This window comes from Corynebacterium sp. KPL1818 (assembly GCF_000478135.1).
Lineage (GTDB): Bacteria > Actinomycetota > Actinomycetes > Mycobacteriales > Mycobacteriaceae > Corynebacterium > Corynebacterium accolens.
In genome coordinates this window covers 230,687-284,107 of sequence record NZ_KI515758.1, presented here as the reverse complement: position 1 = coordinate 284,107, position 53,421 = coordinate 230,687, and the positions used below count along the sequence as shown (strand labels likewise).

Here is a 53,421-nt window from a genome sequence, read left to right as displayed (position 1 = left end):
GATTGAGCTTTAACACCTGGCACATCCGCTTAACCGAGAATTCGGTTCGGTGGTCATAGACAAACTGGAAGCGGATCACCAGTGAGTCTCTTCGGCAAAATATTTCGCGGCCTTGCGCAGGATGTCACGTTCTTCGCGCAGCTTTGCGTTCTCTTTTTCTAACTGGCGGATCCGTTCGGAATCATTCGCTGCTTGGACCTTGTCGCGCATGCTTTTTGTGCGGGCACGTTTGCCGGTGCCGTACTTCTTGATCCAAGAATGCAGCGAGGCACGGTTGATACCGAGCTCTGCTGATGCTGAGTTCAGTGAGAGGTCCTCATTGTTTTCGTAGAGGGCCACGGCATCGCGTTTGAACTGTTCGGAGTACCTGGACATGGTGGTAGATTACCTTTCTTCCAGCCCGACTGGGCTGGATATCAGGTGTCCACCAAACAGGGGTCAGGTCCGCTGGTGGCAATGAACGCTATTAATGCGACGAATGACAACCTGGCTTTCGGCAAAGTGGTTCCTAACCTCATCGAGGGACGCCGGACGATTGTATTCCGCAATCACTTCAACTTCACCCAAGGCGTGTCCCAATTTCAGCTGGATGCGCTCATCGACGCTAGCCTGCAGGTTGGGTTCGATGCGCTGGGAACGATCGAAGAACTTTTTGAAGGGGCGGAGTAAGACCATGGGATTGTTTGGAAAGAAGCAGCCAGCATTGCGTGAAGCATCCGTCGAATCTATTGGGGAGGCACTTTCTACTCAGGGGCTTAGCTGCTCGCAGCTGTCGACTGGTGGATTGCTGACTCAGGTCAATGGGGTTCCTGTCTACATCGTTGATCAGGACACGAACATTGGTATTGGTGGGATGATCCAGGCTCGTCAGTCCGAAGCAGCGGATCTTAATTGGATCAGCGACTTTAATAATCGTGCGCTGTGGCCGGTTGTTTTCCGTGCAGACCAGCAGACTGCGAGTGTTATCCACGCTGAGCATCGAATCATCAAAGGCGTTGAGTACTCCGAAGCACAGCTGCGTGACGAAGCTTTACTTGGAGCCCAGATTGTTGCGGAAACCTTGCTGCGCTATAGCGAAGAGCATCCACAGTAGGTCGCTAGCCAATGAAACTCTCGGTGTGAGCAAACAAGTGCGATGAGTTTTTGAAAACAGGATGCGACGATTAATCCACTACGAGTAGTTATAGGTTTGGTGCTGCCGCGGAACTCGCGCCCGCGACCTCCTTGCCCCGTGTGATTGCCACGTCCTAGTGCTCGTTTGCATGTGCACGCCCTAACGTTTTGAGCGCGTTCTGTTGCTCATACTGATACGCGAATGCGCCGGCGCATTGCCGGACAAAAGCGCCCTGCTATCTGCTCACAGGTGTTCACGCCCCTGATCGCGACCTATGGCCGCTAGTGCGCCTAGTTTCATGCTAGAGAAGAAAGACCGAGTTCAACTATTTCATGGTTACCCCACGAGATCGGAAAGGAAAGCTTTTTCACTTAACGGGCAACCCCATCGGAGCCTTTTCATGGCGTAAGGGAGCAGTATTTACTGGCTTCCCTCCTCGTGCTGTAGCGCAGCGTCAATAGCTTTTACTGATTCGATGATGTGCGGAATAGTGCCGGTCGGGTGAGTGTGGGCGTTATTTGGGATGAAAGTGACATCGGCGCCGCGCTCAGTCCATTCATTTACGAGCTGTTCAGCAGTAGAGTACGGAATCACGTCATCACCGCGGCCATGCGTAATGACGACTGGAATCGCGGGAGCAGCGTAGCCAATATGCTGCTCTGCCAGCATCGATTTGAAAGGCTCACTGTCAATGAAGTCTTGCACGGTTCTGCCATCGTTGCTGATCCGCTCAACGGTAGTGCCGGCGGTCTTAAGGAGCCCCATAGTACAAGTATTCGTCGCATCCTGTAGCTTTCTTGCGCCCCGGTCATTGAGATGCGAGTACAGATCCTCGCCATAGGAGTTGCTTAGCCCTAGAAGGGCATACGACTCGAAGAGGAAATACGAGGAGCCGTCGAGGGTAGAAGGCAACAGCGTAAGGTCTGTTGGCGCAGCACCGATAGTCGCAAGCTTGATGTTGAGCTCCGGAGCATAGTCATCATATAGCTCGGCAGCAGCGGCAGCAGCTCCACCGCCTTGGGAGTAGCCATTGATAAATACTGGGTTGGTTTCGTTAATGTCCCAGCCTTCTAGTTGCTGCGCAGCTCGAATACTGTCGAGGACTGTATGGCCTTGGGATGCGCGATCCATGTACGTGTGCATGCCAGGGGTGCCAAGGCCCTCGTAGTCGGTGAGTACTACAGCATAGCCCTTCTTAAGGTACTGATGGAAATAGAACTGCTCGTAGTCTCCAACCCCGTCTGCAATTTTACGGGAGGCGGCACAACGGTCCGCTAATCCTTGAGTACCCGGTGCAAATGCCACGACAGGGCGTGGGCCTTCTCCGCCCCACTCGGTTTTAGGTTCAATGACCATCCCGCTTACTTGGATCTTTTCTCCAGAACGGTTGGTGGAAGAATAGAGTATGCGGTCTGCCTTATAAGGGCCGACGTTGCTGATGCCAAGTGGATTTTTGGAGTTGCGCACAGATTCTGATCGGAAGAGCTGTCCAGGCTCCGAGGAGTCGAGTTCTACTGGATCGTGGTAGAAAGCGGTGTATTGATCTCCGATATGGTCACCTGGGCCCAAGAGCCCTGATGAAAGGGGAGGGAGTTTGGAGGCTTCTTCGGCCATTGATTTCGCCTCTTGTGAATCTTCAGCGGATCCTGCGCCTTTAAGTTCCTCGTCAATAAAAGAGGATTCTGGAAGTTCTGAATGCTCTTCAACTGGTGGAGCCGATTCGGCGGAATCGATAGCGCCGGCGACAGGGGAAGCGGCAGTCATGAGAACCCCTGAAGCCACAAGCGCTAGATAATTACGTGTTGCAGCTTTCACTACGGGAACCTTTCAACTTCTTGTGGGGATAATTGAGTGGTATCCGATTTTGAAGTTCTGTACTCGGATACGGGCAATTATTCACTAAAAGCTTTTCCCATACTATTAGTTGTAACTGCTATTTCGAGCTGATTACCCCCATAAGGGGTAGGGTTGACGGCTTGAAGTCAAAAATTTGCTGAATTGATTTGACTGATGCGCGTTCTAGGGTAAGTCGCTTTTTACGATCTGCTACTTGCGGGCAAATAGCCGCCAGCCAAAGAAGAACAGGGCGGACATCACGGTCGCAACGATGAGGAAGCTCCAGTGGGGCAGGCGGCCATTGACCATGATCCACAGCGCCATGCCGCCGATGATGGCAGACAGCCAGACTACAACGCCCTCTTTCCACTTGCCCTGGACCTTTGTGGCGAGGATGATGGCCCAGCCGATGAGCGCGCCTACCGCCCAGGGCCAGAAGGCATCGACCCAGCCGGAAAAGCTCAGGCCACCGTGGGCGAGGCGGGCGGCGATGGCGAAAATCATCAAGGCGATGATGTCAATGAGCGGTGCGATACGCGTGGAAGTCATACGGTTTCCTTTTCTTTTTCTTTACGGGATAGCGCGGCGTAGGTAATGCCCTTGCGGGCATAGTGCCAGAAATAAATGACCCAGCCAATAGCGGTGATGAAGGCAAAAGAGATAAGGCGGTAGATGATCGCCGTGCTGGTGGCATCGACCGCGGTCATGCCCGTGGCCACGAGCGTGGCGATTATCGCTGCTTCCACTGTGCCGAGACCCGCCGGGGTGACTTGAGCGGAGCCGGCCAGCTTGGCAGTGAGATAAGCCAGCGCGACGCCGGCGATGGTGGTGGTGTTATCGGCCGAATCGGTCGTGGGCATCTGGCCGGTTACGGCCCATACGCAGCCCCAGAGCGCGACCATGTCGATTAACCGGTTGGCCAAGGAGTAGAACGATGCCCAGGCGAATTGCCGGCGGGTGAGGTGCACTTCCTTGAGGCTTTCCACGTGCTCGAGCAGGGCTTCGCGCTTCGAGCCTTTTACCAGCCGCTGCTTTTTTACCCAGCGCTCCAGCGTTTCGGGGTTGTTGCTTAGCCAGAAGAGCCCGCCGGAGAGCGCCAGCATTACCGCCAACGTGCCGATGAGGGACCACAGGGCCATATCGGCGTTAAGGAAGAGCACGCCGCCAAGCCCAATAAGCACCAGCCACAAGGTGGAAATGGCCGATGACAGCACGAAGAACCAACCGCACAGGACCACCGAGGCGCCCCAGGTGCGCTGCACGTGGAAGGTCAAAATGGCAGAAAAGGCGGGGCCGGCGGGCATGGTGGTGGACCAGGAATTGGATGCAAAGGTAAGGGCGGCGGTTTCCGTGGCCTCAACCTCCACCCCACCGGCGCGGATGAGCAGGCGCATGACCTCGCCCATCGCCACGACGGAAATAATAGAGGCAACGACCACGAGGGTTACCGGCCCCGGTTCGGCGTGGGAGAGCCGTGAGAAGCCTTCGCTCAAAAAGTCCAGCTCATCGCGGAAGACATAGATGAGGATGGCCAGGACTATGAGCGAGGCGATAACTTGCAGCCAATTTTTCAATTATTTATCTCCTTCAAGGCGCCGCTTTAACTCACTGAAGGGAATGGTCTTCCCACGGCGGGTGGAACCACCAGAAAGCCTAGTGGTCATGTGATGCAGCCAGCTAGGCGCCCACCAGTTATCTTCGCGCAGTAGGTGCATAACGGCGGGGACGAGGAGCATGCGGACAATTGTGGCATCGATAAGCAGCGCAAAAATCATGCCGTACGCGATGTATTTCATCATCACGATATCGGAGAAGCCGAACGCCCCCGCCACCACGATCATGATCAGGGCCGCAGCCGTGATGATGCCGCCGGTATGCGCGGTGCCTGCAGCGATGGCCTCGTCCGTGGAATCGCCGCGCCGCCGCGCCTCCACCATGCGGGAGACCAAAAAGACCTCGTAGTCGGTGGACAGGCCATAAATAATGGCGATGATCAGCACCAGAATGGGGCTCATGAGCGGGCCGGGCGAGAAGTTTAGCGCGCCGGAGCCCACGCCGATGACGAACATGAGCGTGAGGATGCCCAGGGTGGCGCCCAAGGTCAACAGCGTCATGACAATGGCCTTAATCGGCAGTACGAAGGAGCCAAAGACTAATGCCATGAGGATGAAGGTGGCGAGGACGACGTACAGTGCCATCCACGGCAGCTTGTGGAAGAGGGCATCGAGCGATTCGACCTCCATGGCTGGCGTGCCGCCGACATACAGGTTGACGCCCTCGGGCGCTTTGACATCCTCGAGCTCGTGGACGATTCGCGCGTAGTCCTCGCGGTCCTTAATGCCGGCCGAGAGGACCGTGGTCCCGTCCTTGGTAGCGGTCGATGGCCCCATGGGCTCGGTCAGGCCGTCGAGGCCGCGGACTTGCATGACGACATCGACAAGCTGCTCGTTGGTGGCATTTTCCACCACGAGCTTGACCGGCTCGGTGCGGAAGGCGGGGAACTCGTCGTTGAAGGTATCCTGCGCCACGCGGGTGTCGTGGTTGGGCGGCAGGTAGGTCTCGTTGATGCCGCCGAAGGTGATGCTCATGATCGGCAGTGCGAGCGCGATGAGGAGGCCGCAGATGGCCAGGGTCAGGCCTTTGGCGCGGCGCATGGCCCAGCGCGGCAGCTTGTACCACCAGGTGTCCTGAATGGTGCGGGCCGTGCGGGAGGTGCGGCGCACCGACCACAGATCGATCTTGGGCCCGAGCATGCCAAACAGGGCCGGCAGGACGGTGACGGACAGCAGGGCCGCCAGGCCGACGGCGGAAATCGAGCCATAGGCAACGGACTTCAAGAAGGCCTGGGGGAAGAGGAAGAGCCCGGAGAGCGCGACGGCGACCATCGCCGCGGAAAAGACGACGGTCTGCCCGGCGGTGGCGGTGGTGGTGGACACGGCATCCTTGGTGGAGCTTCCCTTGTCCAGTTCCTCGCGGAAGCGGGAGACCATAAATAGGCCGTAATCGATGGCCAGGCCCAGCCCCAGCAGCGTGACCACTGCCTGGGCAAAGACGTTGACCTGCAGGAAACCGGCCAGGACGGCCAAAATACCCAGCGAGCCCAGGATGGATAGGCCACCGACGATAAGCGGCATGAACGCCGCTACTACGGAACCAAAGACCACCAGAAGCAGCAGGCCAACGAGCGGGAGCGCGGCCTTTTCCGCGCGCGCAATATCTTCTGCCATGCCTTCATCGAGGGCGTCCGCCACGGCCGTGGCGCCGGCAACCTTGACCGGCGCGGAAGTATCCGTCAGCGCGCTCTCGATGGCGCGGAAATCCTTCAGCGTTTGTTCGTCATCGCCCTTAAGCCCAATGGCGGCAAAGGCCAGCGAGTGATCATCATTGACCAGGTTGGGGTTCTTGCTATCGAAATAGCTGGTGACAGAGTCAATCTGATCCGGGTAATCCTCTTTGAGCTGCGCCAAGTGCTCCTTGGCGGCATCGAAGTTCTCATCGGGCGAGCTAAAGAGCAAAACCACGTCGCCGGAATTATCGCGGCCGAAGGTGTCCTGTTCGATCTGCGCCGCGCTTGTCGATGCCGCATTCGGGTCCTCCCAGCCCTCCTGGCTCATGCGTTCCTCGAGCTGGGTTCCAAAACCTACGAAGAGGGCAAGGATGGCACCGAGGATGACGATGGGAATGACCTTGCGGTGCGCGTAGGAAAATCGTCCCCATTTTTCAAACATGTGGGGTAAGCCTCCTAGCTATTATTCAGTAGCGCAGCCAGCGGGCGGAATGGCTGGAGCCATGCACCACCTTCAGGCAGGTTATCCAGGTTGACGCGGGGCAGCGGCTCGCGGAAGACGCCGTCAATATCTTCTAAGTCAACAAAGTCGATCTCGGGGTGGCCCACGGCCCAGGAGGCGTGTTCGTGGAAACCCAGGACGGTAACGGGAAGGCCCTCATCAATGAGCTCTTCTAACAAGGGCTGAAAGTTCTGGCCATCGGCAGAGGCCACCACGACGCCGGCGAGATCATCGCGCAGTTTTTCAATGTGGTCGATCATATCCGGATCCACGTCATCATCTTCGTGGATCTTCGGCTTGGCAAAGACTCCAAAGCCCACATTGCGGATGGCCTCTACCCATGGGCGAATCACATCGGCACCGCCGGGGGAGACATTGGTAAAGACCGCGGCCTGCGGATCCGCATCGACGTCCACCGCGCGGTAAACCAGCCACCGGCCGATGGCATCAAAACGCGGGCGGTGTGCCGCGGTGGGGCGCCCGCCGAGCAGGGAGCCGAGCCCCATATCCATATTGGGTGCGTCCCACACCAGTAGATAGGTGCTCATTTACTTCTTCTCCCACAGGTATTCAGTAATGACGTGTTCTTTATCTAGGCCCTTGCCCTCAAACTTGGTGATGATCTGGCGATCCACCAATTGCGGGCAGTCTGGCCACGGCCAGCCCTTGTACTCCAGGCTGGGCTCGACGTGCACGAGCTCATCTATCCATTCGGCATAACCGGCGTGATCGGTCGCAACGTGCAGGACGCCGCCCTTCTTTAACCGGGAGGCAAAGAGGTTGAGCGTGCCGGATTGGATGATGCGGCGCTTGTGGTGGCGCGCCTTGGGCCAGGGGTCCGGGAAGAAGACGCGGATGCCGTCCAGGGATTCCGGGGCGATCATGCGCACCATGACCTCCACGCCATCGCCACGAATCATGCGGATATTATCGATTCCCTCGCGCTCCACCTGCCCCATGAGCTTGGCCAAGCCAGGCTTATAGAGCTCCACCGCGATGATATTGGTGTCCTGCTCCAGCGGCGCCATGGCCGCGGTGGAGGTACCGGTGCCGGAGCCGATCTCCACGATGGTCTTGGCGCCGGTGCGGCCGAACCACTCATCGACATCGATAAGCTCATCGCTTAAGACGCGGCCCAGCTCGGGCCAGCATTGCTCAAAAAGCTGGTGCTGGTTGTCCGTGAGCGTGCCGCGGCGGAAGGTGACATTGCCCAGGCGCGGGTAGTCCAGGTCATTATCAAAGACCGCATTGAAGTCCGTTTGCGGCGGGCGACCCGGCGGCATTTCTCCGGCAGGGGTGTTTTGAGAATTATCCGTGCTATACATCGCGCCCTATTTTTCCCTGTCCAGGCATGGCAAGCAATATGCCGCGCCGGGTATTTTCCCCGCCGTATGGGGGAGGGGGATAACCGGAGGCTTTGACGGGGGTGGTTTCTTGTGGCGCGGAACGGGCGAACGGGCAACTTGCCTACCCCCGAAATGGTGTGGAGGATATCACGCCTAATATCACAATTGTTCGTGGTGCGCTTGGTAAACGTCCGCTCACGGCGGTGGATATAACCGGAGTGGGAAAAATGACACTTAATGTGAACAATATTTTGGCTCTGCCGGTTAATCTGGAGGCGGAAGGCAAAGTTGGGCCGTGATGTGCCCCGATTTTCACATCCTATCCAGAGGAGAATTTTTAATGACCGCCACCATTCAGGGCCTCGTTGGAGAGCTGCCTACAGACAATCAAAAACTGATCGACTGGATTAATGAAAGCGTTGAGCTTTTCCAGCCGGACGAGGTGGCTTTTGTGGATGGCTCGCAGGAAGAGGCTGACCGCCTCGCCGCGGAGCTAGTAGAAAAAGGCACCCTCATCAAGCTCAATGAGGAAAAGCGCCCGAATTCCTACTTGGCGCGGTCCAACCCTGCGGACGTTGCCCGCGTGGAATCCCGCACCTTCATCTGCACCTCGAAGGAAGAAGACGCGGGCCCAACCAATAACTGGGCGCCGCCAAAGGCCATGAAGGAAGAAATGACGGAGGCCTTCCGTGGATCCATGAAGGGCCGGACCATGTACGTCGTTCCTTTCTGCATGGGCCCGATCAGCGATCCAGAGCCCAAGCTCGGCGTGCAGCTGACCGATTCCGCTTATGTGGTCTTGTCCATGCGCATCATGACCCGCATGGGCGCAGAGGCGCTGGACAAGATTGGTACGGACGGCGATTTCGTCCACGCCCTCCACTCCGTCGGCGCCCCGCTACAGCCAGGCGAAGAGGACGTTGCTTGGCCGTGCAACGACAATAAGTACATCACCCAGTTCCCAGAGACCAAGGAGATTTGGTCCTACGGTTCCGGCTACGGCGGCAACGCTATCTTGGCTAAGAAGTGCTACGCGCTGCGCATCGCGTCCGTCATGGCCAAGGAAGAAGGCTGGATGGCTGAGCACATGCTCATCCTGAAGCTGACGAACCCAGAGGGAAAGAACTACCACGTCGCCGCCGCATTCCCATCCCAGTGCGGTAAGACCAACCTAGCCATGATTACCCCCACCATTCCGGGCTGGAAGGCCGAGGTCGTGGGCGATGACATCGCCTGGCTGCACCTGCGCGAGGACGGCCTTTACGCCGTGAACCCGGAAAACGGTTTCTTCGGCGTTGCCCCTGGCACCAACTACGATTCCAACCCGATCGCCATGGATACCATGAAGCCGGGCAATACCTTGTTCACCAACGTCGCGCTTACCGATGACGGCGATGTCTGGTGGGAGGACATGACCGAGGAGGCACCAGACCACCTCATCTCCTGGACCGGTGAGGACTGGACACCAGCATCGTCCACCAAGGCCGCCCACCCGAACTCCCGCTACTGCGTGCCGATTTCCCAGTGCCCAACCGCCGCGCCGGAATACGACGACTGGAAGGGCGTCAAGATTGATGCCATCCTCTTCGGCGGCCGCCGCAAGACCACGGTTCCGCTGGTCACCCAGTCCTTCGACTGGAACCACGGCACCATGATCGGTGCACTGCTGTCCTCCGGCCAGACCGCAGCCGCAGAGGGCGAAGTTGGCGCGCTGCGCCACGACCCGATGGCTATGCTGCCGTTCATGGGCTACAACGCCGGTGACTACCTGCAGCACTGGATTGACATGGGCAAAAAGGGCGGCGACCGCATGCCCGAGGTCTTCCTGGTTAACTGGTTCCGCCGCGGCGACGATGGCCGCTTCCTGTGGCCGGGCTTCGGCGAGAACTCCCGCGTTCTTAAGTGGATTATCGACCGCATCGAAGGCAACGTGGAAGCCGAGGACACGGTGGTCGGACGCACCGCCCGCGCCGAGGACATCGACTTGGAAGGCCTTGACTTCGATGTCGACGACGTTCGCGCCGCCCTTGCCGTTGACCCGAAGGAATGGCAAGGCGATATGCAAGACAACGCCGAGTACCTGAACTTCTTGGGCTCCCGCGTGCCCGAGGAAGTGTGGAACCAATTCCGCGCCCTGAAGAAGCGCGTGGAGGACGCCGCTTCCTAACGCGTTCATCCGCGGTAATCCCCGCATAAAGCTAACCCCAGCAGCGTAAAGCTCTGGGGTTAGATCTTTGTTGGGGTTAAACCGATACCCCAGTTACAACGGAAAAGACCTCGCCACCAAAGGAGCTGCAATCCTTAACTTGATGAGCGGAGTCCTCAACTTTGTGACCGCTACCGTGAAGTTCATTAGCGCGATTCTTCATGTGGGTGTTTAGGCCCGAGGGTCACAATGAGCTGGCACTCGTTGGGGCCCTTATTAGGCTACTACGACTTTTAAAAATCGAAGACGTGTCCACTTTCCGGGGTGGACCTGGTCCGAAGTGGGCAAGCTACATCAAGTTATGGTCTGCCGCCCCGGCTTGGCCCACGAGCGCCTCACCCCAGCCAATTGCAAGGAACTGCTTTTCGACGACGTGCTGTGAGTCGAGGTTCTTAACATGCGCGCCATCCTCGAAGAGACGCTAGTTATTGGAAATCACCGACGCCGACACCGCCAATGAGGCACTGCAGACCATCGACGAGTTCGACTTGCTTCCCTCGCAACGAGCCAACGCTCAGTGAAGCAACCTAGTCCGCGAAACGAATGACCTCGCGAGCAACCGCTTCCACAACGATTGGGATTCCGTAGGACTTTGTCTTCTTAGCACAACCAACTTGAGCCCCGATCTTTCTAATCGACATACCCTGCGGGCGCGGTACCGCCTACCTGTTAGCCGTGCTGTGCGCCTTGGTAGGTATCAGCATCTTCATCAAGTTTTGGCCGTGGGGGTTGGTTTCTGCGCAGTCGTCATCACGACGATTATCGTCGTCGCCCTTTTCCCCGCCTCCTGTGACGAGTCCTACCCCCAGACGGGTGCGACGCGAAATTCCTGAATCTTTTGCAAATTATGCAAATCTTATTCACTACCAGCAGCATGAATGATATGTATGATTCACATTACTATTCATTTCGACATGTGACCCATAACTCATAAGCCTTTAGTTACTGTTGTCTCCAGCACCAAATGCCTAAAAAGGAAGGCACAGATTTACATGATGGACTCTGTTGAAACCACTTCCGGCAACGGAAACAAGGGCGGCCAGCAACTCGGTGCTTGGTCCGAGGTGGGCAAGCTCCGCCAGGTAATGGTCTGCCGTCCCGGCTTGGCACACGAGAGGCTCACTCCGAACAACTGCAAGGAGCTGCTTTTCGACGACGTCCTGTGGGTCGAGGAAGCACAGCGCCACCACGATGAGTTCGTAGCCCGCATGGAAGAGCGCGGCGTCGAGGTGCTACACATGCGAATTCTGCTGGAAGAAACGCTGGCGACCAAGGAAGGCCGCGAGTTCATCCTCGGCAACAAGCTATTGGATAAGAACGTCGGCGTGGGCGTGGGCAGCGAATTGCGCGAGTGGTTTAGCGAGCTGGACAACAAGACTCTGGCCCAACTTCTCATCGGCGGCGTGCCTTTCAACGAAATCCCCAAAGGCCTCGGCCACGGCATCATCGACACCATGCGCAACGTGTACGCGCCCGATGAGTTCGCGCTGCGGCCCCTGCCCAATAGCCAGTTCTCCCGCGACAACTCCGCCTGGATTTATGGCGGCGTCTCCCTTAACCCGATGCGTCTTCCTGCCCGCCACCAGGAGACGATGCTCACGCGCGCTATCTACCGCTACCATCCGAGCTTTGCCAACGCATCCTTTGAGTTTTGGTACGGCGACACCGACGAGGACCCAGGACTTGCCGCCCTCGAGGGCGGCGACATCATGCCGGTGGGCAATGGCGCAGTCTTGGTAGGCATGGGCGAGCGCACCACCTGGCAGGGCGTTAGCCGCTTGGCTAGCAACCTGTTCAAGGCCGGTGCGGCTGAGAAAGTCATCATCGCGGCAATGGCGCCGGAGCGCGCCTCGATGCACCTGGATACCGTATTCACCTTCCTCGACGCGGACAAAGCCACCGCGTATCCGCGCGTGGTGGATACCATCCGTCCGCTGATTCTGCACCCCTCGGAGGATCACACGAAGCTGGAACTGGAAAGCCCGGACAAGCACTTCGCCACGGTGGTCGAAGAAGCGCTCGGCCTGGATAAGCTCCACATCGTCGAAACTGGCGGCAATTCTTATGCCGCCGCGCGTGAGCAGTGGGATGACGCCAACAACGTGGTTGCCTTGGAGCCCGGTGTGGTCGTGGCTTACGATCGCAACAAACACACCAATGCCAAGCTTCGCGACGCCGGCGTCGAAGTCATCGAGATCGGTTCCGCCGAACTGGGCCGTGGTCGCGGTGGCGGACACTGCATGACCTGCCCCATCGTGCGCGATGCAGTGGACTACTAAGGGGAAAACTAGCCGATGACAACATATGACACTGCCGCGCCCGCCGCGGACGAGACTGCATCTACTGCCTCCCCAGTAGGCCGCGAGGGCAAGAAGACCGAAGGTACCGCGCTGGGCTGGGTGCTCGCGCTCTTCGGCACCGCGATGGGCGCAGGTATCCTCTTCCTTCCGCTACAGGCGGGCACCTTTGGCTTCTGGCCACTGGCCTTTGCCACGGCGATCATCTTCCCGGTGGTTTACTTCTCCCACCGCACCTACGCGCGCATCGTCTCGGGCGCTCCCGTCGAAGACCACGGACTCGACGTCCTTGAGCTAGTACGCAAGTACTTGGGGCGGCACACCGGCCTCTTCGTGGCATTGATGTACTCGCTGGCGAATATCCCCACGGTGTTCATCTATGCCATCTCTTTGACCAACGCCATCGACAGTTTCATCGTTAATCAGCTGCACGGCCCATCCATTAACCGTTGGGTTCTTTCGGTCCTATGCGTGGGAATTCTAACCGGCATCTTCGCCATCGGCCGCAAACCCATGCTATGGCTGGCCCAAGCGCTGGTTTATCCGCTCATCATCTCGCTGGCTGCGACCTCGATTTACCTAATTCCGCAGTGGGATCTGCGTTCCTTCATGGAAGTGGAATACCAGGATGGCAGCTGGCCGTATATCCTGCTGGGCTCCGTGCTGATTCTGCCGGTGCTTGCTTTCTCCTTCTCGCACATGGCCGGCCTCTCCCAATTCTCCGTGGATATGCAGCCCACCTACGGCGAGCAGACGGAAAAGCGCGTTACCCGCATTGAGCTCTACACCGCAGCACTGCTGGTCATCTTCACGATGTTCTTCGTGTGGTCCTGCGTGCTCGCCCTCGGTGCCGACGGCATGAAGGAAGCAACTGAGCAGAACCTGCCAGTGCTCTCCTACTTCGCTAACGTCACCGGCGTACCGCTGCTTGCCTGGCTGGCCCCGATGGTCGTTATCTTCGCGATTATTACCTCTTACTTCGGCACCATGCTCGGCGCTGAGGAGGGCACCTCTTATATGGTGCGCCTCATCGCGCCGCGTACTGCGAACCGTTTGAACCGCCGCGGCCTGCTCACCATCGTCTACACGTTCATCTTTGTCACCGGCACGCTGGTTTCGGTGTTCAACCCGCCAATTCTCAACCTCGTCTACTTGGTTGGTGGCGTCTTCGATGCGGTGCTTATCTTCCTGCTTCCGGTCTACATGTTCCACCGGGTCAAGGAGTACAAGGCCTACCGCCATGACCCGTGGAACTACTTCGTATTCTTCTTTGGTTCGGTGATTCTGGCAGTCACCATCTGGGACTTGTTCTAGTCCGCTTTCTGAAGCGGCCGGTTTGGGGTGGTCTGGGTTTCCATGACCTCGCCCAGCTTGCCCGCCGAATTCGAGATCATGTGCGCATTCTTAATCTGCTGCTCAAAGCCCACGTTGCCCACCACCATTGTGATGGCACGTAAATCCGCACACTTGTCTAACAAGCCCACCAAGATTGCTACGCAATTATCCTAGGCGGTATCGGTATCGAGAATAAAAGGAACGCTAGACATTATCTTCCTTAAGCAGTGTGGACATCGGCTAGTTAGGCCTCCAATTTATCCCGTGCACGGGCGCGCAAAAAGCGCGCAAGGAGAACCTTGCGCGCTGTGGAGGTTAGACCCGAGAAGGCGGAACCGGAGCACCCTTTGGAGGAAGCACCTTGGGGTACTTTTTCGAAGCTACGGTCTGGCCAGCAGCAAGCGGCTTAACGCCAGATGCCTCAGCCTTCGGGGTGGCAGCACCCGGCTGCTCGCGCCACGGGGTGGGATCCCAATTGGTGGCAACGAGTTTGCGCTGGGAGAACCAGCCCAGTGCCAAGACAGCCACGCCAAGAACAGCGATGAGCACGAGGCCCAGCGCTCCGCCGGCCTTGGAGGACCAGCCCAGGAGCAGGCCGAACCAGCCGAAGTCGGCGTCGCCGAAGGTGGTGTTGGCATCGCCGAAGGAGCCGAGGACACCGAGGAGGAAGGCCGGCAGGAAGGTGATGATGAGGCCGTTGACAAAGGCGCCAAAGATGGCGCCGCGGCGGCCACCGGTGGCGTTGCCGTAGACGCCGGCCGCACCGCCGGTGAAGAAGTGCGGCACGAGGCCTGGCAGAATCAGCGCCACGCCGAATGTTGGTCCGAGCCATGCGGCCAGAACAGCGAGGCCGATGAGGCCACCGATGAAGGAGAAGATGAAGCCCACCAGCACGGCGTTTTGTGCGTACGGGAAGACGATAGGCGCGTCCAGAGCCGGGATGGCACCGGGGACGACCTTGGCGGCGATGCCCTGGAATGCTGGGACGAGCTCACCCAGGATGGTGCGCACGCCGAAGAGGATCACGGCCACGGCCACGCCGAATTGGAGGCCTTGGGTAAAGGACTGCATGAGGTAGTTACCCACGTTGGTGGCACCGCCTTCGAATGCAGTGAAGGCCTCCTCGGTACCAGCGCGCACCATGAACATGACGGCGAGCACGATGTACATGAGAGCCATGGACAGTGCGGTAGCCACCATGGAGTCACGCAGGAAGCGCAGGCCTTCGGGCAGCTTGAGCTCCTCCGTGGACTTGGACATCTTCTCGCCCTTGCCGCCAACTGCCTTGCCCACGGCACCGGCAGCAAGGTATCCGGCGGTGCCAAAGTGGCCGATGGCGATGGAATCATCGCCCGTAATGCGGCGCGTCCACGGGTGAGCAATGGCAGGCAGGGAGACCATCAAGATGCCCAGCAGCACGGCACCGAAGAGGACGACGATCCAGGAGGCATAGCCAGCCGGTGCGAGCACCATGGTCAGCAGCGTTGCCATGAACAACACGTGGTGGCCGGTCAGGAATACATAGCTCATCGGGGTAAAACGCGCCAAAATTAGCGAGACCACGAAGCCCAGGATCATAATCCAGGCCACTTGGGAGCCGAACTGGTCCTGGGCAATGCCAACGATAGCCTCGTTGGTAGGCACCACGCCCTGCGCGCCGGTGGCGCCGGTGATCATGGCGCCGAGCGGCTCAAGGGAGGCGGTAACCAAGCCGGCACCCGCGCCCACCAGGAGGAAACCGAGCGTGGCCTTGATGGCGCCGCCGAGGACCTGGCCCACGCCACGGCCCATCGCAGCGAGACCCACCGCGGTAATGATGCCGATTAGGAACGCCGGCACGGAGAGAATTTCATTGACCAAGAAGTTGGCAATGTTCAGCAGGACATCCATGAGTGCTCCTTAGACGTCGTAAAGCTCGCGCAGAGCAGAATCGATTTCGGACACGTTCGTAAAGTCTTCGATGACGTGGACGGGCACCCCGACGTCGCCAAGCGTTGCAGCGATTTCCCCGGAAGTCAGCAGGAAGTCAGCTTCCTTCGCACGCCCCTTGGCCGAAATCGTGTCTGTTGCCTCGACGGTGAGGTACTTGCCCCAGCCCCATTCATCGAGGACCTGCTCCAGCGTGTTCTTCAGGAACAACGACGTGCCCAGGCCATTGCCGCACACGGTGTAGATTTTGCCTTTTGAAGCCACCGAATCAGCCGCGGTCTGGTGCTCGGCACCATCTCGCACGTCACTGTGATCAGCTGCATGAGCCGCGCTTGCCGACGCCGCCCCTGCCCCACCGTTCGCAACATCCACAAGCACCTGGCGCAGCTCGGCTTCGCTTTCTATGGAATCCAGACGCGCACGCACGTCCTTCTTCCCCAGCAGCCCGGCCAGCTCTTTCATTGCCTTCAGGTGCTCGGATGAATCCTTCGCCGCAAGTGCTACGACAAGATTCACCGGGTCATTGGCCTTGGAGCCAAACTCCACCGGAGTATCCAAGCGCACCCACGACAACGCCGTTTCGCGCACTGCCTCCGACGGCCGCGCGTGGGCAAAGGCAAAGCCCGGCGCCACCACAATGTATGGACCATTTTCTTCCACCGAGCGCACCATCGCCTCGGTGTATGCCGGGCTCGTCTTGCCCGCCCCAACGAGCAAACCGCCCGCCAGCTCAATAGCCTTACGCCAGTCACTCGCACGGCCGTGCAGGTCAACCGCACCTTCTGCAAGCAACGCATTCAGCATGGACATACGTGTCCTCCTACCTTTATTCTTTGCCGGCCACGAAAGATATGACCAGCCCTAGCTAAAGTAATTACCAGGTATGCAAACGTTTACCTAGTCCCTGCCGAATCTTTGCGCGTGATTAACCTTATCCGCGATGATTTCCGCTAGTGCACACCGATCGCTGGGTGGGTCACTCTGCTAACCCGAGCCATGTCAATCCCGGCGCGGTAAGTGCCGTAACGAGCGGGCGCCGCGACAAGAACTCGACGTAACCCATGCTCTCGAGCTCGGTAATCCCTTTACGCGCGGTCGGCTTGGACACTCCCACAACGCTGGCTACCTCGTCCAAGCTCAGGCCAGCACGTGGACCAAAAAGCGCGACCTGTCCAAGCAAGAATGCGATTGATAATGCCAGCTCGCTTGCAGCTCCTTCGCTCTCTAGCGCACGCAGGCTCTGTTCCAGACTATTCAGTCGGTCGCTTCTTTCCTCGAGGGAGGACAACAAACGGGTCTGGGCGGCATTGACCATCGCAGCCATATCCTCGACAAAGAAAGTCAGCTCACCATAGTTCATGGGGTCTTCTGCCGTGGTGAAGGCATCGTAGTAGCGCCTCTTCTGCCTAAAGATTTCTGCCGAGAGCGACAACGCTGTCGGGGTAGAAAGCAGCCGTGATAGCCGAATGCTCAGGAGGAATCTCCCCATGCGTCCGTTGCCGTCGTAAAACGGATGGGTGTGTTCAAACATGAAGTGCTCCACAAAGGCCGCGAAGAGCTGAACTCCCCGAGCCTCGTGAACGGAATCGAGCATCACCTCGAGGCGCGCCCGAATGGCGGACTCTCCCCGTGCGCCCGCATGAAGCTCACGCACTCCATCGTTTAGCGAAACATCGCCAGTTCGGAAGAGCTCGCCATCGGGCACATCGGCTTTGTCTACTTCTTCGCCGACGAGGGAGTCGTACAGCGAGCGAATCTCAGACAGGTTTGAGGGAAAACCCAATGGTGGAAGGTCATCTCGCCCCCAAAAATCGCCGGGGAGGGCCAGGTACTGCCGCACCATTTCCCGGAATCGTCGCACTGGCGCGCCTTCCGACGCCTTTCCCATGCTGCGTTCAGCCTCAACCGCGGCGGCGACTTCTTTGCGGGTGGAGGAAATGTTCTCAATATCGTTGGTCGCCTTTATTTCATCGACCACCAGCTCATGAAAATAGTGTTCCCTAGCCGTCACTGGAAGTTTCTGCCACAACGCAGCAATCTGAACCTCTTGGCGCCAGACGCGCTCCACCCTTTCTGCGAGACCACGGGTGTGAACATAGAAAAGCCCGTGCTTGCCCACCTCATAGGGCCAGGTAAAAGCAGCAGGACTTGAACGCCGCACACGGAGCTGCTCAGCAACAAGCTCCCTGCCACCACTCGTGGCACGATAAAACACCTTTTTCAGTGGTTCGTATTTTTCCACAGGCATCACACCGCCTAAACGTTAAAAATCGCGATTTTTTTCAATTAAGCTACCCGAAAAACTTGTCTAAAATGAAAAATTCCCCCTTTTTTGATTTTAAGCAATGCACGGGGTTGCGTTATTTCAGTCCCCTTGCTCCATGAAATCCCCTAGAGCTCCTGAATGAGGTCAGCGATCTCGTCCTGGTGGCGGTGACGGAAGACCGCCACAGTTCGCCGGCGCGGCGCCTGCGGGCTCAGCCCCAGCATCTCGTTAACTCGAGCTAGCGAATCTTCCGTCGATTCACCCGGCTGCATCAGCGTGCCGTCAAGTCCCACGAAGTCATAGAGGCGAGCCAACCCAGCCTCATGATGCTGGACAGCAGGTGCGATCGAGACATCAAAGGTCTTTTCTTTGCCCAGCTTGAGCCACACCCGCTGGCCCTCGTGGACACCGAGCTCGTCGAGGAACCGCTTTATCGTTGACAACGAGACTTGCTTGAGACGATTGACACGAACAAACTCCTCACCTAACCGGCTACTCAGCGCACAGCTCTCGCCCACTTTTACTCCGTAGTAAGCAGCGATGGGCGTGGGCACTGCGAAGCCGCTGCCACGCAGGTGGTCCTTGTTAACTGTCAGCAAGAGGTGCCAGTCGCCGTCACGGAGATAGGCATCGCGGGCATCTGCGATATCGCCCTCCATGACGCTTCCAGACTCATCCACTCGCGCAATAACCATGCCGTCGCGAGTCTCAAAATCTCCATTGGCCGCATATTGGCGGATCGAAAGTTCTGAAATTCGCAATCGCTCTGCCTGCGCTAGCAGCTCATTCAAAGCAATCGCAGGGACTTCCTGCGAGGAACCTGCGGCATCGACAACCATATGAGTACGGGTGCTAGCGGCCAGGCGCGTAGAGATCCAGCTAGCAATACTCTTGAATTCCTCGTGACCCCACTCCGTCAGCGCCCATTGATCGGCAGAGACTTTTGTCAGACGAGGGTCGATGGAGAATTGATTAGAAGCAGACCGTGAGCTGCCACCCCCGAGGGTATCCATGATCGCTTCTGCAGTCATCGGCTCACCGTTTATAGCAAGCACGCTCACGGCACGGTCTTGGTAGCTGCCGACCTTTGTCAGCACGTAGTTGTCCAAGACTGCGACCTTAAGTTCATCGTTGGTCACGATGTACTGCTCCAGCCGGTCCGGCGTAACTTCTAGGCCCACGGCGAGTTCATCAATCCGAACAATACCGTGGTCATCCGCCAGCGTTGTTAGCCTCTCTGACAAGGCCTGAGTGAAGCCATTGAACACCAACCAGCCGTTAACAACTTCCCATTGCTTGCCAATGCGCGTGAAGATTTCACCGAACGTTGCGTCAAACTCGGCTGGCTTTCGTACGAGATCAGGAAGCTCCCTTCGGAGCTCATCCACAGGCAAGATTGGACGGGCACGCTTACCCACAGCCGCCACAACTTCTTTAAAGAGCGCACTATCCTTCTCAAAATCTTCCGCCAATTGTCGCTCCAACTGACGGATCCTCTCGCGCGTGAGACCAAACGCGGCACCGATGGAATCCAACGTCGCCTCACCAAGCCACCGGCTGCAAGCGATTCCGCGTTTGCGTTCATCACCGCCGGTGGCTCGAACGAGCTCATCCACGGCGCGTTGGAACAAAGTCCGCACTGGGGATTGCTGCTCCAGGTGTTCAGTAATTATGGGTACCTCAGCTGCGACGGCACTTGGTAACGACGCAACTTCTACAACCGCGCCATTTAGCTGTGCCCACCCGATGTACAACGCGGCTTGGTCCAACGCGCGGATTTCTTCGGACATTCGACCCAAAAACTCAGCAGCGCGCCCAGCGGAGTCATCGTCGCTAAAAGGATTCTCACCAAAGGGGATGTCACCATAAGGGTTCTCCGCTGCGCCAATGCTATCGATCACCGCGGCATTTCCGCTGTCACTGGCTGCGAGAACCACAGCTTCCACCATGGCCACAAGCTTGTGTTCGCCTACTCCTGGTAGGTCACGCAAGTCCTCCACGGTTGCCTCCAGCGGTTGCGGGAACCGCGCAAACCACTGTGTGTACCCGCTCTTGTAAGAGCTTTGCACCTCGATCTCACTAAACGGTGTCAACTGGGGTGAGAGCTCCAGAAGTTTCTGTCTTGGGTGCTTGGCGCACCACTCCACCGCCAATGCCTTTGTGCCAGTATGCACACTTGTGCCAGAAACGCCAGTGCTCCACGGGAAGATCCCGTAGGTTTCTGTCAGATCAAGTTCAGCAGGCTGCGCCGACAGGTCCTGCTCCACGAGTTGCCCGCCCCCAGACATATTGCCCAACAGACGAGCAAAGGTCGTCTCACCAATAATTGGGACGCCATACTCCCTGGCCTTGCGCGCTTTTCCACTCATGGAGTCAGGGTTCGCTGCAACGAGTAGCACGGACTTCTTCGTCACGCCGCCGACGCTTAGCCCTACTGCCATTGCGCGACGTTCCCATTCTTCTCGGGGAAGATCGAACTGCCCCGTAAACGTCACTCTATCCCCAACAGACAGGCTGATGCCCAGTTCACTTTCCCCTCGCTGTGGTGCCGCAAGGAGTGCCTCGGCGGTATCGGCAGGCAGCCCCAGCTGCTCGTTGAGCAACAGCAGCGTGGCACGTTCTTCCTCTGTCACCTCACCATCAAGCCAAACCTCTACGGCGAGCTGCCGAATAAAATCTTCATGAATACTCATCACGTCATTGCTGGTGAGACCCTCCTGCTGTGCTTGGTTCTGCAGCTCGGCAATTTCAGACTTGGAAAGTTCCTTATCTACCAACGCTGCCGCGAGCAGTTTCTTGTACTTCTCCGCGTCTCCGGAGCCTTCAGGTGCTGCAGTATCTGCCAGGCGGGCCAGCCATTCACCACGCTTGTGTGTCAAATCTTCTGCCAATGCGGTGCGAGGTAGAAGCGCGCCGCGGGCAGGAAACTCATGCGGCGGGAGGGTAATTGCTCTGCTGCTTATCACCACAGCAGTCCCTTGGCTAACCAGCCGGGTAAACAGCTCTGCAGTCGCCAGTGCATCTGCCAGTGCCGAGTGCGGACGGGCATTTGTAATCCCAACAACTTCCAAGGCGTGCTCAAGGGTTGTGCCCTCGCCTGGATACGTCTGCTGGAACAACCGCTTGGTATCAACCACCCACGCCCCGTAGTTAGGCCACGCCACCCCTAAATTAGAAAACTCCCTCTGCAAGAACCGCACTTCGAAAGGTGCATTGTGTGCGACCACCGTGCGCCCGTTGAGAAGTTCGAAGAATTCCCCTGCGACTTCGCCGAAAAGGGGCGCATCCACAACGTCAGTCGGTGTGATGCGGTGAACGAATGAGTTCGGAATATCCCGCTGCGGCTGCACCAAGGTCTCCCACGTTGACTCCACCTCCCGGTTGTGGTCCAACAGAACCACACCTATCTCGATGACTCGATCAGTCGAACCAAAGCCTGTGGTCTCGAAGTCAACGACGGCGTATCGCTTAGAGGCAACCATGGGGCCTTCCTTCTAGCTTTTTGGATCAATGCGTTGGGCTACTCGGGCCTGACCCCCGGAAAGTGGACACGTCGGGGGGGGGTTAGCTATGCCGCTTTGGTCAGTGTAGCTGAAGTCTCGGTTTCAAAGACATCAGAAACCAAAAGGTTCCACCAGGGGTGCCGCTGGCATGTGTTTTAGCGCATGCACCACCGGAAGACTTCTTTCCGGCAGGTGATCGGATTGTCAAAGACCTTCCACTCCCGTAGTAGTTCTCGCTTGAGAGTTGTGTTAAATGAGTCCGCTAGGGCGTTATCAGCACTATTCCTTACCGCTCCAATGAACTGGCGCACAGAAGCGTTCTGGGCGTGTTTTCCACCTAGGCTACTGAACTAGCGCTTCCTTTTTCCGCTGCGCAGGGACTGCTTAGCCCGATAGTCCCGCCAGAGCCGTGATTGCTACGACCGTGTTATTCGCAATGTGAATGCATAGGGGAGCGGTAAGGGTCTTGAACCAGAGGCGCGCTAGCATCAGGCAGGTGCCAAAGAATGCAATGTAGAGCATTACTGCGGGGATGCCGTGTGCGAGGGCGAAGACGGCGGTGGTGATAAGCGCTGCTGCCCAGGTGGGCATGGAATTTTGCAGCCAATCCAATAGGACGCGGCGAAAGGCCACCTCTTCTACGAGGGGAATGACAAGCGCGGTGCTGAGTACCACCATGATGGTGGCGGCGGGGCTGATCTTTAGGCCGGCGGAAAGGTTATTGCCGGCTGGTTCGCTGCCCAGGAGTGCATTGACGGCGCCCGTGGCCGCACCAGAGCCCAGGATGGCGAGGGGAATCCACCACAGCAGGTGCCATAAGGAATGCTCGGCTTTCACAAACCCGGCATCGCGCCACGACCAGCCCAAGCGGCGGGAAAATCCGTACCAGACCGTTCCCAAGCCGAAGAAGGCACCGCCGACGGCGATGCCAATGAGTGCCGCACCGGCAAATGTGGCGACGACGCTGGCCACGGCCCACCCCAGGTGAGCTGCGCGAACGGTGGGGGAGAGCTGTGAGCGCTGTAGTTGGTCCGGCATGCTAGGCAGCATAGTAGGACAACCTCGGTGCGAGCTGTGGCGCGACCTAGTCCGGTTGCAGTACCAGCGTCAGGTTGGACACGGCGAATTCGCGCAGGCCAGGAATTTTAGTCAGCCACCACGCCCAGCTGGGGTGGTAGCGCGGAAAGGCGAGCTTTAGCGCGCCGGTGGACTTGGCCCAGGTGAGGCCGGTGGAGCAGGGGACATTAAATAGCGAGGTGCCAAAGACATTCTTGGGCGGGTGCCCGTGGCGGCGGGTATAGCGGTCGCGGGCGAAGGCGCCACCGACGTAGTGTTCCCACAACCCGGTTTCGTGGCCGCCGAAGGGGCCCAGCCAGACGGTATAGCTCATGATGCACAGGCCGCCGGGGCGGGTAACGCGCAGCATTTCTTTGCCCATATCCCACGGGCGGGGGATGTGTTCGGCGACATTAGAGGAATAGACCACGTCGAAGGAATCGTCCGCGAAGGGCAGGCGCGTGCCATCGCCGCGCACGGAATTGCTGAGGCGGATATTGGCCGCGGACATTTCCCCCGCATCGGGCTCAAGGCCAACGTAGGACGCACCGCGGTCCGCGAAGGCGGCGGCAAAATAGCCGGGGCCGCCGCCTACGTCGAGCACGAGGGAATCGGCAAGCGGCACGCCCAAATCGCGGCCCAAGTTCTCCACCAGCGTGGCCGTATCTTCTGCTAGGCCGCCGTAGAAAATATCGGGGCGGGTTTGCTCGAAGCGGAACGAGCGCAGCAGCGCCCAGGAGCGGGAGAGCGTGGCCATGTCGCGGGTGTGTTTCATAAACCACTAGGCTAATACCCCACGATGAAAATTCTTTTACTATGCTGGCGCGATTCCACCCACCCGCAGGGCGGTGGCTCCGAGCGTTACCTCGAACGCGTGGGGGAGTACCTAGCGGCGCAGGGCCACGAGGTGGTCTTTCGCACCTCTAAGCACATGAATGCAGCGCGCCGGGAGGTTCGGGATGGCGTGCGCTATAGCCGCGGTGGTGCCAAGTTTGGCGTGTACCCGCGCGCGTGGGTGGCCATTGTGGCCGGGAGAATGGGCCTGGGGGATCTGCGCGGCATTGACGTGGTTATCGATACCCAAAACGGCATTCCCTTCTTCGCGCGGCTGATTTCCGGCGCGCCGACGGTGCTTCTTACCCACCATTGCCACCGCGAGCAATGGCCCGTGGCCGGTCCGGTGCTCGGGCGGCTGGGCTGGTTTTTGGAATCGCGCGTGGCACCGCGGGTATATCGGGATTCGACCTACGTCACGGTCTCGCAGGCCTCGCGCGAGGATTTGGAGGCGCTCGGCATTGACGGCGCGCGGATCATCGCCAATGGCTTAGACCCCATTCCGGCGCACGTGCCTTCCCTCGAGCGCGAGGCGGATAAGCACCTGGTGACCCTCTCGCGGCTAGTCCCACACAAGCAGATTGAGCACGCCATGGATACGGTGGCGCGCACGCCGGGCGCGGTTTTGGATGTGATTGGCTCGGGCTGGTGGGAGTCGAACTTGCGCGATTATGCCGAAAAGCTCGGCGTGACGGATCGCGTGCGCTTTCGCGGCCAGGTGACGGAAGACTATAAGCACGCCTTGCTCGCGCGTGCCGATGCCCACCTCATGCCCTCCCGCAAAGAGGGTTGGGGCCTTGCCGTCATGGAGGCCGCCCAACATGGGGTTCCCACGGTAGGTTATGCGTTTGGCCTGCGCGATAGCGTAATCGATGGCGAGACCGGGATCCTTGTAGAAGAAGAGGGCGATTTCGTGGCGGCCACCCAAGAGTTACTGGAGAACGCAGAGCTGCGCCGGCGCCTAGGAACTAATGCCCGGGAGTTTGCCGCGCGCTTTTCGTGGGACAAGACCGGCGCTGCCTTTGCGCAATTGCTCCAAGGCTTAGTAGCGGGGCGGTCATCCACAGGGCGGTAAGCGCCCACGGCAGCTCGGGGCGCGGGGCGTTGGTCTCTGCGGCGATGGCGCCATCTATCACCACGACGCCCACCCCAAGATCCGCAAGGCCTGCCATATCTTGGTCCTGCCAGGCGCGCAGCGCCGCGCGGTAGTGCGGAGAGGATTGATCGATGACTTTACCGTCCACGCTGAGCTCGCCGGATTCCACCATGGGCACGGCCTTGGAATAGGGATCGACCGCGACTCCCGGGGTGGCTTCTCCATGCGCGCGGCCATTTCCCGTGGGAACCTCCACCAAATTGGGCCGTTCAGGAAAGAATGCCAGGCGGCCGTCGATAGCGCGCACCAACTGCTCATCCACCCCGGTATCGCGGGGAGAAAGCACGGCAAGGCGGGACGGGGCGGGGAGGATCTGGATGGTGGCAGCCACTAGTGCCAGCGCGGCCGGAATATGCGGCAGTGCACCAATGGAGGCAACATATAGCGGCAGTGCGAGCATCGTGAGTTTGTGGCTATCGCGCAAAAGGCCCGCCCCCGGAACGTTATCGATGGCCCATTCCAGTATGCCGGGAAATAGCCAACACGCCAACGCTCCGCCGAGTCCCAGCGCAGCCAGGACGGTCAAGCGCACCGGGACGCGGTGCGCGCCCGCCAACGCAAGGACCGCGACGAAGAGGCCGAACACAGCCAAACCCAGGGCGGCCTCGCCATTCCAGATTCCGCCGAGTCGCAAGAGCGCGCCCACCGTGCCCACGTGTTCTTCGGCCCGCGGGGAAAAGGCCGCGACGGCGGATGCGGCATCGCCAGGCACACCGGGTTGGAAAAGGCCTGGAACCAGCCACGGTAGCCACAAGAGGCAGCCCGCCAGGGCCACGCGCTTCCGGCAGGTAAAAAGGGCGGTGACCACCGCAAATAACCCGCCGGTGGGGGTAAGCGATGCTCCCCACATGGCCAGCCACGCCAGCCAGCTGTGGTGGCGCCCCGCCCAGGCGATGACCGGGAGCAACCAAGCGGCAATGGCCAGGGACCACTGGCCTTGTAAGAGGCGTTCGATGACAAAGGGATTGGCCACCGCGATGGTCATCGCGGCCAGTGCCGCTACCGTGGTTCGAGACCACAGCGCGGCGGTGAACGCGGCGGCCCCGGCGGCGGCAAAGATGAGCACCCGGGCGGCCCAGGCGCCGCCGAGTAAGGCCAAAAACCCATCTTGTGGTGCGTTGCGGGCGGGCAGGCTTCCTGCGCCTAGCGCGGATGGGGTAAGCCCCGGATTGTTTAGGAGCACCATATCGCGCCAGAGGAATTCGCCGGGCAGCGCGAAGGGCCAGCACACCGCGGCCACGAGGATAATTCCCCATAGCCCGAGGAGGATGCGCCTAGGCGTGTGCGGCATCATGGGCGTCACGGTGGCGGCGCATGTACTGGTAGGCGGCGAAAATGAGCAGGGAAACACCAATGGCCTTGCCCAGCCAGCCAACGGCCATAAGCCCCCGCATGGCATAGATTACCGGGCGGACCTCGGCAAGGCGCTCCGCATGGGTATCTTCTGACCACCGGAAATCCGCGGCCAGCACGGAGCGATCCTCGGTGTCATCTTCCGCGATGAGGGTTCCCGCTTGCTGGATATCGGTGGCGAAAAAGACCTTGACGTTTTCCCGGACATCCACGATGGTGCCGGTGGTGGGCTCGACCGAAATATCGCGGCCGACGGTATAAAAGGGCTCGACGATGACGGTGGCATCCGCATCCAAGTCCAAGAGCTCGCGCGACTGGTGGTCATAAAAACGGCTGGCGGGGCCTTTTAACTGGAAGTCGCCGGATTTCAGCTCGTCCGTTTTGGTGGTGCTATCTAGCCCTGCGCTGATATTGCTAAAGATATTCTTCAGCGGCAGCGGCTGTACGTCCTGGTGATAGGAATAGATGGGGATGCCATCTACTTTTGAGTCGCCGGTAAAGTCTATCGGCGTGGATTCCTGGGCTAGGAAATCAAAGAATGCGTAGGAGCGCTGCTCCGTGCCGGAGGGGAAGAAATAGGTCAGGCCGTCTCGCTCGAAGTCCGCGCGGGTCAGATCGGCGTTGAATTCGGGCAAAGCGAGGACCCATTTATTGACAGGATCGGCTACCGGGAACGTGGATTCGCGGTTGAGCACCGAGTGCTGATCGATGGTGGCGATTTCCTCTTGGGAATCCCCAGCTTTTCCGGCAAGCAGGCTGGTCACGGAATCGGTGGTGGCGATGGTGTCATCATCGTCGACCTCGCCGGTGGCAATGGTGCGCTCCAGAGTCAGCGGCTCGTGGTGCTGGTAGCACCACACCGGGGCGGATTTTTCGGCGCAGCGCGGGTCATCGCTGGATGCGGTATCAGAAGGGGCCTCGCCGGCCATGAGGGCGCGCACGTCCATCCACACCGCGTCGGTGGGCCCGCTCGAGGTGGAAAAATCCTTATCCAAGCCCAGCGGGCGGGTCCGGTTATTGTAGAGCGTTGGCGCGAGGGTACCAATGAGGAGGAAAATGATTGCGGCAATGACAACCCACGCCCGTGGCGAGCGTGGCCAAAGGTAGCGGCTCATTGCAGTACTATATCCAATCAGTTTCAGGTTTCCGGGGTAAAGGAGCAAGCGTGCGCACGCAGGCATCTGTGAAAAGACTACCCCAGCACCTGCCGGAGCTAGACGGCCTACGCGCGGTTGCCGCATTAGGGATCATTGTCACCCACGTATCCTTCCAAACCGGCACCGGGTGGGGATTTGCCGGGCGTTTCGATTTCTTCGTCGCCGTCTTCTTCGCCCTCAGCGCCTTCCTCCTGTGGCGCCGGCGCGGGCTGCACACGGTGCGCGGCTATGCCCACTCCCGCATCGCGCGCTTGGCACCGGCCTATTATGCCTGCGTGGTATCGGTTGTGCTGCTGCTTCCCGATGCCCACTCCATCACCCCCACCCAGATCCTCGCCAACCTGACATCCACGCAGATCTATGTGGCCGATGGCCTTGCCCCGGGCCTTACCCACCTGTGGTCGCTGTGCGTGGAGTTTTTCTTTTACCTGGTACTACCGCTCCTCGTGTGGGCCATTGGCGGCCTGCCGCAGCGCTGGCGCATGGGCGTTATCGCCGGTGCCGCGGTGGTGAGCTGGGGGTGGGGATTTATTCCCTTTGTCGCGGACTACGGCGAGGACCAGGTCAACTCGCAAATCTGGCCGCCGGCCTATGCCTCCTGGTTCGCGGTGGGCATGCTGGCGGCGGAGGTGGAAGAAAGGGGCATCGGCAAGCGCACGGCGCGCCTCCTGCAGGTGCGCTGGGCCTGGGTTGTGCTGGCGGCAGTAGTGCTATGGGTAGCGAGCCGGGACTGGTTTGGGCCGGCCGGGTTGGTGCATCCGGAGCCGGCGGAATTTGCCCGCCGCATCATCGCCGGGGCGATATTCGCGGCGTGCGTGGTGGTGCCGGTGGCCTTGGTTCCACGTGGAACCTCGTGGCTTACCTCGCCGCTGATGCAGGCGCTGGGCGCGTGGTCCTATTCCATTTTCTTGTGGCATGTGGCGGTGCTCGCCGTGGCCTTCCCGCTGACCGGGGTGGCGCTATTTAGCGGGAAATCGCTGGATTTTTGGGTCATCCTTGCCGTCACGGTGATAGGCACCGTTGTGGTTTCTGCGGCGAGCTATACGCTTATCGAGCGCCCGGGCCGCGATCTTCTGATGGGCCGCGGCCGGGGCCGTCGGCGGCGAAAAGGCAGGCCAGCCCCGCGGCACATAAGCACATAAGCAGCACGGAATCGCCGGCATAGGCCCCGGAGGTCCACGGGGCACGGGCGAGGATGGCCCCGGCCGCGGCTACCACGCCGCTGGCCAAATAAGCCCGCGGAATGGTGGTCCAGCGCACGATGAGCCAGGCGGCCATGCCCGCAAGCGCCGCCGGCCATCCCACCAGTGCCAGGCAGGCCAGCGAATACATCGCAGAGGCCATGCCTCCAGGATCCGGGTGCCAGGTGGGCTGCGGGCTACGGCGCGCGGCGAAAAGCAGGCAGAAACCCAGCGTGGCCAGGCCGAGCGCGCCCCCAAAGAGCAAGGCGGCGCGGTAGGCCGGCTGCGCCTCAAAGGTCATGCGGAATTCCCCATGCGTGCCCGCAGGGACGATAAACGCCTGGGTGGCGGCATCAATTTCGCGCGGGGTGAGCTCGGTATCGCCTATAAACCCGCGCAGGCCCTTATTAAAGGCGCGGCCGGTAATGAGCAGACGCTCATCCTCTGCAGCAGCGATGGAAAAATCGGTGAGGCGATAATCGCTCAGCGGGGACCAGCCCTTTTCCGTCATGGACACCCACGCGCCGGTGGTGCGCACGCGGTGAACTCCGGGCTCGAGGCTCAGGGTGCTGCCGGGGGAGTACCGGTGGGAATCGATAAGCACCGGCTTGGGGGAATCCACGGTGACCTCCATGCGGCGCGGCACGGTGACATCGCGAATGAGCACACCGGTATCGTGCACCATCTGCTGGAAGAAGAATTGGTGCACATTCGGCGAGGTATCCGGTACGGTCACCACGCGCTCGATGGGGTGGCCTTCTACCTCTAGCTCCGCAATGCCGGTGCGGTGGGATAGCTCCACGCGGATGGCCTGCGAATCCCCGCCGGGCACGCGCACCGTCTTGGAGCGAAAGGCTTGCAGATCCACCTCTACTGCCGCGCCGCCTGAGCGCACCGTCACCGTGGTGGAGCTGGTGGCCATGAGCTTCAGGCTCGGTTGGCTAAAGTCACCGCGCAGCTCGATCCAACCTTCATCATCGCCGGGTGCGGGCCACCAGGCGGTGGAATTTTCCCCATCGACGGCGGCGGTGGCGGACTTTTCCGGCTGGGCGCCGCCAAAGGCGGTGGCATCGGCGGCAGAAGAAGAGACCTCGACACCGCCGCCGTGGGTCTCCACCGTGGTCAGCGGGCCGGCGGAGGGATAATCGCGCAGGCGGTTATAAACGTGGCTGGGATCGTCTGTGGATAGCGGCGCCGAGGCGGCGCCGTGGAGCGTGCCGTAGTTGCGATCCACCAGCGTGGGGGTATCGGTGACGATATCGGCATCATTGTCCACCAGCTCGTGGGCAGCGGGGCCATTGTGGGCATCGAGGAAGGCCAGCGCCTCGCCGCCACCGGCCACGCGGACGGGATCGGCGGAGGTCAAAGCCATGGAATGCTGCTCGAGCAGGATCACATCAACCTCGCCAAAAGCATGCACGTCACCGCCAAATTTACTGCTCAAGGTGTCATTATCGGCGGCAAAGAGATCGTGGCGCACCATCACCGCGCCGATGCCTAGGCGCTGCAAGGCGCGCACGCCGCTGTCCGGGTCCTCCTCTAGCGCTGCCATCACCCCGTCGAGGCCGCGGATGGCCTCCGGCGGCACGAGGGGAATGGCATCGCGGACGGCCCAGGGGACATCAAGAAGCGGCTGCGCCGGCTCATCGCGGGTCCAACCCCACTCCTGGCGGGCGAAGGAGGCCTCGGGATAAATCAGGGTGCGGGTATTGTCCGCATGCTCGTTGATGTAATCCGTGGCCTGATGCCAATAGTCCGGCACCTCGTCATAGGCGCCTAAGGGCAGCAGCCGCTGCGACCAGGCTGGGGAGAGCGCGCTGATGCATACGAGTAACACCAGCGCGCCCACCGTCTGCTTCTTGGTGGGCCGCAGGCTGGTGGGCAGCGGCAGGCGCTGGCAGGCGCGGGCAAAGCCCAACAGCAACGGGACGCGCACCAGCGGATCGAATTTGTGCAGGTTGCGCAGGGGTGCAAGCACCCCATCGAGCGCGTCGAGGTACCACGCCGCCTGGCAGCCCAAAATCGCCACGCCGGTAATGAGCATGATGGACCACACGCGGGGCAGCCGGCACAAACCGTAAATGCCTATTGCAGCCACGGCCATGGTGATAAGGACAAAGAAGGCAGAGGTCGCGAGCTCGTTACCGGCGATGCGCTCGGCATCCGCAAAGGGCGACCAACTCGTGGTCCCGCGCAGGATTTCCGGCAGGTTCAGCCACCGGGTGGTCACGCGGGAGGATTCGATAAATTCCGTAAACGGCGGGGCGTAGCGGCCCAAGATAAGAAGCGGGCCAATCCACCACGCGGATACGCACAGGCAGCCAAGCAGCCAGGCCGCGCCGGGCTTGAAGGCGCGGCGGTAGGCTACGATGACAAGCGCCGGGGTGCACGCCGCGAGCGTGGCCGTGGCGTTGACCGCGCCCATCAACGCCACGGGAATCGTGGCGGCGGCAGCATCGCGCCAGGTGAGTTTTTCCCGCAGGAAAGGCAGGATGACCCACGGGGCTAGCATGACCGGCCAGGTTTCAGAAGAAATGGCCGTCAGGGTGGATAGCGAGCGCGGGGAGAGCGCATAGAGCATCGCCGCCACCCAGACCCAGCGGCCGCGCAGGCCTATCCGGGTAGCTAGCTTGTAAAAGCCGATAAAGCCCGCGCTTAAGACCAACAGCCACCACAGGCGTTGGGCTATCCAATCCGGCAGGGGCTCGGTTAAAACAAAAAAGGGGCCCTGCGGGAAGAGATAACCGTAGGCCTGGTTCTGCAGCTGGCCCAGGGTAAAGATATCGGTATAGGCATCAAGCGCGCCGCGCAGGAAGTGCCGTGGGTTGGCGGCCAGATCGTGTTTGGTATCGGCGGCGGTCAGCCCCCACGGCTGCACCGCGAGGATAAGCGCCAAGGCAATAATGCCGAGCGGGTAGGGCCGGGCAAGGCGCGCACAGCGGTGGCGCAGGGCGCGGGCTAGTGCGCGGTAGCGGTGTAAATAGGCACCGCTGTGTGGGCCGCGGGGGAGCTGATCGGTCCGGTCATGCACGCCGGTGCGCCCATCTAATTGCGGGAACCGTATTCAGGCCCGCCCAGCACCGCATCATCGGCGGAGACCGCATTGCCTTCCGGCACGGTATCGCTGCCGGAGAACTGGGCGATGCCAATGATGGTGATAATGCCCAGGGCGATGCCCACAACAGCGCTACCCACGGCGGGGCCGAGGGTGCGCTTGTTTAAAGAATCGGATTCCAGAGCCATGGCTAAAGATACTAGCAGCTACTTAGAAGTATTCCGGATCGTCATCTTCCGCGTCTTCGTCGTTTTCTTGTGGGACGATAAAGACGGGCAGGCCCGCATTGCGCACGATCTGGTCCGCCGTGGAGTTGGTCCACCAGGCGCGAAAGCCGGTGAGCGCGCGGGTGCCGGTCACGATGACATCCACGTCGAGCTCGTGTGCTGCATCCACGATGGCCGAAGAAATGGTGGTGGCGGATTCCACGAGGTGGGCGCGGCCGGCCAGACCGAGGTTCTCTGCCAATTGGGTGCCCTGGCGGCAGATCTTCAGCGCTTCTTCGTAAGCCGGATCGTCTTCCACGCTATCGGGGGACACGGTGGATTGGTGCATGCCCGTGCGGCTGACGGCGCGCGCGGTTTGGCGGGCCACTGGCTCCCACGCGGTGAGGATTTCCACCGTGGAGGGGCGCAAAAGCTGGGCGGCGTACTCCAAGGCGCGGTCGGCGCGTTCGGTGCCATCATAGGCAATTAACATTGTTTTGCCGTTACTCATGTCACTAGTCTACCCACCGCTTGGGACAGTTCGCGAGGAATCCTGCACACTGGAAGGCATGACATATTCCCGCATCATTGTCAGTTTGGGCCTCGTGGCGGTGCTCAGCGCCTGCTCTAATTCCGCCTCGGACGAGGACAAGGCGCGCGAGTCTGCGGCCCCCGCGCCCTCATCGCCGGGTAGCGCCGCGTCCGCCACGGAGGCCGCCCCAGCCCCGGCGCCAGCGCCGGTGCCGGAGGATATTCGCGCCACCGCCGCCTCGGTGCTCATGCCGCCGGCAACCAGCTACGAGGACGCCAAGGCCAAGCTGGAGGCCGGCGTGGGAGGCATCTTCATCCCCAGCTGGGCGGATCCTGGCTTGCTGGAGGAAGAGGGCCGCAATATTAACGCCCTGCGCGCGGAACTAGGCCGCGATTTTGAGGTCGCCATCGACTTTGAGGGCGGGCGCGTGCAGCGTTTTTCTGAAATTTTGGGCGAATACCCCTCCGCGCAGCAGATGGCGGCGGACCACTCGCCGGAGCAGGTGGAGCAGCTGGCGGGGGACATCGGCAAGCGGCTCATGGACTACGGCATCAACGTGGATTTCGCGCCGGTGCTTGATGTCGATGGCGATGGTCTCGAGGTCGTGGGCGACCGCGCTTTTTCTACCGACCCCGTCCAGGCCGGCGATTATGGCGCCGCCTTTGCCCGCGGGTTGGATGCCGCCGGGGTCAAGGCCGTATTCAAGCACTTCCCGGGCCACGGCCGCGCCTCGGGCGATACCCACCTGGCGGAGGCCATTACCCCGCCGCTAGAAGAGCTTGAGAACCATGAGTTCATTCCCTTCCGGAATGCCATTCCCGCAGCACCGAATGCGGCGCTGATGATGGGCCACCTCGCGGTGCCGGGCCTGGGCGACGGCCAGACCCCAGCCTCCATCCTGCCGGAAGCCTACGGCCTTGCCCGCGAGGCCTTGCAGTATGACGGCACCATCTATACCGATGATATTGGCGGCATGGCGGCCATTTCGGATTCGCTGCCGCTTGCCGATGCCGTCATTACCTCCCTCGCCGCCGGCGCCGACATGCCCTTGTGGTCCACCGAGGAAGATATCAATGCGGTGATCGATGCCGTCGTCGGCGCCGTGGATGAGGGCAGGTTGGCCCCTGAGCGCCTCGGCGAAGCCGCCCGCCACGTGCACGATGGGGACAGCGACTAGGAAAAACGCCCCTTTACCCGTTAACCTTTAAGGCGTGAAGAAGGCAGAAGGAAAAAACGGTGCAAAGGGCTGGCTCGTCACGCTTGGCGTGATCGTTGGCTTCGTCCTCATTGCGGGCATCGCTTATGCCTGGGATGTCATAGCAAACCAGGACAAGATCCCGCGCAGTGTCTCCGTCGGCGGCGTGGATATCTCCGCCATGGAGCGCACCGCCGCCGTGGCCAAGCTCGAGGATGAGCTCAAGGGTGTTGAGACCCAGCCCGTGACCGTGACCGCAGGCGATCTGCAGTCTGAATTTACCCCTGCCGAATCCGGCCTGGCCCTGGATAATCAGGCCGCCGTCGATGGCATCGAGGAACCTTCCCTCAACCCCATTACCCGCCTGGCCAGCTTCTTTCGCTCCACCGAAGATATCCCGGTAGAAACCGATGTGGACGATAGCAAGCTGCAGCCCACCCTTGACCGCGTCAAAGACGAGCTTTCTACTGATCCGGTCGATGGCATGCTCGAGCTTAATAATGGTGAGCTCAAAGTCACCGATCCCACGTTGGGCCAGTCCGTAGACGGCACCGAATTGCATGATGCGGTGGCAGCGAATTGGCTGGACAAAGACGGCGTGCAGGTGGAACCGGAAGAAATCGAGCCGGCCATTAATGACGCGGCCATTGAAAAGATGCGCACCGGCGATGCCGCCAAGGCCCTGGATAATTCGTTGACCTTGAAGGCGAAAAATAACGTCACCGCCACGCTGAATAAGCCGGAGATTTCCCAGTTCACCAGCATTGAGAAAAAGGACGGCCAGCTGCACCTGGTGGTGGATAGCAATCGCGCGCAGCAATTGCTGCAAGAGCGTGCCGATGGCGCCGACGTGCCTGGCGTGAACGCCAAGGTGAAATTCGCCGGTGGCTCCCGGCAGGTCACCCCCTCCCAGGACGGCGAGATCATTGACTGGAAGCCCACCATGGAGGGCTTTGATAAGCGCGTGACTGGCGATGACCGCGAGTGGGACGCTACCTACAAGCCTGACCCAGCCGAGTTCACCACCGAGGACGCCGAAAACGCGACGTTTAACGATACCGTGGGTGAGTTCACCACCGGCGGCTTTTCTTCCGCTTCTGGGCGCAATATCCAGCTCGTTGCCCAAGAAGTCAACGGTGCCGTTGTCAACCCCGGTGAGACCTTCTCCCTCAACGGCTATACCGGCCCCCGCGGTACCGCGCAGGGTTATGTGGAATCCGGCATCATCATCAACGGCCACTCCGGTTCCGCCGTGGGCGGTGGCATCTCCCAATTCGCCACTACTCTGTATAACGCCGCGTACTTCGCCGGCATGCAAGATACCGCGCACACCCCGCACTCGTATTACATTTCCCGCTACCCAGCCGGCCGCGAGGCCACCGTGTACGAGGGTGCCATTGACCTGCAATTTACCAATACCTTCAATACTCCAGTGCAGATTGAGACCAGCTTTGGCGGCGGCAATATCACCGTCCGCTTGAAGGGTACTAAGACGGTAGAGGTGGAATCCATCAATAACGGCCGCTGGGCCAAGACCGAGCCACAGCCGATGTCCGTGCCAGGCAGCGACTGCTCGCCATCATCTGGAGCCCCAGGCTTTACGACGTCCGATACCCGCATCATCAAGGATCTCAGCGGCAAGGAGCTTTCCCGCGAGACCAAGACCACGGTCTACGACCCACAGCCTATTGTGCGGTGCGGCTAGTAGCCTCGTCGCTATGGAAGAGCGAACCTTGACCACGCTCATCTTTGACAGCGTGGTCATTGAATCCAACCTCCGTGGGGCAGAGCAGGCGCAAAAAGAGTTTGCCCGGAACTTGAAGTCGACAACGGTGTCTGAGTGAAGTGTCCCTAGCTACTGCTTCTCGGTAGCGAACAAGGAGCCGTACGGCAGCCAGTACCTCTACGGGTGAGGACAGGGACGTCGTTATTCGAGGAGCTTACTGTAGTGCGGGCGAGCTTTCATTACATGGATTAGTAGTTCGTCCCCGTCGGAGGCAACAACAACGACGGTTTCCAGCAGTCGAGCATGGGTATCAAAACCGAGGCGGAGTTCTCGCCATTGGTTAGGGTCTTCGTCAAGAGGCTCTATCCACAGTGGATAGGAAGCTGCATGGATTCCGTCGGTTTCTGCGATACCGTGCTTTGTGGCGGATTTGGCTGTTCTCATGCCGCCGTGAGCGCGCTGATTGCTTGGCGGACAAGCTCAGATCGGGTGAGATTCTTTTCCGTAGCCAGGCGATCTAGGGTGCTAAGTTCATCGGCAGTCAGGCGCACAGCAACGACCTGAGCAGGCTCTGCCCCGCGACCGGGGCGTCCACGTCCGCGCTTTTTCAACACTTCTGGGTCGTAGCCTTCTTCTGCTTCGGAAACCCAATTGTCGAGTTGATCTTGAGTGATGTTCACAGGCATGGAAATATCGTATAACGAAAATTGTGCACTGTCGATACTTGCTGTATTAACGCTCGGTGGGAATCAAACTGCCACAGGACGGCGTCAGGGCAATACCCTAAGCAATATACGGTTCCCTGACCGTTTCACTATTCGCCTGTTTGGGCTGTTTTGGATGAACAAACAGATATGTGGGCCTGACCCCAAAGTCATTACTCTCCGGGGTCAGGTCCTAATACGTTCGGCACCTCGCCACGCTCCGATTGGTAGTGCCAAGTCACGCCCCGAGAGGAGGGGGCCTCCGTAGTCCATACCCAAGTGAAATAGCTACAGTTACAGCTACACCCGCCCCAGTACCAGATGAGTACAGCCCACCCCTGCAAGCCTATTTATGCAGGTGGTGGACTATTTTTGATTGGAGCCGACGACGGGAATCGAACCCGCGCCAGCAGCTTGGGAAGCTGCAGTTCTACCATTAAACTACGTCGGCACTGCGCTAAATGCGCTTTCCCTACTATACACCTAGGGCAGGCGATTGAGTAGAATCGGGGCCGTGCTTCTTTCAGATCGTGATATTCGTTCCGCCATTGATTCCGGAGAGCTGGGCATCGAGCCCTTTGATAGTGAGCTTATCCAGCCTTCTTCCGTTGACGTGCGCTTGGATAAGTACTTCCGCGTATTCAATAACTCCCGCTATACGCACATTGACCCCAAAGAGGAGATGCCGGAGCTTACCACCTTGGTGGAAGTAGAAGAGGATCAATCCTTTATTCTCCACCCCGGTGAGTTTGTCCTTGGTGCCACGCTGGAGAAATTCACCCTCCCGGCTGATTTGGCTGGGCGTTTGGAGGGCAAGTCCTCGTTGGGACGGCTGGGACTTTTAACTCACTCCACCGCGGGCTTTATCGATCCCGGTTTTTCCGGGCACATCACCTTGGAGCTTTCTAATACCGCGAACCTGCCCATTGCGCTGTGGCCGGGGATGAAGGTGGGCCAGTTGGCCATCTTTAAGATGACCTCGCCGGCGGAAAGCCCCTATGGCACGGGTGCCTTGGGATCGAAGTACCAAGGTCAGCGCGGCCCAACGCCATCAAAGTCTTACCTGAACTTCCGCAGGGATTAATCTGGTATTTACATAAAATCTCTAGGATGAGGTTTTATGCGGATGACTGTTATTGGCACCGGTTACCTGGGTGCCACCCACGCCGCCTGCATGGCGGAATTGGAGCATGAAGTTTTAGGCGTCGATGTAGACGAGGATAAGATCGCCGTCTTGCAATCGGGCAAGGTTCCGTTCTTTGAACCGGGGCTACCGGAGGTGCTCGAGCGCAATATTGATGCTGGGCGCCTAGGGTTTAGCACGGATTATGACGAGGCCGCGCAGTTTGCCAACGTGCACTTTCTCGGCGTGGGAACCCCGCAGCGCCGCGGCTCTTATGCGGCGGATATGACTTACGTTAAGGCCGTTATCACGGACTTGGTGCCCAAGCTGCGCGGGGAGCACGTCATCTTTGGCAAATCCACCGTTCCGGTAGGAACGGCGGCGGAACTACAAGAACTGGCGGATAGTTTGGCGCCCGAGGGAACCCGCGTGGAGATCGCGTGGAATCCGGAATTCTTGCGCGAGGGTTATGCGGTGCACGACACCATCACCCCGGACCGCATCGTGATTGGAACCCGTGAATCGGAATCTCGTGCGGAGGAGCTTGCCCGTGAGATCTACGCGCAGCCGCTAGCGCAGGATACGCCCTTCATCGCGACCGACCTGCAGACCGCAGAGTTAGTAAAAGTCTCCGCCAACGCCTTTTTGGCCACCAAGATTTCCTTCATCAATGCGGTCTCTGAGATTTGTGAGATCGCGGGGGCGGACGTAGTGGCGTTGGCGGATGCCATTGGCATAGACAAGCGCATTGGTCGCAAGTTCCTCGGCGCGGGCCTGGGTTTTGGCGGTGGTTGCCTGCCTAAGGATATTCGCGCCTTTATGGCGCGCGCCGGTGAGCTCGGCGCCGATCAGGCCCTGACCTTCTTGCGCGAGGTGGACGCGATTAATATGCGCCGGCGCGACCGCATGGTGGACCTGTCTAAAGAAGCCTTCCATGGCTCCCTATTGGGTCACCGCGTTACCGTGCTGGGCTGTGCTTTTAAGCCCAATTCGGATGATGTGCGCGATTCGCCGGCGCTCTCGGTTGCTGGGTCCTTGTCCTTGGCGGGTGCCGCGGTGACCGTCTATGACCCCGAGGGTATGGACAACGCCAAGAAGGTTTTCCCCACCTTGGACTATGCCGCCGATACGGAATCCGCCCTGCGGGAGGCGGAATTGGTCATCCTGGCCACCGAGTGGCAGCAGTTTAAGGAGCTGGATCCGAACGAGGCTGGCGAGCTCGTGGATAATAGGCACATTATCGATGGCCGCAATGTGCTCGACGTTGCGGCTTGGTCCAACGCCGGTTGGAAGATTCAGGCGCTGGGCCGCACGCTCTAACGGCGGTGTGACGGGACGGTAAACGCGGCAATCAGCGTGGTAATCGGTACCGCGAGGGTCAGCGCCATGGCGCCGACGCCGGAGCGCAGGAGCTCGGTGGCGACGAGATCGCTGCTGAGAATTTGCCCCGCGGGGCGTTCGGCGGCGGTGATGAGCAGGAGTAGGGGCAATGCGGCGCCGGTATAGGTCAAAATGAGGGTATAGACCATCGAGGCAATGTGGTCGCGGCCGACCCGCATGGCGGATAGGAAAAGCTCGAGCGGTGAGGCCGCGGGATCGGATTCGTGCAGCTCGGTGATGGTGGAGGCTTGGGCGATGGCGACATCGGCAAGGCTGCCCAATGCGCCGACGACGAAGCCACACAGCAGCACGCCCAGGATGGACACATTGGGCATATACAGCAGCAGCTTGAGGTTGTCTTCGGAGCTATAGCCTTGCAGCTGCGAACTATCGATGGCCGCCCACGCAAGGAACGCGGCGATGGCGAGCGCGGTCAGGGAACCGCCCACTGCGGAGGCGGATTTCCAATTCACGCCGTGGACGAGGGGAACGGCAAGGAGAATGATGGCGGTACAGGCAGCGAGCGCCACCCACAAGGGATTGGTGCCTGCGATGAGCGCTGGGATGAGGAAGCTAAAGACGATGCCAAGGCTCAACCCCAAGCCGATGATCGCGCGCACCCCATGCCAGGCCGCAAAAGCGATGATGACAATAGCGATGACCACTCCCCACAGCAGGAGGCTATTGCTGCGCTGATAATCGGCAAAGGCATACGAGACGGATCCAGTGGGATCGGTGGCCTTAGAGAGCACGATATTATCGCCCGGCTGCAATTCTGGGTCGCCCGCGTTGCCGTAGGTGACCAATTGGGTCATCTTTCCCTCGTCCTCGCCGGAGGTGATCTTCACCAGCGCCCGGTCACAGTCCACCTCTTCCTTTTCCGGAATCAGCGGCGGGGTATCGAAGGCCAGGCCGGTCTGCTCCGATTGGCACGCGGAATGGTCGGTCTTTTCCACTGTTGCCTCAACCTGCGGGTGGTTCAGCGCGTAGGTGGACTCGAACTCCTCCGAAGTGTGCTCTGAGGCAGCACTAGAGGGCCACAGCAGGACGAGGCCAATCAGCATGGCGACAAGGGCCGTACCGATGGCAGTGACCAGGCCAACGCGCCACGGGTGGCCGGATACCTCCTGCGCCAGCTGACGTGGATTTAGGCGTTCCAACGCCGACTGGCCTGGCGCGTGCCCGCTGGACCCAGATCGACGCTGCGCTTGCCGATGCCGCGAAGCCGAGTCCGATGCGGAATTAGAAACCGAGGAATGCCGTCCCATACGGTGTATTGTGAACGATTATTACTGCAATTACCAATCGCCTGCTGGGGTGCTATTGGCGGTAGCTTACCAAGAAATTGCCCAAGCGCTCGATGGCGTTTTCCAGCTGGGAAGCCCAGGGCAGCGTGACCACGCGGAAGTGATCCGGGTGCGGCCAGTTGAAGCCGGTGCCTTGGACCATGAGGATCTTTTCGGCCTTGAGGATGTCCAACATGAGCTTGGAATCATCGTGAATCTCATAGACATTGGGATCCAGGCGCGGGAAGAGGTACAGCGCGCCCTTGGGCTTTACCGCGGACACACCGGGGATCTCATTGATCTTGTCGTAGGCGATATCGCGCTGGCGCAGCAGTCGTCCCCCCGCTCCGGTGAGCTCGTAGATGGATTGGCGCCCGCCCAGCGCCACCTGGATGGCATGTTGGGCAGGAACATTCGGGCACAGGCGGGTACCGGCCAGCAATTCGAGGCCCTCGATAAGCCCGTGCGCATGGTGCTTCGGGCCCGTAATGACCATCCAGCCCGCGCGGTAACCACAGACGCGGTAGGCCTTGGATAGGCCATTAAAGGTAAAGGTCAAGAGATCGGGGGCCAGCGAGGCGATGGAGATATGCTTCGCATCGTCATAAAGGATGCGGTCATAAATCTCATCGGCCAAAATCAGCAGGTTGTGCTCCCTGGCGATGTCCACGATCTGCTGCAGGACCTCGCGCGAATACACCGCGCCGGTTGGGTTATTCGGGTTGATAACCACGATGGCCTTGGTCTTTTCGGTGACCTTGGACCTAATGTCCTCGATGGATGGGTTCCAGTCGTCTTCCTCATCGCACAGGTAGTGCACTGGGGTGCCGCCGGCCAGCGAGGTTGCCGCCGTCCACAGCGGGTAATCGGGTGCCGGGATGAGGATCTCATCGCCGTTATTGAGCAGCGCCTGGGTGGTCATGGTGATAAGTTCTGATACGCCATTGCCCAAGAAGACATCGTTGATATCAAAATGAGGGAAGTCTTCGAGCTCATAGCGCGTGACGATGGACCGCCGGGCCGAGGTAATGCCTTTAGAAGTGGAGTAGCCCTGGGAGGTGGGCAGCGCGCTGATCATATCGCGCATGATGACATCGGGTGCATCGAAGCCAAAGACGGCGGGGTTGCCGGTATTGAGCTTGAGGATGGTGTGGCCGTCCAGTTCCATTCTCTCCGCTTCCGCTGAGACCTCACCGCGAATATCGTAAGCGATGCCCTTTAGTTTTTCGGACTGGTCAAAGATGCGGGGTTTGGGAGAAGTCATGGCCATATTGTGCCATCTTTCACAGCGCTAAGAAATATTGCAGCGCACCTCAGCGCTATTTATTATTCCACTTGCTGATTTGCTTCTTCGCCATTTCCATAGCCTGACCGGTAATTTCCCCGGCTTGCTGGCGGCGTTCGGCCCACATTTTCTTCTCTAATTCTTTTTGGTGCGCTCGCTCGTGTGCCGTCAGCGCACGGATTTCGCGCTGCTGTTGGCGCTCAATTTGCCGCACCGAGGGGGCATGCCAGGATTGCGGGCCCACCTTGGCCACGTACAACAGGATCCACACGATGGGGATGAGCGCTGCGGCCACGGCACCGCCCGCCAGCAACCAGGGGCTATTCATGGTGGCGCTGAGTAAGACAAGAGTAGGCGATGCCGCGAGCAAAACCACCGAGCTGGTCAGTGCGATAGCGAGGCGGGGCTTCTTTGCGGCATTTAAGGCGCGGTCCACATCGCCTTGGGAATAGATCTTTACCTCTTGCGATCCGGTTGCAGGGATATCGCTAAAGATCGGTGCCAGGTCCTTCTGGGTGACGGCCTGCATGACGCTATCGGAGCGCTCCTCAAACTCGTCCATGGATAAGCGTCCTTCGCCCACTGCGCGGGCTAGATCGGTCAGGGCATCGTTGCGCTCTGAATCGGATAGACGCAGTGTCCGGTCATAGGGGGAGGGTCCGTAGCTATTAGTCACAGCCACCATAATAGACAAGCTGATTCAAAAAGAATATGCCCTGCCGCGGTGGCAGGGCATATCTTCTAGCGTGAAGTACACAGATTAGAGCTCTTGCGACTCTTCTTCCTTATCGTCCTCGTCAGAATCCGATTTCTTCTTTGGGTCGGATTCATCAACCGTCTTGGAGTCCTTCCTTCCCACCAGGTTGGCCAGGAACGGAAAGATGGCGACGGTCAATGCGCCACCGGCGACGAAGATCGAGGCGGTTTCCTGCTTCATCAATTCCGAGTTAACCGCCAGCGACGTCACCGCGACGATGATCGGCAGGCCGGTAGCCGTGTACAAGCTGACCTGGAGGCGCTCGCGCACCGTTTCAATTTCGGAGCCGGTGTGGCCCACATTCTCGCGCAGGAATACCGGCAGGCCGCGGGTGACAAGAATAAGCGCCGGGATGCCCAGTACTTTCCCCGGATTATTGGCGATGGTATCCCAGTTAATCGTCATGCCAGAGACCACGAAGAAGACCGGGATGAGCATGGAGTGGAAGACCACATCGAGGCGGTGCTCCAGCCGGCGATGGAACTCATCCGGAATGATGCGGTTCAAGATGATGCCGGCGGCGAAGGCACCAAGCACGATGTCGAGCTCAAAGACCGCCGTGACGGCCATGAGGGTGGCAAGGATCAGGATGATCAGGCGCAAAATGGTCTGGTTGGTAGACCCCGCACCGGAGATAAACGCCGCTTTAACCCACGGAATCGTCGTGGCAATGGCCGCCGGCATGATGGCAACAGCCACGGCGATGCCGATGAACGCGAGCATAATCAGCAGCGTGGTCCACGTGGAGCGCGTGCTGAGCAAAAGCGCCATCGCGGTAATGGGGGCGACCTCACCAATAGCGCCGTGAATCATGACCGATTTGCCCACCTTGGTCTCGAGCACGCGGTCCTGTTTCAACATTGGTTGCAGCGTTCCCAGTGCTGTGGACGTCAGCGCGAGTGCTACCACGATGGCGCCAGGGACATTATCGACCAAGAAGTATGCACCAACGCCACAGGCCACTAGGCAGATAAGCCAGGTGGATAGCGCAGTTCCCGCCTCTTTGGTCTTGAGCGTAGAAATCTCGATTTCAAAACCGGCGAGCAAGAAGAGCGCACCAACACCTAGTTCTTTGAGCATGCTGATGCCGGCATCCTCATGCGCGACATCCAAAAGCGAGGGGCCGATGACCATGCCAAAGATGATCAAAAGGGCAACGGCCGGCAGCCGGTTGCCCAACATGAACGACACTATCGGCGCCAGTAGCGCCGCAAGCATGATCCAGGCAAAGGAAACGAGGCTAGTGGTGTTTTCCGTCGCACCTGCTGCGAGAACAACAGTATCCGCAGCCCATCCCACATCTAAATGCATGGATCACAGCGTACGCACTCACCCCTGCACATGCCTACTCGGTATTCGCGTCTTTCGGTGGTGTGGGTGGCTCCGGCGGTTTAGGTGGCTTGGGGGCCTTGGGAGGCTCTGCGCTTGCCGACGTCCCCGGTGGTGCCGGTCGCGCAGGCGGAGCAGGTGGTGTGGACGATGCCGGTGGAGCCGGTGGAGCAGGTGGTGTGGCCGCTGCCGGTGGAGCGGGCGGGGTTGATGCGGCTGGTTGAGTCGGCGGAGCCGGAGGCTCAGGTGGCGCGGGAGGTGCTGCTGCTTCGGGTTTCTCGTCGGCGTGCGGTGGCTTGGGTGCCTTGGGAGGCTCTGGTGCCTCGGCAGCGTGCGGAGCCTTCGGTGGCTGTGGAGCTGCAGGTGGTTGCGGTGCAGCCGGTGCTTGTGATGCAGCGGGAGGCTGCGGGGCACGAGGCGGTTGGGGTGCCGCGGGTGCCTTCGCACTTGGAGCAGCCGGCGGAGTTGGGGCACTCGGAGCCGTTGGAGCACTTGGCGCTGTTGGAGCGCTCGGAGCTGCAGGAGCAGTAGGGTCCTTAGGAACCGCAGGCGGTGTGGGAGCGCTCGGTGGGGTTGGCGCGCTGGGCGCAGAGGGGGCACCCGGTGCGGCAGGTGGAGTGGGCACCGCCGAGGTATTAGTGGGCTGCGGTGCACTCGGCGCGCTGGGGGCGTTCGGGGCCGAAGGGGCCTTGGGAGCAGCCGGGGTAGAAGGAGCCTTTGGCGCCGATGGTGCCGATGGCGCAGCAGCGCCGGGGGCCGGAGGTGCCGCCGGAGCAGAGGGTGCGGCTGGGGCAGAGGGCGCAGCGGGAGCCGCCGGTGCCGAAGGCGCGGACGGGGCTGCCGGAGCGGAGGGTGCGGCTGGTGGCGTGGAGTTGGTGGATGTGGACGTGGGGGAGGGGGCATCGGCAGGCGCGGGCGCCTTGGGGGAATCACCTGTGGTGGTTGAAGCCGCGCGGTGGCGCACTGGGGTGCCCAAGAAGGCCTTGGGGCGGGGCTTGGGAAGAGTGCCCTTGTCATCCAGGGAAATGGAATTGCGCAGCATGGTGGCCACGTCGTTGACCTGGGCGATGGGGGTGGATTCGGCGGTCAAAGACTTCACGCCGCCGGTCATCATGACATTGCAGAACGGGCAGCCGGTGGCGATTTCCTCGGCGCCGGTCTCGAGCGCCTGCTCCGTGCGGAACTCATTGATGCGAGAGCCCAACTTTTCTTCCATGAACATGCGGGCGCCGCCGGCGCCGCAGCAGAAGGCCTCATCGCGGGACTTGTCCATTTCGCGCAGCTCTACGCCCGTGGCCTGGAGAAGCTCACGCGGGGGATCGAAGACCTTATTGTGCCGGCCCAGGAAGCATGGATCGTGATAGGTGATGGGCTTCCGGTTTTCCGGGGTGCGCGGAACCGGCTGTAGGAGCTTTTCGCGCACCAGGCGGTTGAGCAGCTGCGTGTGGTGGAAGACATCGAAATGCCCGTCAAAGTCCGGGTACTCATTGCGGATGGTATTAAAGCAGTGCGGGCAGGTCGTGATGATTTTCCGCTGGCCTTTGGGTACGCCCTCGAAAGCGTTGTTGAGGGTTTCGACGTTTTGTTGCGCCATCATCTGGAACAAGAACTCGTTGCCGGCGCGGCGGGCGGGGTCGCCGGTGCAGGTCTCGCCGGTAGAAAGCACGCCGAACTTCACGCCAGCGGTGTGCAGCAGATCCACGACGGCGCGGGTGGTGCGGCGGCCATTGTCGTCATAAGCGCCGGCGCAGCCTACCCAGAGGAGGTATTCCATATCGGAGAAATCGGTGGCGTCCTCGCCAATGATGGGTACCTCGATGCCATCGGCACGCGCCTCATCAATCCAGGCGCGTCGCTCGGAATTATTGCGGCCCCAGGGGTTGCCCTTGGTCTCCATGTTTTTAAATAGGCCGGTGAGCTCCGATGGGAAATCGGATTCCGCCAAGACCTTGAAGCGGCGCAGGTCTGCAATATGGTCGATGTGCTCGATATCGGTGGGGCACTGATCCACGCAGGCCCCGCAATTGGTGCAGGACCACAGGACGTCATCGTCGATGACACCAGCCATCGAGAGCACATCGAGGCCCTCGTGTGGGTTGTAATTATCCAGCGCGCCTTGGCGCAGGTCCATCATGACCTTTTTGGGGCTGAGCGGCTTATCGGTATTCCAGGCGGGGCACAGCTCCTGGCAGCGGCCGCACTCGGTGCATGCGGTCGAATCCAGCAGCATCTTCCAGCTGCCAGGGGTGATGTCTTCTTCCAGGTCCGGGGTGGGCAGGGATTTGAGCGCCTTTTCCCCAGAGGTATTGCGCTGGAAAAAGATATTGAAAAACGCCATGAAGCGGTGCCACATGACACCCCACTGGAAGTTGCGGGCGATAAAGAAGATGAAGAGGAGCCCGGATAGCAGCTTGACCAGGGCGAAGAAGCTGACCAGTGCCGGGGATTCGGGTAGCGCCTTAGCCAGGTGAATAGTCAAGAAATCCGCGACTGCGGAACCGTGACCAAAGGCCGCGATCTTGGAGGCCTTGACCAGGAGCATGCTGAGGCCCTCGATGAAGACGATGGCCTCCACCCAGCGGGCCGCTGCCGTTTGAGAGTTGAAAAAGCGGCTGCCGCGCTCGGTATCGCCTAGTTTCAGGCGCACGCTTATCAGGAAGCAGATGCCTAGCACCGTGCCGATGCCGAGCACTTCTTCCACGAAGTGATAGACCGTCCAGGTGCTTAAGCCCGGCCATCCTTGATCCGGGGCGAAGGTTTGGATATAGGCCTCAAACCAGACCAGGATGCCGAATAAGAAGCCCACCATGACTAACCAGTGGGCAGCGTTGACCAGTGGTTTGCCCTTGAAGTGGGTGTGGCCGAAGACCTCAACCAGCACGCGCCAAAGGCGTTTTACGGGGCTATTGGTGCGCTCTAGTTGGGTGGGCCCGCCCGAGCGGATGAACTTAATGAGCGCCCCGGCGCGGGCGAAAAAGTATAGCCACACCGGAATCGATGCGGCTATAGCAATCCAACCGAACACGGTGGTCATTCGTGCTCCTTCACTACTGATACTCCACGTTGTTATCTACCTTAAGGCCTAAAGCCGCGAATCTGGGAGTCAGTATTCAATACCAATGAGTGAAGGGGAATGGTTTTAGTAGTGGAAGCCGCCTTCGGCTTCAGCCTTTTCAAATGCGCGCGTAGCAATAGGAACCATGCGTGCTTTGCGTGGGAGGACAGAGAAGATACCACGTACAGTACGGGAGAAAATCTTCAGCTTGCGCTCGTCCTTTTTAGTCCACTCCCAGCCAAGTTTATTGCGCAACTTGTCTGGAATCATACCGATAGCAACCCACAGCAGCAGTCGGGATGCGTAGGGTGCGATGGGTTTCCACAGCCAGTTGGGCACCTTAGGGTCTGGGGGGTCAAGGGTAAGGCCGTTGATAATGCGGGAGCGCTCGATGGTCTCGCTGATATCGAGGGTATCGATCATGAGGTCCAAGTACTCTTCAAATTCTGCGTACGTCTTTGGTGCATCATCCGGCTCTGCAACTCCGTAGAACGTATACCAAGTACGGGTTTCTTGGAAGAGCTGTTCGCGTTCCTCTGGGCTTAAGGGAACCATGAAGTTGCCGGCCAACTGGTAAGGCATGGCTGCGAAGGTGGCATGGGCCCAGTAGTAAACATCCGGATTCAGCGGGTGGTAGCGGCTTCCATCTGGATGGGTTCCCTTGATGTCCTTATGGAAATCACGAATCATTATGCCGACTTCGGGGCCTTCATAAATCGTGCGAATGATCGGGAAAGCGGACCGAACAAGGCGTGCAACCTCGTTATCGAAGACGTTGGAGTGCTGCACCAAGGAACGGCTGACGTCGCGCTGGGTAATCTGTAATAGACCAGCGGACAGGGCAACGAATGCCGAGCGCCAGTCACCAAAGCGCTGCCACAGGATGGAATCTGGACCCAACTCAGGCAGGTTTTCCGTATTGGTATCGGACGCTTGGGTCATCTGATCGTTTACAGTGCTTTCAGGATTGCTCAGAGTGGTCATCATGCCTCCTTAAGGGCAGTAGCGGACTTTTGTTGAGTCTGGCGTTCTGATGAGGCGGATTCAGAGGCGTAGTTGGATGCTCTCTTGAAATCATGGGCCGGTGCATCGAACCCCGCGAGCACTTCGCGGATTCCGCGTACAGTTCCGGGTTGGACCAACCACTTATCATGCTTGACCGTTAGTTCTCCGGGTCCACGAATTTCGAGTTGGCGAACGTAACGGCGGCAGTGATCCGCACGGGCCTCGATAACAGCCAATGGGCGGCGTTTGAGGTAGGAATCACGCGGGGTAGGGCCGTCGACGAAGAGGGCATTAGGAAGTCCAAAGACCTCGACACCGTGGTGGAGGTACATATCGTCGACATTTGCCTTCGAACGTCCCGGAACGGAAATCCACGGAGACGCCTCACCGGTGGCGCGGATCAGGACATCGAATGCTTGGGTTTCCTGGCCGGAATCACTGAGGTAGGAAATTTCCCATTGTCCTTCTGCGCGGTCGAATTCAGCTCCGGTAACTTCGGTGGAACCACGGAACTCGGCGCCACTGGCCTCGACAGCCTTTTCAAGGTGGCGAATGACAGAAGCCGGTGAGCCGTCAGTCCTAGTGAGGCGGAGGTACGGCGTACGGAAGTGGTATTTCCGGGATACCTCAGTGGCTAGAGCAGAATTGAAATGACCACCGATATGTGGTTCTTGTTCAAAAAGAACGGTGTCGAATCCTGAGAATGCGCATTCAGAAGCCGCGGCGCATCCAGCTACTCCGGCGCCAACCACTGCGACAGTCGGCCGACGGTATGGCTTGAACATGCTGTTCCTTTGGGCCTGACCCCCGGAAAGTGGACACGTCGGGGGTTAGCTATGCTGCTCTAGTCAGTGTAGCTGAATTCTCGGCTTCAAAGACGTCAGGAGCTGAAAGATTGCACCAGGAGTGCCGTCGGCGTGTGTTGTAGCGCATGCACCACCGGAAGACTTCTTGGCGGCAGGAGATCGGATTGTCAAAGACTTTCCTGTCACGCAAGATTTCCCGCTTGAGCGTGGCGTTAAACGATTCTGCTAGGGCGTTATCAGCACTCGTTCCTACCGCTCCCATAGACTGGCGCACACCCAACGACGAGCAATAGTTCCTAAAGGCTTGTGAGGTGTACACGCTGCCGTGATCAGAATGGAAAATTGCCCCTTTAAGGCTTCCGCGGACTTTCCTGGCATGGGACAAAGCTTCGATAACCAGTGATACCCGCATGTGATCGGCGAGTGCATGTCCGACAAGTTTGCGCGAGTAGACGTCGATGACCGTGGCCAGGTACATGTTCTTGCCGCCCTTACACGGCAGGTACGTAATGTCGCCTACATAGACGTGGTTTGGCCTGTCAGCTGTGAATCTGCGGCCTACTAGATCTGGCATGACGCGGTGACCAGGCTTACGCCTGGTAGTGACGCATCGGCGGCGTTTGGTAAAGCCTTTAAGTCCCATGGATTTCATGATTCGTGCGACTTTCTTGTGATTTATCGGGCCAAAGCTCGTATCGGCTTTAAGGCTTGCAGCGATGCGTTTAGCACCATAAAGCCCGTATTCATCATCGAAGATGGTCTTGATTCTTGCACCAATAAGAGCATCCGAACACGTCTTTAACCTGCGTTCTTCGCGGGTTTGCACCCATTTGTAGAACGAGGAGCGATTGAGCTTTAACACCTGGCACATCCGCTTAACCGAGAATTCGGTTCGGTGGTCATAGACAAACTGGAAGCGGATCACCAGTGAGTCTCTTCGGCAAAATATTTCGCGGCCTTGCGCAGGATGTCACGTTCTTCGCGCAGCTTTGCGTTCTCTTTTTCTAACTGGCGGATCCGTTCGGAATCATTCGCTGCTTGGACCTTGTCGCGCATGCTTTTTGTGCGGGCACGTTTGCCGGTGCCGTACTTCTTGATCCAAGAATGCAGCGAGGCACGGTTGATACCGAGCTCTGCTGATGCTGAGTTCAGTGAGAGGTCCTCATTGTTTTCGTAGAGGGCCACGGCATCGCGTTTGAACTGTTCGGAGTACCTGGACATGGTGGTAGATTACCTTTCTTCCAGCCCGACTGGGCTGGATATCAGGTGTCCACCAAACAGGGGTCAGGTCCTTTCGAGTTTCGCAGGGCGCTTACTGGCCGCTGTATGGTGTGAATTTTATGTAGTCAGTAGGTCACATTTCGTGAATAAGTTGTGATAGTACACACAAAGCTATGGAATGTGAAGTGTGTTACTGGGAATTGAGTGGTTCCTAGGTGCTATGGCGAGCGCTTAAGGTAGGAAGTGCAGGGCTTTTCCTAAACGCAATGCGGAGCTCAGCAGGGTGCCGTAGTACTTATTGGGTAGCCAGCTTGGCCCGCGCATCGGCATGATCCTTTGGGAAGAGATATTTTTTGCTTCCGTGTACTTAGTCAGGCCCTCGTGGCCGTGGCGGCGACCAACGCCAGATTCCTTGACGCCACCCAGTGGGGTAGAAATCGAGGCCCACGTTGAAGCGTAGCCATCATTGATAGTCACACTTCCTGCATCGATTTTCTCAGCGATGGCCTGAGCGGTCTCTGGCTGGCCAAATACGGAGGAGTTTAGACCATAGGGCAATTTATTTGCCTGTTCGATTGCCTCTTCGACATCGCGCACGCGTTGCACATATACCACTGGACCAAAGACCTCTTGCTCTGCAAGCTCGGTGCCATCGCCCAAATCAGTGAGTACCGTGGGTTCAAAGTGATAGGGGCCGATATCCGGGCGGGGCTTGCCTCCGGTAATAACGGTTGCACCCTTGTTTACTGCGTCATCGACAAAGTGCTGCACTACATCCAATTGATCTTGGCCGATGAGCGAACCCATCGTGTAGTCCCAGTTCAAACCAGAGCCAAGTTTGATGGATTCGGTTGCTCGGCGGAATGCGGTAATGAATTGATCGAAGATGGCTTCGGGAACGTAGATGCGTTCGATCGAAACGCACAGCTGGCCCGAATTTGAGAAACAGGCGGTAGCGATGGTGTCAATATGCTTATCGATGTCTGCATCCGGCGCGATGATCATCGGGTTCTTTCCGCCCAGCTCTGCGGAGTATCCAACAAGGCGCTCGCCTACGGTGGTACCCAAAATCTTGCCGGTCTTGGTAGAGCCGGTAAACATCAGGTAATCGCAGCGTTCAGCGATGGCGGAACCGACGACTCGGCCGGAACCGGTGACGATCTGTAGCAGATCCTTCGGCAGTCCTGCTTCCTTTAAGAGATAGAGGGAAATCAGGTTAGAAAACGGCGTGGAGCCGTCGGGCTTGGCCACGATGCCGTTGCCTGCAAGCAGTGCCGCAACGGCATCGGAAATGCCCAGCGCTAATGGATAGTTCCACGGGCTGATTTGCCCTACAACACCCTTAGGAACCCGCTGTAGGCGAGTCTTAGTAATGAATGGAAATGCACCTGGCTGTTTCTGTGTAGCAAGTAGCTTTGGCGCATTATTTGAATAATAACGCGCGTTGTTCAGTACATCGAGTACCTCATCAAAGGCGGCCGTGCGGTCCTTACCGGTCTCCAGCTGGATGAAATCCGCCAGCAGCTCGCGGTTCTTGGCCACGAGGTGATGGAAGCGCTTAATTACCTTTACGCGTTGCTTAACGTCAGTGTCAGCCCAGAGCATTTGGGCTTGGCGTGAACGACGGAAAGCTTCATCTACGTCTTCTTCGGAACCTACTCCAACCCACCCCAATTCTTCTTCGAAGAGAGGGGAATGGACCGCTTGGTGTTCGCCTTTATCCAGCGAACCGGTGGAGTAGTTGGTGGTGAGATGTTGCAGTTCGGTCAGTAAATGCTGTGGCAAAGGCCGTTCTTGTAGTCGGCGGGGTAAAGACATGTAATGCACGCTCCAGGGAGATTAATGAAAAGGTTCGTGAGCTTAAAGCCCACGAACAATGAAGAAGCCGGTGTGTTTTAGAATGGACAGCCGGCTGCACGGCGTGCGGCTACTGCATCATCGGAATCCGGCTTGTCGGTAGATTCTGCGGTGGCCGCAGAGTCCTTAGCCTGGGCGGCGTTGTAGCCTTGAATCTTCTTCGGCTCCTTGTACTTGCCCTCGATCATGCCGTTTTTGATCATCAGGGAGCGACCCGGCTCCATGTAGCGCTTGTCCTCTGGCAGGTGATCCATGATGAAGCGGACGGACTTGGCAATGCGGTCGAAGCGCTTTTGATCGCGCTTGGACCACTTGAGATCCAAGATATCGCGGTACTTCTGGGGCAAGGTGGCCACCGTCAACCAGATGGCGCTGCGCATAATCGGCTTCCAGATAACTTTCCACACGGCCTCTGGAACACCTTCCGGAGCCTTGACTGGTTCTACGCGTGCAGTACGTAGTGCGAAGTCAACGGTCTCATTGCGTTCGAGGACGGTATCTGCCATCTCGTCCATGTATTTGATTAAGTCATCGTAGTTATCGATGACCGGACGCTCAGACATGCCGTACTTATCCCACCACGTCACGCCTTCGCGGACGATTTGGTCGCGCTCTTCCTTGGTGAACGGGGTGCCGAAAAGGTCTTGTGCGTAGATGACACGGTAGACAAAGGTCGCATGTGCCCAGTAGTAGGTCTCTGGATTTAGAGAGTGGTAGCGCTCGCCATTTTTCAGCGTGCCCTTAATGGTGACGTGATAATCGCGGATGCGCTCGCCGATGTCCCCGTCGTCATAGATGGACTGAATAATCTGCGGCGTGGAGCGCTGCAGGCGGGCGAATGGCTCGTCGAAGAACTTCGAGTGATCCAGGAGGGATTGCCCGATGGCCGGGTGCATATTCTGCAAAATGCCGGTATATCCGCGCAGCAGCTGCAGGCGGTTATCCGATCCCCACTTCCACAGCAGGGAATCTGGACCTAAGGGGGCGCGCCGGAGTTCGCGCTTCGACTCCTTTTCCTTACTCGGGGCAGCGGAGTTGTTCTGGTCGTTGTCCTCCGGAGCTTGGTATGCACTGGCATTAAGCGAGTTGGACATTTTAGCCCTCCCTGGTTTCGATTGATATTGAATGCTGTGTAGCGTAACACACGCCACATTTGGACTGTTGCCTAAACCACAAATTTGGGGGTGTAGTGAGGTGGGTTAAATATGGCCAGTGTACTGGCTTGAACCGCTTAGAGTTCCAAGATTTTGTACGGCAAACCTAGGGTCGAGGATTGCGATCTTGGCAATAACCCCTTAGTCTTTGTGCTCTGTATCTCATTTAGTGCTGTCGTTTGGAAGAACTCACAAGGATTTATGTTTCCTTCGGAGATGCTTTCGCATTGGATGAGACGGAAACTGGGGACCTATTTAAATGGGTCACCGGTGACAGGGAAGAAACGATGTCTTTAGGCGTGTTTCTTCGTTTTGTAATCTTTCAAAGAAAGGTGCCTTCATGGGCAGAATAAGCATTCCAAAGTTTGCGGCCGCTCTGGCTGCAGGTCTCGCGGCATTCGGCGTTACAGGTTTTGCGGTAGCCCAGGGTGGTTTGACTGCCAATATTGCCCTATCGGGAACCTTTTTTAAGGTAAATATGAGCCACCTTGAAGGTGAAGGCCTGTCGATCTTTGTTGATAGAGATCAAATGGGAGAGGAAACCATTCCGGCCGCACGCTTGAAGTTCGAACATGCCGTGGCTTCTAACCTATGCTTATCCGCCAATCTTCCGGATGTTCCTGGTGTGGGCGAGACCACCTTTGCTCTCCGTGCGAACGGAGATGACAGCGTGGAGGTCAGAAACCTATTGGTCGGTGCGACCGACATTAAGGGAGAGCTGGATCTGACCAACGCCAACGTGGGAGTCGATGCAAGTCAGGTTAATGACAAAGCAGATCCAGGCTCATGGGGCCTGTATGCGCAGAAGGTGACCTTGAGCGCAGATGATATTCGAACGACCTCGGTCGGAGCGGAAAAGCTCGCTGCTTCCGGAGTGACCGTGACAGTGAAGAGGGGAAGCAATAACAATGCCTGCTAAGTCCTCTGATGATGAGACTTTGCGCATGCCTGCGGTGACTGACCCCGATAATGGTGCCGAAACCGCTGAATCTATGGAAGGAACTGCTGGGATTGCAAGTGCGGCGGGCAACGCGGCAAAAGAGCCTTCGCAGTCGGTGGCGGACGCAGTCAAAAGTGCCAATGAGGCTCATGCTTCTATGGCGAACGACGAAGCTATTGCCCAAGTAGCAACCAAGCAGAGCCGGTGGAAGCGGTTTAAGCACTGGCGCAAGCGCCGCCCCTTTGCCGGTGGACTGCTACTTATCCTGTCTGGAATCGCCATCGCCGCGCCCGCCTATATTACTGTGCGTATTTCTGATCTTTTGGTGATGATTTCTACGGTTTCTGGTGTTTCGACGTTGCTCATTGGCGCGGCACTTATCATGTTTGGTTTAGGCTCCTGGTTTAGGCAAGAGACCTCGACTTACTTGGGTGTTTTGAGCATACTT

At 59.0% G+C, this 53,421-nt stretch carries 43 protein-coding genes, 1 tRNA gene and 1 pseudogene (1 of these 45 running past the window's edge); 14 read left to right on the top strand and 31 right to left on the bottom strand.

Annotated features, from left to right (window positions below; all coding sequences use genetic code 11):
• A pseudogene (locus tag HMPREF1261_RS01190) lies at window positions 1-375 on the bottom strand (transposase); the annotation flags it as partial.
• An 81-nt stretch (window positions 376-456) separates the two neighbouring features.
• On the opposite strand from HMPREF1261_RS01190, the gene HMPREF1261_RS01185 reads away from it, so the two are divergent.
• Both HMPREF1261_RS01185 and HMPREF1261_RS01180 read left to right on the top strand, forming a co-directional pair.
• Window positions 457-669 carry a hypothetical protein gene (locus tag HMPREF1261_RS01185; protein WP_023029668.1) on the top strand — a complete coding sequence of 71 codons (213 nt, stop codon included), beginning with the start codon at window positions 457-459 and terminating at the stop codon, window positions 667-669.
• Window positions 670-673: 4 nt separating this feature from the next.
• Window positions 674-1,093, top strand: coding sequence for a hypothetical protein (locus HMPREF1261_RS01180; protein ID WP_005279748.1), 420 nt, complete (start codon window positions 674-676; stop codon window positions 1,091-1,093).
• 441 nt (window positions 1,094-1,534) lie between these two features.
• Here the strand turns inward: HMPREF1261_RS01180 and HMPREF1261_RS01175 are convergent, their stop codons facing one another.
• The 6 genes from HMPREF1261_RS01175 to trmB all read right to left on the bottom strand — a co-directional run bounded on the left by HMPREF1261_RS01175 (window position 1,535) and on the right by trmB (window position 8,063).
• The gene (locus HMPREF1261_RS01175) at window positions 1,535-2,878 is read right to left on the bottom strand and encodes a lipase family protein (protein WP_023029667.1); all 1,344 of its coding nucleotides are present in this window, start codon (window positions 2,876-2,878) and stop codon (window positions 1,535-1,537) included.
• Between the two features lie 282 nt (window positions 2,879-3,160).
• Entirely contained in the window at window positions 3,161-3,499 is a 339-nt protein-coding gene (locus HMPREF1261_RS01170; protein WP_005279751.1) for a DUF3054 domain-containing protein, read from the bottom strand.
• Window positions 3,496-4,524: a YbhN family protein gene (locus tag HMPREF1261_RS01165; RefSeq protein ID WP_005279752.1), complete on the bottom strand. Its 1,029-nt coding sequence runs from the start codon at window positions 4,522-4,524 to the stop codon at window positions 3,496-3,498. Before HMPREF1261_RS01165 ends, HMPREF1261_RS01170 begins: the two co-directional genes overlap by 4 nt.
• The gene (locus HMPREF1261_RS01160; RefSeq protein ID WP_023029666.1) at window positions 4,525-6,678 is read right to left on the bottom strand and encodes an MMPL family transporter; all 2,154 of its coding nucleotides are present in this window, start codon (window positions 6,676-6,678) and stop codon (window positions 4,525-4,527) included.
• Window positions 6,679-6,692: 14 nt separating this feature from the next.
• Complete coding sequence (locus HMPREF1261_RS01155) at window positions 6,693-7,286, bottom strand: NYN domain-containing protein (protein WP_005279754.1); 594 nt, start codon at window positions 7,284-7,286, stop codon at window positions 6,693-6,695.
• Window positions 7,287-8,063: a tRNA (guanosine(46)-N7)-methyltransferase TrmB gene (gene trmB, locus HMPREF1261_RS01150; protein ID WP_005285195.1), complete on the bottom strand. Its 777-nt coding sequence runs from the start codon at window positions 8,061-8,063 to the stop codon at window positions 7,287-7,289. It lies immediately after the preceding gene.
• Window positions 8,064-8,424: 361 nt separating this feature from the next.
• Between trmB and HMPREF1261_RS01145 the strand changes: the two genes are divergently transcribed.
• The 3 genes from HMPREF1261_RS01145 (at window position 8,425) to HMPREF1261_RS01135 (ending at window position 13,901) form a co-directional block, all read left to right on the top strand.
• Entirely contained in the window at window positions 8,425-10,251 is a 1,827-nt protein-coding gene (locus HMPREF1261_RS01145) for a phosphoenolpyruvate carboxykinase (GTP) (RefSeq protein WP_023029665.1), read from the top strand.
• A gap of 1,031 nt (window positions 10,252-11,282) precedes the next feature.
• Complete coding sequence (locus HMPREF1261_RS01140) at window positions 11,283-12,569, top strand: arginine deiminase (protein WP_051142504.1); 1,287 nt, start codon at window positions 11,283-11,285, stop codon at window positions 12,567-12,569.
• 15 nt (window positions 12,570-12,584) lie between these two features.
• The gene (locus tag HMPREF1261_RS01135; RefSeq protein WP_023029663.1) at window positions 12,585-13,901 is read left to right on the top strand and encodes an amino acid permease; all 1,317 of its coding nucleotides are present in this window, start codon (window positions 12,585-12,587) and stop codon (window positions 13,899-13,901) included.
• Here HMPREF1261_RS01135 and HMPREF1261_RS12810 read toward each other — a convergent pair.
• From HMPREF1261_RS12810 to HMPREF1261_RS01105, 7 genes are all read right to left on the bottom strand, one after another.
• Entirely contained in the window at window positions 13,898-14,065 is a 168-nt protein-coding gene (locus HMPREF1261_RS12810; RefSeq protein ID WP_198012702.1) for a hypothetical protein, read from the bottom strand. The two genes, HMPREF1261_RS01135 and HMPREF1261_RS12810, sit on opposite strands and share 4 nt — an antisense overlap.
• A gap of 172 nt (window positions 14,066-14,237) precedes the next feature.
• On the bottom strand, window positions 14,238-15,812 hold the full coding sequence (locus HMPREF1261_RS01130) for a PTS ascorbate transporter subunit IIC (protein ID WP_023029661.1): 1,575 nt from the start codon (window positions 15,810-15,812) through the stop codon (window positions 14,238-14,240).
• Between the two features lie 9 nt (window positions 15,813-15,821).
• Window positions 15,822-16,661 carry a PTS sugar transporter subunit IIA gene (locus HMPREF1261_RS01125; protein ID WP_005279782.1) on the bottom strand — a complete coding sequence of 280 codons (840 nt, stop codon included), beginning with the start codon at window positions 16,659-16,661 and terminating at the stop codon, window positions 15,822-15,824.
• A gap of 166 nt (window positions 16,662-16,827) precedes the next feature.
• Window positions 16,828-18,099 (bottom strand): Fic family protein, encoded by a 1,272-nt coding sequence (locus HMPREF1261_RS01120; protein ID WP_023029435.1) that lies wholly within the window; start codon window positions 18,097-18,099, stop codon window positions 16,828-16,830.
• 143 nt (window positions 18,100-18,242) lie between these two features.
• On the bottom strand, window positions 18,243-21,599 hold the full coding sequence (locus tag HMPREF1261_RS01115; protein WP_023029660.1) for an exonuclease domain-containing protein: 3,357 nt from the start codon (window positions 21,597-21,599) through the stop codon (window positions 18,243-18,245).
• A gap of 405 nt (window positions 21,600-22,004) precedes the next feature.
• Entirely contained in the window at window positions 22,005-22,658 is a 654-nt protein-coding gene (locus HMPREF1261_RS01110) for a CPBP family intramembrane glutamic endopeptidase (RefSeq protein WP_232207962.1), read from the bottom strand.
• Between the two features lie 46 nt (window positions 22,659-22,704).
• The gene (locus tag HMPREF1261_RS01105) at window positions 22,705-23,451 is read right to left on the bottom strand and encodes a class I SAM-dependent methyltransferase (protein WP_023029658.1); all 747 of its coding nucleotides are present in this window, start codon (window positions 23,449-23,451) and stop codon (window positions 22,705-22,707) included.
• A gap of 24 nt (window positions 23,452-23,475) precedes the next feature.
• On the opposite strand from HMPREF1261_RS01105, the gene HMPREF1261_RS01100 reads away from it, so the two are divergent.
• A complete protein-coding gene (locus HMPREF1261_RS01100; RefSeq protein WP_023029657.1) occupies window positions 23,476-24,585 on the top strand; it encodes a glycosyltransferase family 4 protein in 1,110 nt (369 codons plus the stop codon).
• Here HMPREF1261_RS01100 and HMPREF1261_RS01095 read toward each other — a convergent pair.
• Window positions 24,479-25,960 (bottom strand): hypothetical protein, encoded by a 1,482-nt coding sequence (locus HMPREF1261_RS01095; protein WP_023029656.1) that lies wholly within the window; start codon window positions 25,958-25,960, stop codon window positions 24,479-24,481. The genes HMPREF1261_RS01100 and HMPREF1261_RS01095 overlap by 107 nt on opposite strands.
• Window positions 25,941-27,134, bottom strand: coding sequence for a porin PorA family protein (locus tag HMPREF1261_RS01090; protein ID WP_023029655.1), 1,194 nt, complete (start codon window positions 27,132-27,134; stop codon window positions 25,941-25,943). Before HMPREF1261_RS01090 ends, HMPREF1261_RS01095 begins: the two co-directional genes overlap by 20 nt.
• Before the next feature lie 50 nt (window positions 27,135-27,184).
• Here HMPREF1261_RS01090 and HMPREF1261_RS01085 point away from each other — a divergent pair, with 50 nt between their 5' ends.
• Complete coding sequence (locus HMPREF1261_RS01085) at window positions 27,185-28,318, top strand: acyltransferase (protein WP_023029654.1); 1,134 nt, start codon at window positions 27,185-27,187, stop codon at window positions 28,316-28,318.
• Here the strand turns inward: HMPREF1261_RS01085 and HMPREF1261_RS01080 are convergent.
• The 3 genes from HMPREF1261_RS01080 to HMPREF1261_RS01070 are packed head-to-tail and all read right to left on the bottom strand — an operon-like array spanning window position 28,224 to window position 32,129.
• On the bottom strand, window positions 28,224-31,388 hold the full coding sequence (locus HMPREF1261_RS01080) for an alpha-(1->3)-arabinofuranosyltransferase family protein (protein WP_023029653.1): 3,165 nt from the start codon (window positions 31,386-31,388) through the stop codon (window positions 28,224-28,226). The two genes, HMPREF1261_RS01085 and HMPREF1261_RS01080, sit on opposite strands and share 95 nt — an antisense overlap.
• A 14-nt stretch (window positions 31,389-31,402) precedes the next feature.
• Window positions 31,403-31,600, bottom strand: coding sequence for a DUF2613 domain-containing protein (locus HMPREF1261_RS01075; protein WP_023024221.1), 198 nt, complete (start codon window positions 31,598-31,600; stop codon window positions 31,403-31,405).
• Between the two features lie 22 nt (window positions 31,601-31,622).
• The gene (locus HMPREF1261_RS01070; RefSeq protein WP_034657804.1) at window positions 31,623-32,129 is read right to left on the bottom strand and encodes a universal stress protein; all 507 of its coding nucleotides are present in this window, start codon (window positions 32,127-32,129) and stop codon (window positions 31,623-31,625) included.
• A 58-nt stretch (window positions 32,130-32,187) separates the two neighbouring features.
• Here HMPREF1261_RS01070 and HMPREF1261_RS01065 point away from each other — a divergent pair, with 58 nt between their 5' ends.
• The 3 genes from HMPREF1261_RS01065 to HMPREF1261_RS13145 are packed head-to-tail and all read left to right on the top strand — an operon-like array spanning window position 32,188 to window position 35,189.
• Window positions 32,188-33,327, top strand: coding sequence for a glycoside hydrolase family 3 N-terminal domain-containing protein (locus tag HMPREF1261_RS01065; protein ID WP_034657803.1), 1,140 nt, complete (start codon window positions 32,188-32,190; stop codon window positions 33,325-33,327).
• Between the two features lie 34 nt (window positions 33,328-33,361).
• On the top strand, window positions 33,362-35,050 hold the full coding sequence (locus HMPREF1261_RS01060) for a VanW family protein (protein ID WP_023029650.1): 1,689 nt from the start codon (window positions 33,362-33,364) through the stop codon (window positions 35,048-35,050).
• Window positions 35,051-35,063: 13 nt separating this feature from the next.
• On the top strand, window positions 35,064-35,189 hold the full coding sequence (locus HMPREF1261_RS13145) for a hypothetical protein (protein ID WP_023029649.1): 126 nt from the start codon (window positions 35,064-35,066) through the stop codon (window positions 35,187-35,189).
• 322 nt (window positions 35,190-35,511) lie between these two features.
• Here the strand turns inward: HMPREF1261_RS13145 and HMPREF1261_RS01050 are convergent, their stop codons facing one another.
• Window positions 35,512-35,757, bottom strand: coding sequence for a CopG family transcriptional regulator (locus HMPREF1261_RS01050; protein ID WP_023029648.1), 246 nt, complete (start codon window positions 35,755-35,757; stop codon window positions 35,512-35,514).
• Window positions 35,758-36,152: 395 nt separating this feature from the next.
• A tRNA-Gly gene (locus HMPREF1261_RS01045) sits at window positions 36,153-36,226 on the bottom strand.
• 63 nt (window positions 36,227-36,289) lie between these two features.
• On the opposite strand from HMPREF1261_RS01045, the gene dcd reads away from it, so the two are divergent.
• Together dcd and HMPREF1261_RS01035 are read left to right on the top strand one after the other, a co-directional pair.
• The gene (dcd, locus tag HMPREF1261_RS01040) at window positions 36,290-36,859 is read left to right on the top strand and encodes a dCTP deaminase (protein ID WP_023018083.1); all 570 of its coding nucleotides are present in this window, start codon (window positions 36,290-36,292) and stop codon (window positions 36,857-36,859) included.
• Between the two features lie 36 nt (window positions 36,860-36,895).
• Entirely contained in the window at window positions 36,896-38,218 is a 1,323-nt protein-coding gene (locus HMPREF1261_RS01035) for a UDP-glucose/GDP-mannose dehydrogenase family protein (RefSeq protein WP_023029647.1), read from the top strand.
• On the opposite strand, the gene HMPREF1261_RS01030 is transcribed toward HMPREF1261_RS01035, so the two are convergent.
• From HMPREF1261_RS01030 to HMPREF1261_RS00980, 10 genes are all read right to left on the bottom strand, one after another.
• Complete coding sequence (locus tag HMPREF1261_RS01030) at window positions 38,215-39,342, bottom strand: YibE/F family protein (protein WP_232018414.1); 1,128 nt, start codon at window positions 39,340-39,342, stop codon at window positions 38,215-38,217. The genes HMPREF1261_RS01035 and HMPREF1261_RS01030 overlap by 4 nt on opposite strands.
• A 256-nt stretch (window positions 39,343-39,598) precedes the next feature.
• The gene (locus HMPREF1261_RS01025) at window positions 39,599-40,834 is read right to left on the bottom strand and encodes a pyridoxal phosphate-dependent aminotransferase (RefSeq protein WP_005279345.1); all 1,236 of its coding nucleotides are present in this window, start codon (window positions 40,832-40,834) and stop codon (window positions 39,599-39,601) included.
• Window positions 40,835-40,883: 49 nt separating this feature from the next.
• Window positions 40,884-41,534 carry a DUF1707 domain-containing protein gene (locus tag HMPREF1261_RS01020; protein WP_023029645.1) on the bottom strand — a complete coding sequence of 217 codons (651 nt, stop codon included), beginning with the start codon at window positions 41,532-41,534 and terminating at the stop codon, window positions 40,884-40,886.
• Between the two features lie 75 nt (window positions 41,535-41,609).
• Complete coding sequence (locus tag HMPREF1261_RS01015) at window positions 41,610-42,917, bottom strand: cation:proton antiporter (RefSeq protein WP_023029644.1); 1,308 nt, start codon at window positions 42,915-42,917, stop codon at window positions 41,610-41,612.
• Between the two features lie 34 nt (window positions 42,918-42,951).
• Window positions 42,952-45,969, bottom strand: coding sequence for a (Fe-S)-binding protein (locus HMPREF1261_RS01010; RefSeq protein ID WP_023029643.1), 3,018 nt, complete (start codon window positions 45,967-45,969; stop codon window positions 42,952-42,954).
• Window positions 45,970-46,074: 105 nt separating this feature from the next.
• Entirely contained in the window at window positions 46,075-46,977 is a 903-nt protein-coding gene (locus tag HMPREF1261_RS01005; protein ID WP_034654502.1) for an oxygenase MpaB family protein, read from the bottom strand.
• On the bottom strand, window positions 46,974-47,780 hold the full coding sequence (locus HMPREF1261_RS01000) for an FAD-dependent oxidoreductase (protein ID WP_023018075.1): 807 nt from the start codon (window positions 47,778-47,780) through the stop codon (window positions 46,974-46,976). Before HMPREF1261_RS01000 ends, HMPREF1261_RS01005 begins: the two co-directional genes overlap by 4 nt.
• 49 nt (window positions 47,781-47,829) lie before the next feature.
• Window positions 47,830-49,022 (bottom strand): IS3 family transposase gene (locus HMPREF1261_RS00995; protein WP_100067808.1). Its coding sequence is split into 2 segments (ribosomal slippage): window positions 47,830-48,743 and window positions 48,743-49,022, totalling 1,194 coding nucleotides; the frame shifts between segments, so codons are not numbered across the junction.
• Between the two features lie 231 nt (window positions 49,023-49,253).
• Window positions 49,254-50,840, bottom strand: coding sequence for a succinic semialdehyde dehydrogenase (locus HMPREF1261_RS00985; RefSeq protein ID WP_023029642.1), 1,587 nt, complete (start codon window positions 50,838-50,840; stop codon window positions 49,254-49,256).
• 77 nt (window positions 50,841-50,917) lie between these two features.
• Window positions 50,918-51,973, bottom strand: coding sequence for an oxygenase MpaB family protein (locus HMPREF1261_RS00980; protein WP_023018073.1), 1,056 nt, complete (start codon window positions 51,971-51,973; stop codon window positions 50,918-50,920).
• A gap of 400 nt (window positions 51,974-52,373) precedes the next feature.
• On the opposite strand from HMPREF1261_RS00980, the gene HMPREF1261_RS00975 reads away from it, so the two are divergent.
• Both HMPREF1261_RS00975 and HMPREF1261_RS00970 read left to right on the top strand, forming a co-directional pair.
• Entirely contained in the window at window positions 52,374-52,952 is a 579-nt protein-coding gene (locus tag HMPREF1261_RS00975; protein ID WP_005279354.1) for a DUF6230 family protein, read from the top strand.
• Window positions 52,942-53,421: the 5' portion of a DUF6114 domain-containing protein gene (locus HMPREF1261_RS00970; RefSeq protein WP_023018072.1), read on the top strand. Its footprint extends 165 nt past the window's final position; 480 of the gene's 645 nt are visible here — the first part of the coding sequence; its start codon is at window positions 52,942-52,944; its stop codon lies beyond the right edge, outside the window. Before HMPREF1261_RS00975 ends, HMPREF1261_RS00970 begins: the two co-directional genes overlap by 11 nt.

Bases quoted from the DNA above. Each gene is read 5' to 3' on its own strand.
- HMPREF1261_RS01115 (WP_023029660.1), bottom strand. From the start codon at position 21,599: ATGGTTGCCTCTAAGCGATACGCCGTCGTTGACTTCGAGACCACAGGC.
- HMPREF1261_RS01180 (WP_005279748.1), top strand. From the start codon at position 674: ATGGGATTGTTTGGAAAGAAGCAGCCAGCATTGCGTGAAGCATCCGTC.
- HMPREF1261_RS01020 (WP_023029645.1), bottom strand. From the start codon at position 41,534: ATGGTGGCTGTGACTAATAGCTACGGACCCTCCCCCTATGACCGGACA.
- HMPREF1261_RS13145 (WP_023029649.1), top strand. From the start codon at position 35,064: ATGGAAGAGCGAACCTTGACCACGCTCATCTTTGACAGCGTGGTCATT.
- HMPREF1261_RS01010 (WP_023029643.1), bottom strand. From the start codon at position 45,969: ATGACCACCGTGTTCGGTTGGATTGCTATAGCCGCATCGATTCCGGTG.
- HMPREF1261_RS01090 (WP_023029655.1), bottom strand. From the start codon at position 27,134: ATGAGCCGCTACCTTTGGCCACGCTCGCCACGGGCGTGGGTTGTCATT.
- HMPREF1261_RS01155 (WP_005279754.1), bottom strand. From the start codon at position 7,286: ATGAGCACCTATCTACTGGTGTGGGACGCACCCAATATGGATATGGGG.
- HMPREF1261_RS01170 (WP_005279751.1), bottom strand. From the start codon at position 3,499: ATGACTTCCACGCGTATCGCACCGCTCATTGACATCATCGCCTTGATG.
- HMPREF1261_RS01095 (WP_023029656.1), bottom strand. From the start codon at position 25,960: ATGATGCCGCACACGCCTAGGCGCATCCTCCTCGGGCTATGGGGAATT.
- HMPREF1261_RS01130 (WP_023029661.1), bottom strand. From the start codon at position 15,812: ATGGATGTCCTGCTGAACATTGCCAACTTCTTGGTCAATGAAATTCTC.
- HMPREF1261_RS00985 (WP_023029642.1), bottom strand. From the start codon at position 50,840: ATGTCTTTACCCCGCCGACTACAAGAACGGCCTTTGCCACAGCATTTA.
- HMPREF1261_RS01065 (WP_034657803.1), top strand. From the start codon at position 32,188: ATGACATATTCCCGCATCATTGTCAGTTTGGGCCTCGTGGCGGTGCTC.
- HMPREF1261_RS01185 (WP_023029668.1), top strand. From the start codon at position 457: ATGAACGCTATTAATGCGACGAATGACAACCTGGCTTTCGGCAAAGTG.
- HMPREF1261_RS01110 (WP_232207962.1), bottom strand. From the start codon at position 22,658: ATGCCGGACCAACTACAGCGCTCACAGCTCTCCCCCACCGTTCGCGCA.
- HMPREF1261_RS00975 (WP_005279354.1), top strand. From the start codon at position 52,374: ATGGGCAGAATAAGCATTCCAAAGTTTGCGGCCGCTCTGGCTGCAGGT.
- HMPREF1261_RS01175 (WP_023029667.1), bottom strand. From the start codon at position 2,878: ATGACTGCCGCTTCCCCTGTCGCCGGCGCTATCGATTCCGCCGAATCG.
- HMPREF1261_RS01030 (WP_232018414.1), bottom strand. From the start codon at position 39,342: ATGCTGATTGGCCTCGTCCTGCTGTGGCCCTCTAGTGCTGCCTCAGAG.
- HMPREF1261_RS01125 (WP_005279782.1), bottom strand. From the start codon at position 16,661: ATGTCCATGCTGAATGCGTTGCTTGCAGAAGGTGCGGTTGACCTGCAC.
- HMPREF1261_RS01070 (WP_034657804.1), bottom strand. From the start codon at position 32,129: ATGAGTAACGGCAAAACAATGTTAATTGCCTATGATGGCACCGAACGC.
- HMPREF1261_RS01025 (WP_005279345.1), bottom strand. From the start codon at position 40,834: ATGGCCATGACTTCTCCCAAACCCCGCATCTTTGACCAGTCCGAAAAA.
- HMPREF1261_RS01105 (WP_023029658.1), bottom strand. From the start codon at position 23,451: ATGAAACACACCCGCGACATGGCCACGCTCTCCCGCTCCTGGGCGCTG.
- HMPREF1261_RS01100 (WP_023029657.1), top strand. From the start codon at position 23,476: ATGAAAATTCTTTTACTATGCTGGCGCGATTCCACCCACCCGCAGGGC.
- HMPREF1261_RS01075 (WP_023024221.1), bottom strand. From the start codon at position 31,600: ATGGCTCTGGAATCCGATTCTTTAAACAAGCGCACCCTCGGCCCCGCC.
- HMPREF1261_RS01050 (WP_023029648.1), bottom strand. From the start codon at position 35,757: ATGCCTGTGAACATCACTCAAGATCAACTCGACAATTGGGTTTCCGAA.
- HMPREF1261_RS01035 (WP_023029647.1), top strand. From the start codon at position 36,896: ATGCGGATGACTGTTATTGGCACCGGTTACCTGGGTGCCACCCACGCC.
- HMPREF1261_RS01015 (WP_023029644.1), bottom strand. From the start codon at position 42,917: ATGCATTTAGATGTGGGATGGGCTGCGGATACTGTTGTTCTCGCAGCA.
- HMPREF1261_RS01145 (WP_023029665.1), top strand. From the start codon at position 8,425: ATGACCGCCACCATTCAGGGCCTCGTTGGAGAGCTGCCTACAGACAAT.
- HMPREF1261_RS01000 (WP_023018075.1), bottom strand. From the start codon at position 47,780: ATGTTCAAGCCATACCGTCGGCCGACTGTCGCAGTGGTTGGCGCCGGA.
- HMPREF1261_RS00980 (WP_023018073.1), bottom strand. From the start codon at position 51,973: ATGTCCAACTCGCTTAATGCCAGTGCATACCAAGCTCCGGAGGACAAC.
- trmB (WP_005285195.1), bottom strand. From the start codon at position 8,063: ATGTATAGCACGGATAATTCTCAAAACACCCCTGCCGGAGAAATGCCG.
- HMPREF1261_RS01005 (WP_034654502.1), bottom strand. From the start codon at position 46,977: ATGATGACCACTCTGAGCAATCCTGAAAGCACTGTAAACGATCAGATG.
- HMPREF1261_RS01140 (WP_051142504.1), top strand. From the start codon at position 11,283: ATGATGGACTCTGTTGAAACCACTTCCGGCAACGGAAACAAGGGCGGC.
- HMPREF1261_RS01135 (WP_023029663.1), top strand. From the start codon at position 12,585: ATGACAACATATGACACTGCCGCGCCCGCCGCGGACGAGACTGCATCT.
- HMPREF1261_RS01160 (WP_023029666.1), bottom strand. From the start codon at position 6,678: ATGTTTGAAAAATGGGGACGATTTTCCTACGCGCACCGCAAGGTCATT.
- HMPREF1261_RS01120 (WP_023029435.1), bottom strand. From the start codon at position 18,099: ATGCCTGTGGAAAAATACGAACCACTGAAAAAGGTGTTTTATCGTGCC.